Genomic DNA, 45458 nt, shown 5'->3' with positions numbered 1-45458 from the left:
AGCTCGCCGGCAATCTCCGGGCCAAAGCCGCCCGGCGCGATGAGCGCCAGAGACGCAACGGACCGGGGCGCGAAATGAGCTGCAAGCACGGCAACCGCGCCGCCGAAGGAATGCCCGGCCATGTGACAGCGCCCGATGCCGCGTTCTTCGAGATCGGCCAGGACCGCCTGCGCGGTGGCTTTGGCCTTGCCGCCGCCGGGAACATCAAGCGAGCGGGCATGACCCGGCAGATCGTAGGCGATGATGCGCAAGCCCGAGGGAAGCGCCCGGCGCACACCCTCCCAGACGCGGTGGCTGCCGGCAAAGCCGTGCAGCAGAACGAGGGCGCGTGCGCCCTCGCCCGTGTCTTCGGCATAAAGTGCGCCCGTCAACCGACGATCCGGTTGGCCGCCGACACCACTGCCTCGAGCGAAGCCGTGACGATGTTGGTGTTGACGCCCGCACCGAAGAGCTTGCCGCCGGGATGCTGGACTTCCATGTAGCAGATGGCTGCCGCATTGGAGCCCTGCTGCATGGAATGCTCGGAATAATCGACCACCGACATATCCACGCCCAGATGCTTGGAGAGCGCGTCGATGAAACCGTCGACCGGACCTGTTCCCACACCCTTGATGACGGTTTCCTCACCCCTGTCCATGATCGTCGCCTCGACGATGCGCTGCCCCTTCACGCTGGTGTCAGGAAACGTCTGGTGATCGACGAACTTGATGCGCGCTCCAGGCTGCTCGACATAGAGCTCCATGAAGCGCTCGTAGATCTGCTTCGCGGGCAGTTCCTTACCCTCGCGGTCGGTGATGTCCTGAATGTCGCCGCGGAACTCCACCTGCAGGTTTCGCGGCAGGTTGAGGCCGTAGTCGGCCTGCATGACATAGGCGATGCCGCCCTTGCCCGACTGGGAATTGATGCGGATGATCGCCTCGTAGGAGCGGCCCACATCCTGTGGATCGATGGGCAGATAGGGCACTTCCCAGAGCGGCTTGTTGGCCGTCTTTATGGCCTTCATGCCCTTGTTGATCGCGTCCTGGTGAGAGCCGGAGAAGGCGGTGTAGACCAGTTCACCCACATAAGGGTGCCGCTCGGGGATGACGAGCTGGTTGCAGTACTCATAGACATCCTTCATGCGGTTGATGTCCGTGCAGTCCAGCTCCGGATCGAGCCCTTGCGTGTACATGTTGAGCGCCAGGGTCACGACATCGACATTGCCGGTGCGCTCGCCATTGCCGAACAGCGTGCCCTCGACCCGGTCGGCGCCCGCCATCAGGCCAAGCTCGGTGGCGGCGATGCCTGTGCCGCGGTCATTGTGGGGATGCAGCGAGATGATCAGGTTTTCGCGCTGATCGAGATTGCGGCACATCCATTCGATCTGGTCGGCATAGATGTTGGGTGTCGACATCTCGACGGTGGACGGCAGATTGATGATCAGTTTGTTGTCCGGTGTCGGATTGATGATCGCGATCACTTCATTGCAGATATCCAGAGCGACATCGAGCTCGGTGCCGGTGAAGCTCTCGGGCGAATACTGGAAACGGTAGCCGCCGCCGGCCTTCGCGGCCATGTCCATGACCATCTTGGCCGCATCGGTGGCGATCTGCTTGATGCCGGCGACATCCTTGCCGAACACGACGCGACGCTGCAGCTCGCTGGTGGAATTGTAGAAGTGAACGATCGGCCGGTTGGCACCCTCCAGCGCCTCGAAGGTGCGGGTGATCAGTTCGGGCCGGCACTGAACCAGAACCTGAAGTGACACGTCGTCGGGTACGCCGCCTTCTTCGATGCACCAGCGGGCGAAATCGAAATCCGTCTGCGAAGCGGAGGGGAAGCCAATCTCGATCTCCTTGAAGCCCATGTCGAGCAGGAGCCTGAACATGCGCGCCTTGCGCTCATGCCCCATTGGATCGATGAGCGCCTGATTGCCGTCACGCAGGTCGACCGAACACCAGATCGGCGCCTTCTCAATACGTTTCGAGGGCCATGTGCGATCTGCAATATCGATCTGCGGATAGGGCTGATACTTGATCGAAGCGTCCGACATTCCCTTGCGCTTCGGTGAAGCTGCGCCGTCTTTTGCCTGGTTTTGTGCCATATCAGTCATCGTATTCTGCGCGTCCATTCCATTTTCTCCCGGCACCGGTTGCGTGCGCTTCGCACGGCGGGCCTGTCAACAGTAAAGTGCGGTTTTGGAGAAAGAGCTTCTGCCGTGCGGCGACATCGATCGCCGGGCGCTCCTTCAACGGACCCGGCGATCGCCGATAAGGCCGAGAAGAAGAAGGCTGGAAGCAAGCGCGCGCACGGTCGCGCCGGCAAAGGCGGCACGAGTGGAGAAAGAAACTGTCTGGCGCGTCATCATGGAAGCTTCCTTAAACGACGCCGGCGCGGCTGGCAAGTGGATCGTCACGCGGCCAGCAGGCCCTGTGCTTGACACCGGGTTCGCGATCTGTATTTTACCAAAAAGATAATTAACTAATTGGTGAAATAAATGCAGAGCGACGCGCTGAGCGCCACATTCTCCGCCCTCGCCGACCCGACCCGTAGGGCGATGCTCGCCCGGCTGGCGGAAGGCGAAGCGACCGTCAACGAACTGGCGGAACCCTTCGAGATGACGCTGCCGGCCATCTCAAAGCACCTGAAGGTTCTGGAGAAGGCTGGCCTCGTGTCGCGCGGAAAAAACGCACAGTTTCGCCCATGCCGGCTCGAGGCAGGCCCGCTGAAGGACATTGCCGGCTGGGTGGAGACTTACCGCCGCTACTGGGACGAGAGCTTTGACCGTCTCGACAGCTACCTGGAAGAATTACAGAAGGAGCAACCGCGATGAGTGTGGAAACAACGCAGAAAGCCGATGCCGAACTCACCATCCAGCGTGTGTTCGATGCCCCACGCGACCTCGTCTTCGAGATGTGGACCCGCAAGGAGCATCTGGATCGCTGGGGCTGCCCGGAAGGCATGACCATACCGGTCTCCGAAGGCGATATCCGCACCGGCGGATGGTTTCGCACCTGCATGCGCGGCAGTGACGGCGCGGAACACTGGGTGAGTGGAGCCTATCGTGAAGTCTCGCCGCCCGAACGCATCGTCTTCACCCACGCCTGGGATGACGAAAAGGGGGATCGCGGCCACGAAACCGTCGTGACCATTTCCTTCAGCGAAACCGCAGATGGAAAAACCCGCATGCACTTCCACCAGGCATTCTTTGCCTCGGATGCCTCGCGCGACGGCCATGCGGAGGGGTGGACCTCCTGCTTCAGGCGGCTGGACGCACTGCTGGCGCAGGCGGCGTAGCATCGAAACACGACGGAGGAGTGCAGCAATGGAACCGCAAACCGTTTCACGCGAGGAATGGCTCAAGGCGCGCGAGGCGCTGCTGGCAAAGGAGAAGGCTCACACACGTGCAGGCGATGCACTGGCGCCGAGCGGCGGCGGCTGCCCCGTGTCAGGGTCGAAAAGGACTATCGTTTCGTGGATGGCGAAGGCAGTCACAGGCTTGAGGCGCTTTTCGAAGGCCGCAGGCAACTGATCGTCTATCACCACATGCTGAAATCGGCCGACCCCGCCCCCTGCTCCGGCTGCTCAATGTTCGTCGACAATCTGGGCGATCCCGCGCATCTCAACGCCCGAGACACCAGCCTGGCACTCGTTTCACGCGCACCGGTGGAGGAAATCGAAGCGTTCAGAAAGCGGATGGGCTGGACCCTGCCCTGGTACTCCGTGATGAGTTCCACCTTCAATGCGGATCACGGTGTGGAAGGCGGCTTCGGCCTGAACGTCTTCCTGCGCGAGGGCGGGTCGATCTACCACACCTACCACACCAGCGGCCGCGGGGTGGAGACACTCGGCACGAGCTGGACCCTGCTCGACCTGACGCCCTATGGACGGCAGGAGACATGGGAAGCGTCGCCCGAAGGCACACCGCAGAGCGCGCCCTATCGCTGGTGGCGGCTCCATGACGAATACGCCTGAGGCGGTCAGTTTCGACCGCCTCCCGCCTGGCGGGCCACCACCGCCTCATAGGCCGCCTGAAGCCGCTCGCGCACATCGGGCCCGCTCCTGTTCGGGTCCGGCGGCGCCCCGAGATGCGTTATCCGCAGATCGTCCATGAACTCTTCCCAGAGCGGCGGCCCGCCCTCTGCAAGAAGCTTTGCCCGAATCGAAAGCTCCTCGGTGACCGGAAGCCATTTGCTGCCCCAGGCACCGATCATGGCGAAGACAGGCACCAGCTCAATGCCCTTTTCCGTCAGACTGTAAATCGCCTTCTGCTTGTGGCTGGGGTCGTCCGCCTTCGAGATCACCCCTTCTGCCGTCAGGCGCCGCAGGCGATCGGCGAGAATGTTGGAGGCAATGCCCTCCATGGAACCGTTCAGCAGTTCGCGGAAATGGCGCCTGTTGCCGAACATCATGTCGCGCACGACGACGAGGCTCCATTTGTCGCCGACCACCTCGACGGTGAGATTGATGGGACATCCCGAGCGGTGCTGGTCCTGCAATATAGCCTCCAGAAAATTCTGATTGCACATTGCCACCAGTTAGCATAGGGTGCAACCAGTTTAAAAATGAAACCAGTTTTAAAAGTGAAGCACAACCACACTGCTGAGGAGGACGGAATGAGCAGGGTCATTGTCTGGGTACTCGTAACGCTGGACGGGTATTTCGAGGGGGAGAAGAAATGGGACCTCGATCATCACGGCGAGGCCTGGGGCGAGGAATTGCACGCGCTAAGCATGAGTTTTGGCCAGAGCGCTGCCGCCCTCGTCTTCGGCCGCGTAACCTATGAGGGCATGAAGCGCACTGGACCAGCGCCGATGCCGCCGACGAACCCGAAGTGACGGCCTTCATGAACGCTCTCCCCAAACTGGTCGCCTCACGAACCCTCACCAGTTCGGACTGGAACAACACCACTGTGACCGCCAACATCGCCGACGCGATACGGGAACTGAAGGCGAATGCCGAGCCCGGCAAGAACATCTACATATTCGGCAGCGCGACCTCAGCGCCTCCCTGCTGAAAGAGGGGCTGATCGACGAGCTCATGCTGGGTGTGGTGCCGGTGCAGCTTGAAAAGGGCACGCCATTCTTCAAGCCGGGCAACGGGCGGCGCAAGTTCACCCTCATCGAGAGCAGGCCGCTAAGCAATGGCACGCTGATCCTGCGTTATGCGCCCGACCAAAATCTCGCGGATACGCCAGAGCAAATAAACGCACACTCATGACCACCTTCCGACCGACCCGCCGCATCATTCTACAGTCGGCAGCCGCGCTGACGATCTGCAACATCGCAGTGCCCCTTCAAGCCGCCGAACTCACGGCAAGAGACGGAGACGAAAGAATGCGCATGATCAAGACCGACACCGGCGTGGAACTCGCCACCCAGAGCTTTGGCGATCCGGCGGATCCGGCCATTCTGCTTATCATGGGAGCGATGGCATCCATGCTTTGGTGGCCGGAGGAGTTTTGCCAGGATCTTGCGGCGCGCGGCCATTATGTGATCCGCTACGACAATCGCGACACCGGGCTTTCCACCAGCTACCAGCCCGGAAGCCCGCCCTATACCATGGACGATATGGCCGAGGACGCGATCCGTATCCTCGACGGCTACGGCATCGAAAAGGCTCATCTGGCGGGCATGTCGCTTGGCGGGATGATCGCCCAGATCGCAGCGCTCATACACCCGCAGCGCGTACGGGCTTTGACCCTGATCTCCACAACGCCCGTCGGGATCGACACATCCGGGCTGCCGCAGACCAGCGCCGCCTATATGGAACATGCTTCCACAGGCGAAAACGTAGACTGGACCGACGACCAACAGGTGATCGACTTCATCGTCAGGGACACCAAGATGATTGCCGGCACCGCACACCCCTATGATGAAGCGCGCGCCCGCAACCTGGTGGAGAACGACGTAAAACGCGCGAGAAATTTCGTCAGCGTGACCAATCATTTCATGCTGAAGGGTGGCGAGGGGCTTGATGGCCGCCTCCCCGTGCTGGAAGCTCCCCTTCTTGTAATCCACGGCACAGCGGATCCGATCTTCCCCGTGGACCACGGCACCTTGCTGGCTGACACCGTTGCCGGCGCGCACCTTCTGAAGATCGAGGGCGGCGGCCATGAACTCCACCCCGGCGACTGGCCGGAAATCATCGCGGCAATCGCAGAACACTCAAACCATTGAACCAGCCAACAGCGCAGGAACCACCGGGGCTCCGAACAATGCAACACAACAAAACGACAGCACCTGATCGCACCCGCCGCGCGCTCGTCACCGGTACCGCGGCAATTTTTGCCTGTTCCGCTTTCACCAGAGGGTCCAGCGCCATGCAGACTGCATCATTCAACCAAGCGGCACTTGACGCACTGCACCGCTCCATCAGCGCCCATGTGGATGCGGGTGAGATCGCCGGGGCGACATGGCTCATCCACCATGCCGAAGAGACACATGTGGGCAGTACCGGCACTTTCGGGATGAACGGTGCGGGTTCGCCGATGGAGCGCGATACGATCTATCGCGTGGCATCCATCACCAAGCCGGTGACGGCGGCGCTGGCGATGATGCTTGTGGAGGATGGCGTGCTGACGCTGGATGGCCCCATCGACGATCTTTTGCCGGAACTTGCAAACCGCCAGGTCCTGAAACGGATCGACGGGCCGCTTGACGAAACCGTTCCGGCCAATGGACCCGTGACCCTGCGCCATCTCTTGACGATGACCTTCGGCCTCGGCGCCATCATGGTGTTTCCGGAAGCTATCCGATCCAGGCGGCAATGCGCGAGGCCGGCGTCGCGCCGAGCTGGGTCCTGCCGCAAATGCCGTCCGATGCCTATATGAAGAAGCTCGGCGAACTGCCGCTCGCAGCGCATCCGGGCGAAAGCTTTTTCTACAACAACGGTCTCGACGTTGCCGGCATCCTGATTGAGCGGGCGACGGGCGAGCGGCTCGGTGCAGTGATGAAGGCCCGCCTCCTGGAGCCGCTCGGCATGAAGGACACGGATTTCTTCGTGCCGGACGACAAGCAGCACCGCCTGCCCGTCCAGTATGGGCCGGACTTTGCCAGTGGCGGTGCACGGGTGATCCCGTTTGGCCCGGAACAGGGCATCGACTTTTCAAGAACTCCGCAGATGGATTCAGGCGCCGGCGGGCTGGTAACCACTGTGGACGATTACGCTGTCTTCTGCCGCATGATGCTCAATGGCGGCGCGCTCGATGGCAGACGCTACCTGAAAACCGAAACCGTGACAGAAATGACGCGGGATCAACTCACACAGGAGCAGAAGCAGACGCCCCATGCATCCATGTTCATGGACGATGGCGGCGCCGGCTGGGGGCTCGGCATGTCAGTGGGGCTCAAGAGCACTCGGCCATGGCTGGCGCAGGGCAGCTTTGGCTGGAACGGTGGCTATGGCACCACGGCCTACACCGACCCGAAGAATGGTCTTGTCGGGATATTTCTCAGCCAGCAGATGATGACATCCCCCGACGCGCCAAGAACCTATCTGGACTTCTGGAAAGGCGCGCGTGCGGCCATTGGCTGATCCTGGGGTCAGGACCCTAGCCGCCCGCCCAGCGCGCCACCATGCGACTGATGGGCGGGCCGGCCAGAAGCACGAAGAGAAAGCGCGCCATCTGCACAGCCATGATGAAAGAGAGGTTCACGTCCTGCGAGGCCGCGGCGGCGATGATGGCGACGGAATCCATGCCGCCCGGGCTCGTCGCCAAGTAGGCGGTGAGCGGATCGATGCCCCACTCCACGTGCAGGAACCAGGCGAGCACACCGCAGAATGCCATTAGGGCGAGAATCGAAATCACCACCTGCGGCAATGCCCTGAAAGCGGTGCGTAAGAGCGCGCGGTCGAATTTCAGGCCGATGGTCCAGCCCACCACCATATAGGCCGCGCCCATGAGCCAGGGCGGGAGCTCCAGCGCAACACCGCCGCCCAGATGCACCAGCGCTCCTGCAAGCATGCCTCCAAGAAAGAATGGCGCCGGCAGCCGCACCAGCCTGCCGAACAGCCGCCCGCCAGCGCCGTGACCAGCGTAATTGCAAAGGCTGCAAGATCGATCGGGGGAAACCAGACCGTTTCAGGCGCATCGACACCGGACGTGTCGACCCACAGCCTTGCAATGAGCGCAGCGGCAACGGTGACGAAGATCACCCGCAGATACTGCATGAAAGCCACGAGCCGTGCATCGGCACCGAAAGCACCCGCCATGAGAACCATGGCCGTGGCCGCCCCCGGCGCAGAGCCCCAGACGGCTGTTGTGCCGGGCAGTATCCTCCAGCGGCTGACGAGAAAACCCAGAAAGCTGCTGGCCGCGACCGTCACCAGCACCGAAAGCAGGAGGATGGGCCAGATATCGGCAAAGGAGGCAATGATCGCGGGCTCGAGTGAACCGCCGATCAGAAGCCCCACCAGTGCCTGCGCCAAGGCAAATCCAAGACCCGGAACGCGGATGCCCGCACCCAGTGCCCCGGTGGCAACGGCAGCGAGCATGGGGCCGATGAGAAGTGCTGCCGGCAGCGCGCCAAAAAGCATCACTCCGGCAAAAGCCATGGTGAGAGCGATGAGAAACAGCCACTGGAAAACAGGATCAAGACGCGTGAGAGGGCCCTTGAAGGAAGTCTGCGGCGTGGTGTCCATTAACAAGCGTCCCGACTGTCTGCCATGACGGCATACAGGATCGGGCCGCATATGGGAATGTCCACGTCCCATGGCCGCTGGTGCTGTCGATTGATTTTACATTCCCAATATGCTATATAACCGATAAGATATTTAAGTGAGCACCATGCAAACCGATCAACTTGATGCGACATTCGCGGCTCTGGCAGATCCGACGCGACGGGCGATTCTCGCACGCCTTGCCGAAGGAGAGGCCACCGTGATGGAGCTGACGGAACCTTTCGACCTGAGTCAGCCGGCCATTTCCAAGCACATCAAGGTGCTGGAAAAGGCCGGGCTCGTCTCACGCAGCCGCGATGCGCAGAGGCGTCCTTGCAAGCTGGAAGCCCGCCCACTGGGCGAGGCCATCGACTTTCTGGAACAGTATCGTCGGTTTCTGGAGGTGCGCTACGCAAAGCTCGACGCCCTTCTTGAGACCCTGAAGACCGTGAACGATCCAACCGCAGGCACTGGTTGACCCGGGCCCCGCGCCTTTCCTGATCAGACACCGAAAGGAACCCCGCATGTCACACTCCAGGACCATCACCGTCACCGCACGTGGTGACAGGGAGCTCGTGATCACCCGCCGCTTCAATGCTCCGCGGCAGATGGTGTTCGACGCTCACACGCGACCCGAGTTGATCAAGCGCTGGATGACCGGCCCGGAAAACTGGACGCTGCCCGTGTGCGAGATCGACCTTCGGGCGGGTGGCAAGGGCCGCTATGTGTGGCACAACACCGAAAATGGCGCCGATATGGGCATGACGGCGACCTATCGGGAAATCGATGCACCCCACCGTATTGTCCATGAAGAGATGTTCGATGAGGACTGGACCGGCGGGGGCACGGAGATCATCACCACGTTCGAAGACGATGGCGAGACCACGCGTATGGAAATGGTGATCCGCTGTAAGTCGAAGGAAGCGCGCGACAACATCCTGAAGTCGCCCATGTCCGATGGCATGGAGCAGGGCTACGCCCGTCTCGATCGCCAGCTTGCCGAACGCAGGGCCGCTTAGGGTTCAGGACCTGTTGGATATCTAATAGTGAGGGAATGCGCCATGGCGCACAACGCTTCCAGGGCTGCACACCGCCATCATGGTGTGCTTCGCAGCATCGGCGCAGTGTTTCTGGGTCTGGCGGTGATCTTTATCCTGTCTCTGGGGATGGATCAGCTCATGCACAGCCTCGAAATCTACCCGCCTTGGGATCAGCCCATGGTGGATGTGGAAGATGGGTTGCTTGCGCTCGGCTATCGCACTCCCATCGCCATTTTCGGCTGTTATCTCGCAGCGCGCTTCGCGCCGCGCGCGCGATGGCTCACGCGCTGGCGCTCGGTGGCATCGGCGTGGTTCTTTCCACACTTGGTGCAGTCGCCATGTGGCAGATGGGCATGCACTGGTATCCGATTGCGCTGATCCTCATCAGCCTGCCCTGCGCCTGGATCAGCGGAAAGCTTTATCTGGCGCGGAAATCAGGCTCGCGGTAGCGTCGCAGGGGTCCGGGTTCACGAAACAAAATCAATGAGCCTGTCGGATTGTCACTTCCTTATTCGTCCTGGGCGGGACAAGAGGAGAAGGAACCTGCAATGCGCTACATGATGCTGATGATCCCCAAGGGATATGAGACGGCCGGTCCCGAGCTCGACCTTCCGGCCGATGCGGTGGCCAAGATGATGGCCTACAATGAAGAATTGCGTGCCGCCGGTGTACTGGAAGCGCTGGAGGGTCTGCATCCGCCGTCTGCAGGCGCGCGGGTTTCGTTCGCCAGCGGCGAGCCAGTGGTGATCGATGGACCGTTTATTGAGGCCAAGGAAGTGCTCGGCGGCTTCTGGATCATCAACGTTCCGACACTCGACGATGCCATCGAATGGGCAAAGCGCTGCCCCGGTTCGCCCAATGAGACCATCGAGATCCGCAAAATCCAGCAGATGGAAGACTATAGCGATGAGGTGCAGGAGATCGTGAAGACTTATCCCGACGTGCTGGAAAAGGGCATCAACCGCTCCTGATCAGCAGAATTTCGCCTTGTGCTCCGGTTCCACGTGAATGGTGACTTCCGCACCGGGCTGGGCCTTTTCGAGCGCCCCTTCGATGCGGTCGCAGATGCGGTGTGCGGCCTCGACCGTCATGTCGGACGGGACCACGAGATGAAACTCGATGAAGCGGGCCCTGCCCGCTTCACGCGTCTTGAGATCGTGGAATTCGAGGGCTCCGTCATCATTGTCGGTGATCACGCGCTCGATCCGGGCCAGCTCCTCGGGTTCAACCGAAACATCCATGAGACCCTGTACGGACTCGCCCACCAGATGCCACCCGTGCCACAGGATATTCAGCGCAACCACAAGCGCCATCACCGGATCGAGCCAGTACCAGCCCGTGGCCACGGCAAGCACGAGACCGGAAATGACACCGGCAGAGGTGACGACATCTGTCCATAAGTGCTTCCCGTCGGCGACCATGGCAGGTGAGCGGGCCTTTCTCCCTGTGGAAATGAGAAGCCAGGCCCACAGGCCGTTGCCGACCGCGGCCAGCCCGTTGATCACGAGGCCGACAACCGGAGCGTCGAGCGGGCGCGGCTCGAAAAGAACCATCCATGACTCATGGATGATCAGCAGCGCGGCGACGACGATGAGGACGCCTTCCAGAACGGCGGAAAAATATTCCGCCTTGTGATGGCCGAACGGGTGATTGTCGTCGGCCGGCGTGTGGGCGATGCGCAGCGCATACCACGCCACACATGAGGCGACGACATTGACCACCGATTCCATCGCATCTGAAAAGAGCGCCACGGAATCGGTGAGCCACCACGCGGCAAGCTTGAGCGCGAAAATGCCCAGCGCAACAACGATGGACCACATCGCTATGCGCTGAAGCTTGCCATTGGATGGCATGGCGGTTCCTTTCCATCGCTCCCGCCCAACCCCGGCGGGAACCCAAATGGCCAATGTGTCAGGCCGCTTTCACACGCGCCTTTCGTGGCAGATGCGCCACCACATTCTCGATCATGCGCATGCCGGCATTCTGTCCGAGTGTCATGATCGATTCGGGATGGAATTGCACGGCCGCAACCGGCTCATCCTCATGTTCTATGCCCATGACCACACCATCCTCGGTCTCCGCCGTCACCATGAAGGCGAACGGCATGCGCACCGGATCGGCAAAGATGGAATGGTAGCGCCCCACGGTCACCTCGGAGGGGAGACCTGAAAACACAAGGCTGTTGCCGCTGGCACGGATGCGCGAGGGCTTTCCATGCATGGGCTCGGCAAGCTGACGCAACTCACCGCCATAAGCCTCGACAAGCGCCTGCAGGCCAAGACACACGCCGAAGATCGGCAGTTTGCGCTGGCGGCTTTTGGCGATGGTGGTCTTGCAGTCGAAATCTTCCGGCCGCCCCGGTCCCGGTGACAGAACAACCAGGTCCGGCGCCACACGCTCGAACACCTCGTCTGCGACCGGCGCACGAACCGTCACCACCTCCGCGCCCGTCTGGCGGAAATAGTTGGCGAGCGTGTGTACGAAGGAATCCTCGTGATCCACGAGCAGGATCTTCACCCCCTCGCCGACACGGGCGCCGGCGCGCGTTTCATTTTCCATGTTCGTTTTCCCGGCATCGCGGATCGCCGACAGCATGGCCGACGCCTTCAGCTCCGTTTCGGCCTCTTCCTCCTGCGGATCGGAATCGAACAGGAGCGTCGCCCCTGCCCGCACCTCCGCCACACCATCCTTGATGCGGATGGTGCGCAGCGTCAGGCCGGTGTTCATGTCGCCATTGAAATGCACCATGCCGATGGCGCCGCCATACCAGGCGCGCGGGCTCTTCTCGTTTTCCTCGATGAAACGCATGGCCCAGAGTTTCGGCGCGCCGGTCACGGTGACGGCCCAGGCGTGGCTCAGAAACGCATCGAACGCATCCATGCCCTCGCGCAGCCGTCCCTCGATGTGATCGACGGTGTGGATGAGACGCGAATACATCTCGATCTGGCGGCGCCCGATCACCCGCACGGAACCCGGCTCGCACACACGGCTCTTGTCGTTGCGGTCGACATCCGAACACATGGTCAGTTCGGACTCGTCTTTCTTGGAGTTCAGGAGCTTGATGATCTGCTCGGCATCGGCAATGGCGTCGTCGCCCCGCTTGATGGTACCGGAGATCGGACAGGTCTCGACGCGCCGGCCATTGACCCGCACGAACATCTCCGGCGATGCACCGACAAGATATTCCTGTTCACCCAGATTGATGAAGAAGGAATAGGGCGACGGGTTAATCTCTTTCAGGCGCCGCGAAATCTGCGACGGACGCCGCTCGGCCCGCTCCATGAACATCTGCCCGGGCACCACTTCGAACAGGTCCCCACGATGGAAGCTCTCCTTGGCCTTTTCGACAAGGCGCGCATACTCGCCGGCTCGTGATCGCCGCGCGGCGGCACATGATCGGCCGTCTTGAAAGGCGCCGTTGCGCCATCGCGTGGAAGGCCTGTCGTCGAAGCGTCCTCCGCCGCATAATCGTAGCGGTCGTGCCAGGCCTTTGCAGCGTGATGGTCGACCACGAGGATCTCGTCCGGCAGATAAAGCACGAGGTCGCGCTGGCTTTCAGGGCGCTTGAGACTTTGTCTGATCGGATCGAACTGGAAAGCAAGATCGTAACCGAACGCACCATAGAGCCCCAGATTGGCATCGTGATCGGTATGAAAGAGGTCGGTTATGGCACGCAGCACGGTGAAGACCGTCGGCACGCGGGAACGCTCTTCCTCGGAGAAAACCCGTTCGGGCTCTGCGACGACCAGCGCGAGCAGTGCGTCGTCTCGCTCCGTCACTGTGACAGCCTCGAGCCCGGCAACCCGGTCGGCAAGGATGCGCAGAAGCGCCCTGCCCCGATCATTCAACGCCTCGATCTTCATGTCACGGCCGCGCGCCGAGATCACCAGCGGCGGATCGATGATCGCCGTGTCCCAGCGGGTGTAACGACCGGGATATTCGTAATTGGAAGAAAAGACCGCGCCGCGGCGCTCGTCCAGCGCATCGATATAGGTGTCGATGGCACCTTCATAGGCGGTTTCCACACGGGTCCGCGTGATGGTCACGCCGCCTGCCGTTTTAAATCGCTCGGCGCCGTTATCCAGAACTTCCAGGCTCATTTCATGCTCCCTTTTTCAGGCATCGCCGGGAAGCGCAGACAAAAATGGCCGCCCGGTTTTCACCTGCGGCCATGGTCTTTTCTGCGCGCACACTGCACGGTTGGCCGCTGTTAACGGACCCACCACCAGAGTTTTGCGCAAGAAATCGTCGTCATGGTTTCTCCATAGCCTCGACGGAGCTTTCACGCAACCGCTTTCCAGCACCATCGGCCAGCCGTCTGCCGCGATAGAGCGCATGGAGCTGAGGCACAGCCATGTGAAGCTTGCCCACGCCGCGCCCAGCGCCCAACCGGCGGCAACATCGCTCGGCCAGTGAACACCCAGATAGATGCGGCTGACACCCACGGTGAACGATATGAAAACCGCCACGGCGAGCACATAGAGCCTGATGCGCCAGTCCGGAAAGAAACGCACGACAAGAGCCGCCAGCGTCAGATAGGCGACTGTGGTGACGGTGGCGTGACCACTTGGAAAACTCGCCGTATGGATCACGTCCAGATGCTCGACGATGTCGGGTCGCGGACGCTCATAGTGGTTTTTCAGAATGTAGGAGACGAGCGCACCGGAACCGACGGACAGAACCGCATAAAAGGCCGCGCCATAACGCCGTGTCACGACGAGCAGGCCGGTCACCATCAGAAGAGACAGAACAATGACCGGATAACCGCCAATGGCGGTTATCTCCAGCGCGGCTTCCTCCAGCCATGGCGGCCCGAGTGGATCCGAAGCGTCCAGAGGATTGCGCAGGGCGAGAAGCACCTGTTCGTCCAGCGCCTTGATCTCTCCCTCCGCGACTTCATCGGCTATCGCCAGGAATACGAACGAACCAAGCGTCAGAACCAGAAGGAGAAGCACGGGCGCCAGCGCCCTGCGGTGCCGCGCTATCTGCCGAACGAAACCGTTTTCCTGAGCCCACATTCTCGAATTCCCCCTCCTGACCGATTGATTCTGCAGCACGAGGGATGCGAACACCATGATTGCCGCTTAAATAAGATGCAGTCACGAAAGTCCCAGGGCTTTCGCGTGCACAACGAAGGCGCGCAATTCACCGGATCACAGCTCACCTCTCTATGGCCCCCATTTACGGCTACCGCCTTGACATCGCCGCATCCGCGCACCACGTTTATGAAATGAGCACGAACCGAAAACACATTTCCGTTCTCTTCCGGGTATGTCCCATTGCGGGATATTGACCCCCGGTTCGGTGCTGTGCGCCTCCGAACCGAGGGGCGCTCTTCCGCCGGTTGATCGAGACGATTAAATCGAGCGGCGGAAACGGTTCCAGGGCGCATCACCAAGACTTTCTACGACAATCGAAGCCTCGCGGCATGAACCGAACGCATGCCCGCATGACACGCATGGACAAGCCAATGCAGCAGAAGACAGGGCGCAAGCCGAGCATCACGATTTCCGAAACCGATTATGAACGCCTGACCGGCCTGGCCGAGGCGCTGGAAGACCGCAATCCCGAAGCCTCGGAAACCATGATGGCCGAACTCGACCGGGCACGCGTGGTGCGCGACGGTTCGCTTGCCACAACCATCGTGCGCATGGGCTCGACCGTTGTCTACACGGCAGACGAAGGTCCCGAGAAGACAGTCACGCTCGTCTATCCGGGCGACGCGGACATTGAAAAGGGACGCATTTCCATCACAACCCCGGTGGGCACAGCCTGATCGGTTGAAGGAAGGCCAGTCGATCGACTGGACCGCACGCACGGGCCAGACCCACAGGCTGACCGTGGTGCGCGTAACCCAGGAAGAGAACGCCGCCTGAGCCTGCCATCATGTCCAGCCCGCATCTCCGCTTTTTCACGGGACATCTCCTGACGGGAGCCTAGCCCCTGCGTCATTCCTGGGCGCAGGGGCCGGACGACCGATGTTCAAACTGCGCTGCCGACGCAAGGCCGCGCGGATTTGTCTGTTCGCGGTTCCCGTCCCAGGACGCCGGAACCGCGCTGGAGATCGTGCAGGAGATTGCCGTGTGGACCGGACAGGGATGCATTCTCACCACCAAGGACTTCACCATCCTCGAATTCCTGCAGGAGCGCAGGCACAGGTTCAGTGAAACCTATGCCGCGCTTTTGCGCGCGAAACTTGACGCGGCTACAGTCATCTTCCGGGAAGACATGCCGGCACACGTCACCACACTGAACAGCCGTGTGCGTTTTCGCATCGGCGACGAACAACCACAGACACGCATCATCAGCCATGACGAGCTGCAGGGTTTCGTCGGCCTGACATTGCCGCTGACGACATTGCGCGGGCTTGCGCTTCTGGGGCTCGCCGCCGGCGAGACGATCGTCCTGCCGCGAGACGGCACAGCCGCGGCCGAGCGTGTTGTGCTCGAAGCAGTGCTTTACCAGCCCGAAGCCGCACGCAGAAAAATGCGCGCGACAGCACGCCCCGCGCTGCGCCTCGTCCACAATGCGGACGCCAGCACACCACCGCGCGGTGTGCCCATCATCTCCGGAGGCGATGACGACCCCGGACCGAGTGCGGCCTGAACAACCGGTGGGCAAGCGGCATCACGCCCTGCCGCCCACCCAGTATCGCGGACCCGGCCCCATTCGCCCTGCCCGGTCGGCCGGGTTCGTTAGCGCGCAGGTTTCAAGCGACAGGCAGCCGCAGGATATGCATTCGGTGAGGCCACGCTTGAGCCGCTCCATTTCCGCGATCCGTTCGTCTATGCGCTTCGTCCAGTTTTCTGAAAGGCGTGCCCAGTCATCGCCCCTGGGCACGTGGTCGGTTGGCAGCTTGTCGAGTTCCGCCTTGATCTCATCAAGCGACAGCCCCACCCGCTGGGCGAAAACGATGAAGGCCACGCGACGCAGCACGGCGCGCTGGTAGCGGCGATGGCCCGAGCCGGCGCGCTCGGAAGTGATCAATCCCCGCTCCTCATAGTAGCGCAGGGCGGAGGCGGCAACGCCGCTGCGCCGCGAAACCTGATTTATGGTGAGCAATGGCAGCCTCCCTTTTCAGCGGCGCCGAGAATCTCACAGAAGGGGCTTTACTTCAAGTTAACTTGAGCTTTTAGAAAGGCCCGGCATGTGTCGGATCGTGCCCAATGCGGATGAATTCCGGCAGAACATGTCTACCGGAACTCTTCAGGGAGCTTCATGACCGCCGCAACACAACGAGCCAGCGCCTCAACCACAGCGGCCCGAGCCACCCTCCGGGAGTGGCTCGGGCTTGCGACCCTCGCCCTGCCGACATTTCTCGTCGCCATCGACATGACGGTTCTGCATCTTGCCGTGCCGCATCTGACGGCAGCGCTGCGTCCGAGCAGCGCACAGCTTCTCTGGATCATCGATATCTACGGTTTCATGATCGCGGGCTGTCTGGTGGTGATGGGCACGCTGGGCGACCGGATCGGCCGCCGGCGTCTGCTTCTGGCGGGTGCGGTGTTCTTCGGCGCGGCCTCTGCCTTCGCAGCCTTCGCAAACAGCGCCGCACTGCTGATTGCCGCACGCGCGTTTCTTGGCATATCGGCGGCCGCACTCATGCCCTCCACCCTCGCTCTCCTGACCGACATGTTCCGCGACAACCGGCAGCGTGGCATTGCAATCGCCGTGTGGTCCTGCATGTTCATGGCGGGAACGACGATCGGTCCCATCATAGGTGGCGCGCTGCTCGAATATTTCTGGTGGGGTTCGGTGTTTCTGCTCAACGTGCCTCTCATGCTGGTTCTTCTGGCCGTCGGACCACTGGTTCTGCCCGAAAGCGCACGCACGGGCGGCGGGCGGCTCGATCTTGCAAGCGCGGCCCTGTTCCTGTCGGCGGTGCTGACCGCCGTATACGGCATAAAGCACATCGCCTCCGAAACGCTGGACCTCAAAGCCCTTCTGGCACTCTCTGCCGGGTTTGGTTTCGGCATCGTGTTCCTGAGACGCCAGACACGGCTCGCGGACCCGATGCTCGACCTTTCCCTTTTTCGCAACACGCGGTTCACCGCCGGGCTCGCCACCCAGTTCCTGACCATTTTCGCCGTGGCGACACCCTATTTCCTGTCGACCCAGTATCTGCAACTGGTTGCCGGCCTGTCCCCGCTTGAGGCCGGTCTTGCCATGCTGCCGCCCATGCTGGCCGGCATCGCCGGCGCGCTTCTTGCGCCCGTAGCAACCCGCATTCTGCATCCCGGCAGTGTGACCGGGCTCTTGATGCTCGTCGCGGCGGCGGGTTTCGCATTGCTCACCCTTGCACCAGCCGAAGGCACGTTGCGCGCCGTGCTGGGCGGGCTCGCCCTCATCACCATCGGCAGCAGCGCGACCATGGCGCTCATCGTTAACATCATCGTCAGCGCGGCACCCGAAGAGCGCGCGGGAGAGGCCTCCGGCCTGTCGGAAATGAGCGGCGAGTTCGGCATGGCTCTTGGCCTCGCCGTGATCGGCAGCCTCGCAAGCGCCACCTATCGCAATTCCGTCGCCGCGGCGTTGCCCGGCACCAATGACCTCGACCCGGCCACGGGCGCGATGGAATCGCTCGGCAACGCCGTGACCGCAGCCGAACAGCTCGACGCCACCGCAGCCAACGCGCTCATCACCGCCAGCCGGGAGGCTTTCGTGACAAGCCTTTCTCTGAGCGCGATCGTTGGCCTGGCGCTTGTTCTTGGACTGGCGGTTCTGGCGTTCCGCGTTCTGCGGCGCGTGCCGCAGCAGGACGACGGCTAAAAAGATGCGCGCGTTTTCCTGCCAGACTCAACTTATCAGGAAAGCCCCTCGATCAGGCCGTTTTCATTGAGAAAAATATGCTCGGACGAAGGCACGCGCGGCAAGCCCGGCATGGTCATGATCTCACCGCAGATCGCCACCACGAAGCCTGCGCCGGCGGACAGACGCACCTCACGGATCGGCACCACATGCCCGGTCGGCGCGCCTCGCAGATTTGGATCGGTGGAGAAGGAATACTGCGTCTTGGCCATGCAGACCGGCAGATGGCCGTATCCCTGCTCTTCCCACTGCTTCAGCTGATTGCGCACGGATTTGTCTGCGATTGCCTCCGAGCCGCGATAGATGCGCTTCACCACCGTGTCGATCTTGTCGAAAAGCGGCATGTCATCGGGATAGAGTGGTGCGAACTGGGAGACGCCGCTTTCGGCCAGCGCTACCACCTTGTGTGCCAGTTCTTCGATACCGGAAGAGCCCTCAGCCCAGTGGCGGCACAAAACGGCCTCCTCCCCCTGCTCGGCCACATACGCCTTAACCGCCTCAATCTCGGCATCCGTGTCCGAATGGAAGTGGTTGATCGCGACGATGGCCGGCACCCCGAACTGCTTCACGTTTTCGATGTGGCGGCCAAGATTGACGCAGCCTGCCTTGACGGATGCGACGTCCTCGGTGCCCAGGTCTTCCTTCTTGACGCCGCCATTCATCTTGAGCGCCCGCACGGTCGCCACAATCACGGCGGCGGCAGGCTTGAGGCCTGCCTTGCGGCATTTGATGTCGAAGAATTTTTCCGCACCGAGATCGGCACCGAACCCAGCCTCCGTCACCACATAGTCGGCGATCTTCAGCGCCGTGGAAGTGGCCATCACCGAGTTGCAGCCATGGGCGATGTTGGCGAAGGGGCCGCCATGCACGAAAGCCGGATTGTTTTCCAGCGTCTGCACCAGATTGGCTGAAGCGCGTCCTTGAGGAGCACGGTCATCGCACCATCGGCCTTGATGTCGCGGGCAAAGACCGGGCTCTTGTCGCGGCGATATCCAATGATGATATCGCCGAGACGCTTTTCGAGGTCTTTCAGATCAGTCGAAAGGCACAGAATGGCCATGACCTCGGACGCCACCGTGATGTCGAAACCGGCCTCGCGCGGAAAACCGTTGGCCACGCCGCCCAGCGAACAGACGATCTCGCGCAACGCCCGATCGTTCATGTCCATCACGCGCCGCCACGCCACGCGGCGAATGTCAATCTCCTGCGCATTGCCCCAGTAGATGTGGTTGTCGATCAGTGCGGAAAGCAGGTTGTGGGCCGAGGTGATGGCGTGGAAATCGCCGGTGAAGTGGAGGTTCATGTCCTCCATCGGAACCACCTGGGCATAGCCGCCGCCGGCTGCCCCACCCTTCACGCCGAAGCACGGGCCGAGCGAGGCCTCGCGGATGCAGATCGCCGCCTTCTTGCCGATGCGGTTCAGACCATCGCCCAAGCCTACGGTTGTCGTAGTCTTGCCTTCACCTGCCGGCGTCGGGTTGATCGCCGTGACAAGGATCAGCTTCCCATCCTTGTTTTTGCGGGTCTCGGCAATGAACTCGGCGGAGACCTTTGCCTTGTCGTGGCCGTAGGGAAGAAGGTGTTCGCTCGGAATATCGAGCCGCGCGCCAATCTCCTGAATGGGCTTCTTCTTCGCCGCGCGGGCGATCTCGATGTCGGATTTCACTTCGACCATGACAATGTTTCCCTCTCCCGATGGCATGCAATCAGTGCCGATAGGCATAAAGCCGCGAATTGAAAACCTCCACCATCGCAAAAGAGGCGGTCAATGCGTGAAATGCGACAGGAACTATGCGGACGTGACGATGAAGCGGTGGGCAAACGGGCCAAAGTGCCCGCCGCATGTGTGAAGGCCACTACCTGTCCAGAACAAGCCGCAGTTCCACGAGGTTGGAGCGGACACGCAGAATGTAGAAGCCCATCGTGGCAAGGTGTGTGGGCATGATCCAGCCATCCTCACGCCCATTGGAGATGATGAAGGGCTGCACATTCAGCGCCGCCCGGAACTGCTCTTCCGTCGTGTCCCAGAGCGAACCGAGCGAACGCTGCTTGATGACGTCTTCGAAGTCGGCACCCGCCGCTTTCAGAAGACCGTAGTAAGCGTAGAGCTGGCCATAGGCGAACCAGAAACGGTCGTCCGCACGCGTGTCGAACCAGCCGGAGTTGTAGTTTTCCGAACGCTGGCGCAGCAGGTCAGAAGTGGATCCCAGATCGCTGGCAATGCGGTCGAGATACTGGATCAGATTGTCGGCGCGCGCATCGAACACGGCCTCGCAGGTCTCAAGCCGGCCATTGAAGCTGCGCAGATCGCGGATGGCCGAGCGATAGAAACTCGGGGTGGGCGTCTTGGGCCCAAAGGGGCTCAGGCCGAAATACCACGTCTCCTCATCGAAGGTCAGCGCGCCGCGCGCATTCTGCAGATCGCGGTCGATCTGCGATGTGCCGCGCACGCGACCAAGCGCATCGACGAGTTCGATGGCGCTGCGGCGGACGGCCTGGTTGATGCCACGCTGGAACGATGCCTTGTTGTCAAAAAAGGGCGTGTCGTCCCAGTCAAGCGCAAAGAAAAAGCCGAGCTTGTAGAGCAGCATGGAAGAAATCCATGCATTGTCGTTGACGTTGAAGTCGGTCAGGTCAGCGGTAACGTCAACGATGGCGGACCGTCCGCAAGTGCGCGTCTCGCCACCCTGGGTGGCTGCTGTCTGCTCGCCGGCGGAAACGCCACGCGCGTCAAGATTGTATTCCGCGACGTAATCGGGATTGAAGCCCGTCCAGACCTGCGTCTGCCAGAAAAAATAACCGTAGAAGCCAACGATTGCGAGCAGCACAAGACCGATCGAACCCCGGATGATCCAGCCGCGCCGCGTATACCAGCGACCGGCGGCCATGAAGGGCCAGAGGATCCACGCAATCAACAGCCCGATACCACGACCGATCCAGTGAAACACGCGGGTGAAGAATTCAACGATCGGATCGAGCACGAAGCGCCTCCCTCAGGCGAATTTGGTCTTGAATCAGGACTCTAAGCCATAGAGGCGCTTCCGCAGCGCCGGTTTGTCCCTGAGATAGGCGGTTTTGAGCCTTGCCACAACATATTCGCGCCAGCCTTCCGGCCAGCTTTCGTAATCGCGGTAAAAACCCTGCTTGTTGAAGACGTAGCGGGCAATGAAATCGGACGGCACGAAATCGGAGATCAGCCGGTTGGTGAGCCAGGCATCCTTATGCTCCGGGTCAGCGCGGGTGACGAGAAAGCGTTCCCGCGGCGGGATCTCCTCGATCTTGAGCCTACCCGTCTGGCTGATTTCGCGCACGGCGGCGTTGAGAAGCGGAACACTCCCCTCACCGGCAACCAGTTTCGCGTTGCGGTGCGTCCAGGTCTGCAGCCATACCGGATCGACGCGCGCGAAATCCGTATCCGGCTCCTCGCGGCGTATCAGATCGAGCAGCACCATTTCGCCGCGATGGGCGAGATAGTTCGAGCGTTCGACCCACGAGGCGCGGGGGAGCTGGATGCGGCCCGTCTCGGCCAGAAATCGGAAGATGCGCGCCGGATCGTCCTTCGACAGATAGCTCACCTGCCACGGCCGCGAGCGGCGGAAGCCCGGCGTTGCCGGATCGGCGATCACCGTGGTCGTGTCCGGATCGGTAAAAATATAGATGCCGCCGAAATGGCTCGTCCAATAGGCATCATGCCTGAACACGACCTGTTCGGGCACGAGGCTGTTTTCGCGGATGTCGCCGGTTTCTCGCGCGATTGCGACCATGCGGTTGAGTAGCGCATCGTCGCGCCAGGCGTCGGGTTCATGCTTCACTCGGTCGGCAAGCCGGCCAAGCTCCGCGGCCTTTCCGAGCAGATCTTCGGCGGAGATGACCTTGAACTCCACCTGCGCGATGGAGAGCAGGTCCTCGATGTCGCGCACCTGGTTTACCTGCTCTTCGATCTCGCCATAGACCACATCCTTGATGGTGATGGCGTTGATGGCGCGCGCATTGGCCATCATGAATTCGTAGACGAGCTGCGAGGTGTTGGAGAAGGCCGTATGCACCACCGGCAGCTCGATCTGCGCCGGGGTGAGGATGATGAAGCGGCGATTGACACCATTGGGGTCGAGATACTGCGCGTCGTCCAGCTCCTCGGCAATCTGTGGCGAGAAGCCGGTGCGGTCGATCTCGAAGGAGGCGAGCTTCGTCTGCGGCACGCCGAAGGCATCCAGCGCCTTGTTGTAACGCGCGATCAGATGCGGCTCCTCGATTTTCAGAAGGCGGCCGAAGATGAGAGCGTTTTCACGAAGGAGGTTCACCAGCTCCCCCTCGCCTTCATCTCTTCGATCTCGCGTAGCGCGCGTTCGCGCAGGCGCTGGTCGCGGACGATGGTGGAGACGGCCGCATCGTCGGAGCGGTCCGAGTAGCGGAACTCCGAATCCGCGTAGCGATTGATCTCCTGCATCACCATGTCCATCGTGAATGGCCGGCGCAGCTCGGCGATCATTGCCTTCTTCTCATCATAGCCCTTGCGCATGAAGGCGTCCGGCGTCTCGAACCACGCATCGGGAAGCTCGATGTCCATGGCGCGCATCTTGATGGCGTCGGTGATGTTCTTGATGGCGCGGCCGGTAAAGCGTGGCTCCGCCAGCTTGATCTCGTGCAGATAGGCGCCGATATCCGTCAGCGTCTTCGGCTCGCCGCGATCGTTCAGGAAGCGCTCGTGAACCTTTACAAGCCCTTCTTCCTGCGGCTTAGAGTGCGCCTCATAGGCGGTTTCGACCGCGCGTTTGATTTCCTGCGTCGCGTAAAGCTCGTGCTCGCCAATCGGGATCGAATGGTTCTTGCCGGCCAGAAGCACGAAGATGTCGACATAGTCCTCAAAAGTCTGCGGCCCATCGACAAGCCAGCGCGCGCCGGCGCGCTGCCGCAGCGCATCGTCCACATTCTCCGGATAGTTGGAGAACATGCCGAAGGAGCAATTACCGCGCACTACGGTGCCTGCGCCCGCAAAGCTTTCCATCAGAACGCCCGTCACCTCCTGCTGGCCGGCAGACGCCCGGTCGTCGGAGCGCTTGGCCGCCACCTGATCGATGTCGTCGATGGTGCCGAAGCCGATGGCGCGCGGGCTCAGAACATTTTCCACGAACTGCTTGCAGTTCTGCCCCGACTTGCCCTGATAGGAGGAAATCTGGTCGACGCCGAAATTCTCATAGTGGAAGGGTACGCCCGCGATCTGGCAGTAATCGTTCAAAAGCCCGGCGGTCATCTGAATGAGGATCGTCTTGCCGGTGCCCGGCGCGCCGTCGCCGATGAAGGTGAAGAGAAACCCGCCCAGTTCCACGAAAGGGTTGAGCTGGCGCTCGAAATCATAGGCCATCAGCATCTTGGCGAGCTTCATGGCCTGATATTTGGCGATGTGATTCCCGATAATCTCGTTGGGCTTCTTGAAGGTCATGACGAGCGGCTTGCGCCGGCTGCCCGGCGCAACGTCGAAGCCGTCCAGCGTAAAATCGTCGGCCTCAAGCCGCATATGCGTGTCTTCAAACGCGCCGAGACCGGTGAAACGGCTGCGGCGCTGCAAGAGCCCCTCGATTGCGACGCGGGCAAGCGCGCGAGCGCGCGCCGTCATCGCCGTGTCGTCGGCGGCACCCGAGATCGCGCCATCGAGCGCGGCAAGAACGCTTTTGAGCGCATCCTGCGGCGTGTCGAACTGGAAATCCGGCTCATCCGTGTCGTTCACCGGCTCGCTGTCCGCGTCAAGCATCTGGAGGAGATAGGATGAGAGCGTGAAGGCGGCAACATAGGCAGACGCCTGCAAAAGCGCGTGATAGGTCTGCGCCGCCGCGCCCTCAAGCGGGCTGCGGGCGTTGCGCTCCTGAAGGGTTTCAAGTTCGGTCGAGCGCGCAAAGACATCGGCGACGGCCAGCGCCACGGCCACCCCGCGACGCGTGCGAAAGAGAAGCGTGTGTTGCGGAATGGACAGCATCGGGTCGCCCTGCCGGATGGCGGCGATGGTTTTCGCCAGCTCCACTTCACGCGTTCGGCGCAGCGCGCCGGTGGAGACGGTCGACACGAAACGCCGCCCGGTGCCGGCAAGCTCGGTGCCGGAGCGGCCGTCATCAGACTGAAGCACCACAAAGCGCGTCACAAGGCTCTGCGCCGTCGCCCGGTGCATCTCGATGTCCTTCTCGTCGATGGTGGTCAGGCCGGTGTCCATGGAATGTCCTATACGTCGGTGATGACCCGCCCGCCCGAAATGACGTGCACGTCGTAGCCATCGAAAATCTTCTGCGCCTCGCCGGCTGCATAAAGCGCCTGATAGGCCTCATGCGGAACGAGCGCGTGCTGCTCATAGGCGCTTACACCCATGCGGGCCGCATCGAGGTCGTCGGTGTCGATGAAAAATTCCTCACGCGCCGGCTGGCTGGACCACAGCCCCTTGCGCGCCGGGCGCTCGGTCTTCGAATAAACCTCCTGCACCGTCCAGGTAAGAAGCCACGCATTCTCCTGCCGGCGCACCTTGCCAAGCACGTCCGAGACAGTCGAATTGTTCTCCGTGATGCCGGCCGTGTAGAACGGCCCCAGCACCACCCGGCGCAATTGCTTGGGGTGGAGGTGGTCGAAATCCTTGTCGAGATTGCCGGCAATCGTGGCCGGCGACAGGGAATAGGCGGAATTTTTCTCCGCGAAATCGTCGAACTGATGCGCAAGTTCCGGATTAAGCAGACCGCCCACCGGCAGGCCGATCTCGACATCGTCGTTCAGCCTGCCATCATCGGAAACAAGCGCCTTGACCATGCCGGGCGAGGAATCCTCGACCGCAGCCATATAGACCATGGGCAGGCTCGAATTTCCGTCAAAAGCGCCCCAGTGCACCAGATAATACGGCCGTTTTGTCTTCGGATTCACCGAAACGCGCACCGTTTCCGGCAGAATGAAGGGTGAGAACACATTGCCCGCCTTCAACTGCTCCAGATAGAGGCGCTCGGCCATGGAGCGCTGGAGGTCAGCCGGAAATTCGCGATGGCGCAGGATGAAATCGACCATCTCTGCGCGCAGCTCGTCTGGCCCCGATATACCGGCAAGACGCTTCTCGGCCTGACGCCGGTCGTTTTCCAGTTCAAGCAGGCTCTGGAAAACCGGATAACCGCTCTCGGCGCGCTGGATGCGGAATTTTTCCATGAAACCGAGACGGTTCTGCCAGCACTCGAAAGAGCGCTCGAGCCGTCCGATATAGGGTGAGACGACTTCGGCCACGAGACCGTGCGACTGGAAAGGCGATGCGGAGCGGTCGCCGAAATAGACGCCAAGACCTTCCAGCGCGGATGCGATGGCATCGAAATAACGTGCTGCGGCGTCAGGAGCGGCGTTCATGCAGATCGCCCCGACTGTCTGTTTTCCCCCATACCGTCATCAGGTGCGAACGTAATTCGCGGCGTCGTGCTTCTTCATCACGTCTTCGAAGCGGCGGGCAAAGGCGTCGTCGGCAAGCTTCTTGCGGCGCTGGATGTCGGCCGTGGTGACCATGTTTTTCTCGTGTAGCTCAAGCAGGTCGCCAATGTGCCGCTGAGCGGCTGCGCCGATGCCGGCCATGGTTTCCTCGGCGGTGTTGTCGACCTTGGAGCCAAGCGTGTTGATGCGGTGGGCGACATCCTGCTGGGCTGCGGTCTTCAATGAATCTTCGAGCGCCTTGTAGAGAACGATGCGCTGTTCGGTGTCGATGGTGAGCTTGTTGATCAGCGTCGACTGGGCCGCGATCTGGTTGTTTAGCGAATCCACGAAGGTCTGGAACATGGAGGTGTAGCGCTCAAGCGTCTGGCTCTCAGCGAGCAGTTCCTGCTCTTTCGCCTGTGCCTCATTGTATTCGGTGGCAAGCTTCGAGCGTTCGCCCTCAAGCTCCGTGCGGTCCTTCTGGCTCGTGGAAGCGGCAATGCGGTTCTCGATGTCGAGCAACAGCGGGTTCAGTTCCTCGATGCGCTTCTGCGTCGTCTCCAGATTGGTCATGGTGGACTTGCGGCGCTCGATCACCTGCGCAAGGCTTGCCTCGGAAGTCTTGTAGCGGTCTTCGAGAACCTGCTTCTGATCCTTCAGAATGCCCGTAATCGTATCCGACTTGCCAAGCAATTCCTGCAAATTGCCCGAAAGCGACATGTTGCGGACGCGCTCGGTGCGCATGCGCTGCTTCTTCTGCTTGGAGAAGATGCCGATAAAATTTTCCCAGCCCGTATAGCTTTTCATGCTCTCGAACTCGGAGCCGAAGACATTGGTCGCGTCCTCAAGGCCGATGATCAGGTCGGCGATGTTGGTTTCCATCACCTTCTGCTGCGTCAACACATCCTGAATGCGGGCATTCTCGATGTCGAAATCGGCCTGGCCGATCTTTTCGTCAGTGCGGGCAAGCTTGTCGAGCACAGTGCCCGACTGCTCGATCTTCGAGCGCATCTCGTCGACCACCTCACGGGTCTTCGCGATCTCCGTGTCGAAATTCTGCAAGGTGGCCATGTTGTTACGCTCCGCAAAGGTCAGGGTTGCGGAAATATATGTGGGTCGATTGACGATTGAAAGACGTTACCGGCCTCGACGCACAATTCCTCAAGCGCAGTGGCAGCGCCACTCTGCCTTCGCTCTCTGTGGCGAAGCAGGCTGAAGTCGCGTGCGCCAAGATCGATATTCGCCACTTTAAGGAGACCACGCTCCATGAGCGGTCCGGCAGCCGACATGGAGATGGCCGCAGCGCAATCACTCTCGCGCGCGGCGGAAAGCACCGCCTCATTGGAGGGAAACTCCATGACCAGATTGAGCCCAGCTGGGTCGACGCCCATCTCGGTTAACGTGCTTTCGAAGGCGGCGCGTGTGCCCGATCCCTCCTCCCGCATGATCCATGTTGACCCCGCGACAAGATCTTGCGGCGCAAGCGGCTTGCCTGCGGCCCATGGATGTGTGGGCGCGACCACGACCGCCATGACGTCGCGATCCACACGGCGCACGGTGAGCGCCGGTTCATCCACCCGGCCCTCGACAAGCCCAAGCTCAGCCACGCCTTCAAGCATTGCGTCTGCCACCATGCGGGTGTTGCCCACAGTGAGTTTCAACGAGATGCCGGGGTAAAGCTTGTGAAACCGCATGAGCACCGGCGGCAACCAGTAGCTGGCCACCGTCTGGCTCGCATGGAGATTGAGCGTGCCTCGCCGCAGCCCGCCAAGCTCTGAAAGCATGGTTTCGGCCGAACGAACACGGGCGAGCGTCGCCTGCGCCTCGCCAAGAAATACCTTGCCCACACGCGTCAGCTCGATGCGGCGGCCAACCCGGTGAAAGAGTTCCACGCCGTAATAGCTCTCAAGCGCCTTGATGGAGGCACTGACGGCGGAGGGCGTACGCCCCACAGCACTTGCTGCCCGGGTCAGGTGCTCCCGCTCGGCGACGGCAACGAAGATCAGCAATTGTTCAAAGGTCATGGTATCATTCGATTTTCACGAACGATATATGCCAGACTATTCGATAGAAGTCGATAAAGCTTCATGCGACCAAGAATGCGTACTCGCATCAGGTCACCTTCATGTCCGCACTTCGCCACCCGCTCCAGCTTGTCCCCGGCATTGTTCTGTCTGTTCTCGTCGCAGCAGCAGCGCTGGCGGCAGCGTGGGCAGAACAGGTGTTTCTCGGCGAGGCGTGGCTTGAGGGACTGGTGCTTGCCATCCTCTTCGGCGCAGCCATAAGCTCCGCCGCCCGGTTAAGCCCCGCCCTCCGCCCCGGCATCGATTTTTGCGCCAAAGCCGTGCTGGAGGTGGCGATCGTTTTGCTCGGCGCCTCGATCAGCCTTGGCGCGCTCGGCGATGCAGGGTTCGGACTGGTCGGCGGCATTGTCGGCGTGGTCGTACTGTCACTGCTTGCAGGCTATGCGATCAGCCGCGCGCTCGGCCTCTCGCGTGGACTGGCAACGCTGGTCGCCTGCGGCAATTCCATCTGCGGCAATTCGGCCATTGCAGCCGCGGCACCCGTGATCCGCGCCGAAGCATCGGAAGTGGCCGCCTCCCTGTCCTTCACGGCATTCCTGAGCATTCTTGTCGTGCTGCTCTTGCCCGTCCTCTATGCGGCCATCGGCATGAGCCCGGTCCAGTCGGGCGTGCTTGCCGGCCTCACGGTCTATGCGGTGCCTCAGGTGCTGGCTGCCGCCGCCCCTGCCGGCCCAATCGGCATTCAGGTGGGAACACTGGTCAAACTGGTTCGTGTGCTGATGCTCGGGCCGGTGATCTTCCTTTTAGGACTGACCCATGGCCGCAAGACCGGCGTGAAACTCACATTCTTCGAGATGGTGCCCTGGTTCATCATCGGCTTTCTGGCCATGATGGGGCTGCGCTCGGCAGACCTCATACCCGCTCCGGCACTTCCAGTCATGCATGAAACGTCGGGGCTTCTGACGATCGTCGCCATGGCGGCACTCGGCCTGACGGTCGATATAAGAAGCGTGATGAAGAGCGGCGGGCGCGTGATCGTCGCAGCCCTTCTGTCGCTGACCGCTCTGGGTGTGGCGAGCTATGCGCTGATCCGTTTTCTCGGTGTCGCCTGAGCGGGCAGGCTACTCGGCAGCGCTGCCGGCAAAACCCACGAGATCTTCCGCCTTCCAGCGGCCCATCTCTTCTTCCCAGTGCTTTCGGCAAAGCGAAACGTAGACATCCTTGCCGATGGCGACCTGCGCGCCCTTCCTGGCAACCTTGCCGTCCGGCCCCAGCCGAACCACCATGGTGGCCTTGCGGCCACAGCGGCAGATCGTGCGCACCTCGCGCAGCTCGTCCGCCAGCGCCAGGAGTGCCTGCGATCCGGTGAAGAGATTGCCCTGAAAATCGGTCCTCAGCCCGTAGCACATGACCGGGATGCCCAGCCTGTCTGCCACGCGGGCAAGCTGCCAGACCTGTTCTTCTTCCAGAAACTGCGCCTCGTCGACAAAAACGCAGTGCACCGTCGTGTGGTCGTGGTGCTCGGCGATGCGCGCAAAAAGGTCGTCGCCGTCTCGGAACATCTCCGCATCGCTGTCGAGGCCGATGCGCGAGGAAATGTAGCCGCCATCTTCCTTGCGGTAGTGGCCCGCGACGAACAGCATCGTGTTCATCCCGCGCTCGCGGTAATTGTAGGATGCCTGCAGAAGCATGGTCGACTTGCCGGCATTCATGGTCGCGTAGTGGAAGTAGAGCTTTGCCATCGCGCTGCCTGTATCGTTCGCGCTCTTAAACACCACATCCGCCGGCCAGAAAACGCCCGATTGTTTTCTTCCACCAGAATACCGTCGCATACGGCACGTTGTATGGCGCAAACAGACACCTCTTTGTGCTTGCAGCGACCCTGAATTGGTGCTTGCCTTTGAAATAATGCGCAAAGCCGGTTAAGACCCGCGCTCTGCCGAACAACAACCACAGAGGAGAGCCGTCATGTTATCCAGCCGAAAAGCGCCCCTGATCCTCGGGCTTGCTGCAAGCCTGGCATCGGGCACCGCCTTCGCCGCCGACCCGGATTCCTGCAAAGCCATCACCTTCTCCGACGTCGGCTGGACCGACATCACGGCCACGACGGCGACCGCATCGGTGGTGCTCGAAGGCCTCGGTTACGAGCCCGAGACGCAGGTTCTTTCCGTGCCGGTCACCTATGCATCGCTCAAGAACGACGATGTGGACGTCTTCCTCGGCAACTGGATGCCGACCATGGAGGCCGACATCGCGCCTTACCGCGAGGATGGCACGGTTGAAACCGTGGTGACCAATCTGGAAGGCGCGAAATACACGCTGGCCGTTCCGCAATATACCTATGATGCCGGCCTGAAGAGCTTTGCCGATATCGCCAAGTTTGCCGACGAGCTGGACGGCAAGATCTACGGCATCGAGCCCGGCAATGACGGCAACCGGCTGATCCTCGACATGATCGAGAACGACACGTTCGGCCTCAAGGATTTCGAAGTGGTGGAAAGCTCGGAAGCCGGCATGCTCTCGCAGGTGCGCCGCGCCGTGGGATCGAAGGAGCACGTGGTGTTCCTCGGCTGGGAACCGCACCCGATGAACGCCAATATCGAGATGGCCTACCTGGAAGGCGGTGACGATGTGTTCGGCCCGAACTATGGCGGGGCGACGGTTCACACCAACACGCGAGCGGGCCTTTCCGAAGAATGCCCCAACCTCGGCAAGCTGTTGAAGAACATGGTCTTCTCGCTCCAGATGGAGAACGAGATCATGGGCAAGATTCTTGACGACGGTGCCGAACCGCAAAAGGCCGCTGAAGAATGGCTCAAGGCCAATCCGGACGCACTCGGCCCGTGGCTCGAAGGCGTGACGACGTTCGGCGGCGATGCCGGCCTCGACGCCGTGAAGGCGCATCTGGGCATGTAAACGACAGGACGGTGCGACGCGCCAGTCAAGGCGTTTCGCACCGCTCCCCTCCGGCCGGCAAGCCGGGCAGCCGCCAAATGAATGGCGAGCACGACGCATAAGAAGAAATCCAAAGAAAGGAACCATTCGGGCTCATGGACCCTCTTTCAGAATGGATCGCTGACTGGAAAATTCCCATCGGCCGGTGGGGCCGAGATTTTTTTGATTTCCTGACCACCAATTTCGCCTGGCTGTTCGATACGCTGGCAGACATTCTGGCCGATGTGCTGGACGGTCTGGTGGACATTCTCCTCGCCATTCCACCCATCGTTCTGGTGCTGGCCATTGCAGCACTGGCCTATGCGCTGCAGCGTTCCTGGAAGCTTGCAATCGGCGTCGCTGTCGGCCTTCTCTTCATCATCAATCAGGGTTTATGGGAAGAAACCGTGGAGACGCTGGTGCTTGTCGTGGCGGCAGCGGCTGTCTCCATGGCGATCGGCGTGCCCGTTGGCATCTGGGCGGCGCACAATGCGCGTGTCTACAAGGTGCTGCGCCCGATACTCGACCTGATGCAGACACTGCCCACCTTCGTTTATCTGATCCCGGTGCTGATCCTGTTCGGTCTCGGTGCCGCCCCCGGTCTGATCGTGACAGTCATTTTCGCATCGCCGGCGCCGATCCGGCTCACCTATCTCGGCATCACCTCCGTTCCCCAGCCCATGCTGGAGGCCGGCCAGGCTTTCGGCGCCACCAAACGGCAGCTCCTGTGGAAGGTGGAACTGCCCGCCGCCCTGCCCTCCATCATGGCCGGACTGACGCAGTGCATCATGCTCTCGCTGTCCATGGTCGTCATCGCAGCACTGATCGGCGCCGACGGGCTCGGCAAGCCGGTGGTGCGTGCGCTCAACTCGGTCAACATCCCGCTCGGGCTTGAAGCCGGCCTCGCCATCGTCGTGCTGGCGATCATTCTCGACCGCATCGCGCGCATCGAGCGGGGGAGCGACAAATGAGCGTTGCCATCGATTTTCAGAAGGTCGACATCCTGTTCGGCGACGAACGGCAGAAGGCAGATGCGCTTCCGCTGGTAGATGCCGGCAAGAACCGCGAGGAAATTCTCGCCGAAACTGGCGCGGTGCTCGGTTGTGCAAACTGCGACCTGACCGTGGAGCGTGGCGAGATTTCCGTATTGATGGGCCTGTCAGGCTCCGGAAAATCCACATTGTTGCGCGCGGTGAACCGGCTCAACACCGTGGCCCGCGGCAATGTCGTCGTCCATGACGGTGACTGGCAGGCCGACGTGGTGAACTGTTCGCCGGCCGAACTGCGCAAGATCCGCCGCGAATGCGTGGCGATGGTCTTTCAGCAGTTCGCCCTCCTGCCCTGGCGCACCGTGGCGGAGAATGTCGGCTTCGGGCTGGAACTGGCCGGCGTACCTGCAAACGAGCGCAAGGAACGCGTGATGGCGCAGCTCGAGCTGGTGCATCTGACCGACTGGGCCGACAAATATGCCCATGAGCTTTCGGGCGGAATGCAGCAGCGCGTCGGCCTTGCGCGTGCCTTTGCCACGGAAGCGCCGATCCTGCTCATGGACGAGCCGTTCTCTGCGCTCGATCCGCTCATCCGCACCAAACTGCAGGATGAGCTGCTCGAACTTCAGGAGCGTCTGAAGAAAACCATCCTGTTCGTCAGCCACGATCTGGAGGAAGCGCTCAAGATCGGCAACCGCATCTCCATCATGGAAGGCGGGCGGATCGTGCAGACCGGCACGCCGGAAGACATCGTGCTGGCGCCGGAGAACGACTATGTGCGGGACTTCATTTCCAATGTGAACCCGCTCTCGGTGCTGACGGCCTGGAACGTGATGCGTGACGTGCGCGACCTGGAAGCAGCCGGCGAAGGCTGGCTCTGGCTCGACCGGCGACAGACAACGCGTTTCAGGTTCGACGAAAACATGCTGGTGGTCGATGCCGAACGCAACGGCAAGCCGGCCATCTGGGTCTCATGCGACAACATCGAGGACCTGCCTGAAGACCGGCCAAAGGTCTTCTGGGCAACGGCGGGCACGCCGCTGCGAACGGTAATGCGCGCCATGCAGCAATCCCAGACGGCACCGGTGGCACTCTTCGACGAAGCGTCACGTTTCGTCGGCGCCATCGGCATCCGCGACGTGCTCGGCGCCATCATCAGGCGCTGAGCCTGCCGCGCACACAGCGGCATTGCACAGGGACACCTTTTCCAGACCGGCCTCCCTCGCTACTGTCCTCAGGAGACAATGAGGGAGGCAATCACATGAATCCATCCGGCATCGTTGCGCTGGTCACGGGCGGCGGCTCGGGGCTTGGTGAGGCAACCGCGCGGGCACTGGCTGCCAAAGGGGCCAAAATCGCCATCGCCGATGTCGGCATGGACAGGGCCAGGGTGGTGGCCAGCGACGTCGGCGGCATTGCCGTCAAGTGTGACGTCACAAGCGAGGATGACGCCAAAGCGGCACTCAGGGAAGCCACGGAAAAGCTTGGCGCCCCCCGCATTCTCGTCAACTGTGCCGGCATTGCCATTGCGATGAAGACCGTCGGCAAGGATGGACCGCATCCGCTCGATCTTTATCGCAGGGTGATCGAGATCAATCTCCTTGGCACGTTCAACATGATCCGGCTGTTTGCAGCCGCAACGCAGGAACTGGAGCCGCTTGACGGCGGAGAGCGTGGCGTCATCGTCAACACGGCCTCGGTCGCCGCCTTCGACGGACAGATCGGCCAGGTCGCCTACTCCGCCTCCAAGGGCGGCGTGGTGGGCATGACACTGCCCATAGCGCGCGACCTTTCGCGCTCGGGAATTCGCGTGTGCACCATAGCGCCGGGCATCTTCAAGACGCCGATGATGGCCGGCCTGCCGGAGGACGCACAGGCTTCGCTCGGGCAGCAGGTGCCCTTCCCGCCTCGCCTCGGCGAGCCTTCCGAATATGCAGCGCTTGCCTGCCACATCGTCGAAAACCAGATGCTGAACGGCGAAACGATCCGCCTCGACGGCGCGATCCGCATGGCCCCGAAATAGGCCAGACATGGGCCCAGACACAGGCGATGACCGAAAAGGCCCGCTCGCGGGCTTCACCGTCATAGAGATGGCGGGGCTGGGGCCCGTTCCGCTGGCCGGGCTCATGCTGGCCGAGATGGGCGCGGCGGTTTTACGCATCGAGCGCAGGGATGCCAGACGCGACTTTCTCAAAGTCCCGCCACAATACGATCTCGACCGCCATGGCCGGAAAATCCTGAAGCTCGACCTGAAACACCCGGTCGGGCGGGAACTGCTCATGCGCATGATCCACCAGACCGATGTGTTGATGGAGGGGTTTCGCCCAGGTGTGATGGAACGTCTGGGCGCGGGACCCGATGCAGCCCTTGGCGCCAACCCCGGCCTCGTCTACGCCCGGATGACGGGGTTCGGGCAGAACGGTCCGCTGGCGCAGCGAGCCGGGCACGACCTGACCTATCTCGCTTATTCCGGCGTGCTCTCCATGATCGGGCGCAGGGATGAACGCCCGGTTCCGCCACTCAATCTCGTGGGCGACTATGGCGGGGGAACAATGTTTCTCATCGCCGGCATTCTGGCAGCGCTTCTGGAGAGAACCCGGTCAGGCAAAGGACAGATCGTCGATGCGGCGATGATCGACGGCGCCTCGATGCTGGCCGCGCCCTTTTTCGGTTTTATGGCAACGGGTTTCTGGCGGCAGGAACGCGGCACCAACCTGCTCGACGGTGGCGCGCCGTTCTACGACACCTATGAAACGGCAGACGGCCGGCATATGGCCGTCGCCTGCCTCGAGCCGCTGTTCTTTGCCGAGTTCGCACGTCTTCTGCCGCTGGAGACCGAGCTAGCCGCAGCACAATACGATCAGGCACGCTGGCCGGACATGCGCGCGGCAATCGCCCGGCGCTTCGGCGCGCAGGATCGTGCATTCTGGATCGAGCGCTTTGAAAACTCGGACGCCTGTGTCGCACCGGTCCTCACACCCGGGGAAGCTGCTGCTCATCCGCACAGCCGCGCCCGCCACTCCCAAGTGGAAAAACACGGGTTTACACGCCCCGCCCCCGCTCCCCGCTTCTCACGCACACCGGGCGAAACGGCAGCGCCCGCCGGCGCGGCGGTGTCACTTGCCCGGTTTGGGATCAGCGGAGAAGAACAACAGAGACTTGCAGCCGAAGGCATCATAGGCGAAGGAGACGCTTCAACGGATTGAGGCAGCGATGAGCGCAGAAAAACAGAAAGACGTCATTCTCGAAACCGATGCCGATGCCATTCGCCTTGCAAAGACGCTGTTGCGGATCGCACGTTATGGCGCACTGGCAACCATTGACACTGAGGACGGCGCGCCCTTTGCCACCCGCGTCGCCACCGCGACCGATCTCGACGGGACGCCGCTCATTCTCGTTTCCGGCCTTTCCGCACACACGAAGGGCCTTGAGACCGATCCGCGCTGCTCACTCATGATCGGCGAGCCCGGCAAGGGCGACCCGCTGGCGCATCCGCGCCTTTCTATCAAGACCGTCGCCTCCCGGCTGGAACGCGGGAGCGAGGTCCACGAGCGTGTCAGGCGCCGCTATCTCGCCCGCCACCCCAAGGCAAAACTCTATGTCGATTTTCCCGATTTCATCATCTACCGGCTGGAGCTGCAGGGCGCACTTCTGAATGGCGGGTTCGCCCGTGCCTACAGGCTCACCGGCAACGATCTTCTGACCGGCAGCGCCGCACTTGACGGGCTTGCGGAGGCGGAGGCCGGCGCCATCGCGCATATGAACAGCGATCACGCGGACGCCGTCGAAAACTATGCTCGCCATTTTGCCCGCGTACCCGCCGGCAAATGGCGACTGACCGGCATCGACCCCGAAGGGCTGGACCTGGCGCTTGGCGACGAAACGCTGCGCATCTTTTTCGCTGCTCCGCTGAGCGACGCGACCCAGATGCGTCCCACCCTTGTCGCCATGGCAAAGGAAGCACGCGCGGGACTTGCCGCGTGAAACGGGAATTCCTTCCCATCGAGAGCGCCGACGATCCACGCATCGCCGCCTATCGGAACATCCGCGAACGCGACCTCGTGGGCCGGCAGGGGCGCTTCGTGGCCGAAGGCCGCGTGGTGCTGAACGTGCTTTTCTCTACGAGCCGGTTCGATGCAGAAAGCGTGTTTTTGCGCGAAAACCGCGTTTCGGGGCTCGGCGACCTGATCGAACGTATTCCCCGGAACGTTCCCGTCTACACCGCCAGCGCCGCGGTCATGGACGAAATCGCCGGATTTGAGATCCACCGCGGCATCCTCGCCATCGGTCGCAAGCCGGAAACCAGCGGCGAAGCGCTTCTCGACACGCTGCCGGACGAAGCGCTGGTCGTCGCGCTCTCCGGCATCTCCAACCACGACAATGTTGGATCGATCTTCCGCAACGCCGCTTCATTCGGAGCCGCCGCCGTTCTTCTGACCGACGATTGCTGCGATCCTCTCTATCGCAAGGCGATCCGCGTCTCCGTGGGCGCGACGCTCAAAGTGCCCTTCGCCCGCTTCAGCGACACGGCTGCGCTTGCGGCGGCGCTGCAGGACCGGGATTATCCCATTCTGGCCCTGAGCCCGCGCGGGGAAATCGACATCGCCGACGTCAGGCGCAGTCCACGCCACGCACTTCTGCTCGGCAGTGAGGGGCACGGCCTCTCCGACGAAGACATGACGCGGCTTCCAACCGCGCGCATCGCCATGGCTCCCGATTTCGACAGTCTCAACGTGGCAGCGGCCTCGGCCATCGCCCTGCACAGGCTCTGGCGCAAGGACTGATCGCCCGAGCGCTCAGGAACGATCGCGCAGGGTCCGCACTCTTTCGGCAAGGCTGAGGGGACGCCCCTCGCCGGCTGCCTCCTCCTGTTTCAGAAGGTCGGCAATGGGTGTGTCCCCGCCTTCAAGCGCGGCTGTGAGACTGACCACCTCGGCAGCAAGGCTGTGGATCTGCTCGCGCAGGGCATCGTCCGACTGCCCCGCGGCCTGAGCTTGCGGGAGCGGCCTTGCCGTTTCTCTTTCTCTCGGAAAGTTCGCCGCGAAGCTTCTTGTTTTCCTGAAGCAGTCTGGAAATGCGTGTCTTGAGCTTGTCCTGTTCGGCCTCCGAGGACTTTGCAGGCGCGGCGGTCCGACCACCGGCATCAGCCAGAAGCGTACGCAGCTGCAGGGATTTGTCGGCAAGCTCGCGGGAGAGCCGGTCGCTTTCCGCCTCGGCCTCCATCAATCGGCGCGTGGCCTGATCAGACAGGCTAGCCTCGCTTGCCGCATTCATTTCCTTGCGCAAACGGGCAATCTCGGCCTCACGGCGTTCCAGCTTTTCCTCGTTTTCGTAAAGCGCCCTCATCTGGCTCTCCATTTTTTTCTGAAGATCCGCATTGCGCTTCTCCGCCACCTTCAGACCGGCCTCCGCCTCCTTGCGCGCTGCCTCGGCATCGCGGCCCGCACGAATGGCATCCTTGCGATCGCGGCGAAGCTCGGCCAGATCGTCCTCGACCTTGCGCAGTTCCGTTTCGCGGGCGACCATTTCGATCTGCCGGCTGCTCGCCAGCAGGCGTTCTTCCTCGTAGCGATCATTGAGCTCCATCAGCGCCGTGCCGCGCACTTCCAGCTCGGAAACCGCTTCGTCCAGCCTTGTTTCGAGCGTGGAAATGATCGCGGCGTTTTCCGCCAGCGCAGCGCGCTGTTTTTCCGTTTCATCCCGCAGATCGGCGATCACCCTGTCCTGCGCGTCACGCTCTTCGGCAAGCTGTCGCGCCTCATCGCTCAGACGCGCAAGCTCGACCAGTTGCGACGAAGTCTTTCGGTTGAGGTTCTCGATGTTCATTTCGAGTCGGCGGGCCGCCATTGCATGGCTGGCACGCAGCCGGTCCTTCTCTGCCTCAAGTTCGTTGGCAGAAAGCGGCAGGCTGGCTTCGATGCGCTTTGTGGTGAGCCTCACTGCCCTGCGCCACACAAGCGGCGCAAGCAAAAGGGCGAGAAACCCCGCAATGAAAAAGCCCAGCAGAATGAGCAGTATCGTCGTGATCACCGCATGAAACCCATATCTTCAGCGAAGCCCTGCATCTGCAGTTGTCACCTCATTGGGTCACGCAAAACGACACGCAGGTCAAGCTGATACGCTCGTGAAGCGGTTTTCGCCCTTCGCAGCGGCGCGGGATTGTTCAACGCGCCGCCATTCGAAACCACGTCAGAAAGGGTTCCAGGTCGCTGCGGGGTCATCTTCAGATACCCCAGATTGACGCCGAGCCGCGCACCGACCCCGGTGCGGATTGGAACCAGGATCATGTTGTCATTGGTGAGCGCGTTGAAGCCAAGGCCGGCCACCAGATAGGCAGAGCCGGCAACACCGCCGAAACGACGGTAAAGATCGTTCACCGAATTGAGATTGTAGACGAGGATCATGACCCGTGATCCCTGGCCGCCATAGTCCCAGCCAATCGAGGGCCCCTGCCAGAACACCTTATGATCACCGGCGTTCTTTGTGTAGAGCATGCCCTCGCCATAGGTCAGACCGCCGATGAACGCGCCGGAGCCTTCCTCGCCAAGGACATATCCGTTCGGCAAGCCGTATTGAGAAAAGACCTTCTCGACCAGTGTCGCCAGACCGCCTGTGGTCGCGCCGAAGAAGCCGTGCCCGGCATCGACGATTTCCTGCGCCGTATAGCCGTTATTGGCCCGCGCCGTGTTGGTGGTCAGGGAAATGGCGCCAAGGCCGACCGCGAAAACCACCAGCACGACCTGGATGAACCGCGTCCAGTCAAAAAGCCTTGCAGGCATTGTTCATTCTCCATCCATGAGTGGCTGTCTTGGACCGCCCACCGTTACCCCGCGCTGAGCCACGATTGCTTCAAAATAGGCCGCGAATCTTTTCCAACTGTTAACCTCAAGCTGAAACATGGCCGGCAGATGGCCTGAAGCGCGGAAAGCCCGCCTGCGCCGGACGCCATTTCCGGCCAAACTGTTGCCGGTTTTCGCCCGCCTGTGTAACCAGAAGCAGCGCGTTCCATGCTCTGATTCGGCTACGATCGGATTTGGTTGGAGACTGGAACCTGTTCGAAGTCAGGACCACTAGAGCATCGGACCGAAAAGTGGGATCCGGTTTTCGGATTATTCCGATGCTCGATGAATAGTTTGGATCGTCCCTGGTGCGTCCTGACGGACGTGCGGCGATCTAGAGCAAGGACCGGCCAGCACCGCGCATCAGCAGGCGGCGATGGCCCGATGCAACAACATCTGGAGGACAGATGCCCATGTCCGAACTTTTCTCGCTGAGCGCGACCGATCTCGCCGCTCTTCTGTGCAGCCGCGTTTGTCATGACATCATCTCGCCGGTGGGTGCCATCAACAATGGCCTTGAACTGCTGGACGAGGGCGGCGCCGACGAAGATGCGATGGCACTGATCCGCGCCAGCGCGGTAAACGCCTCGGCACGGCTGCAGTTTGCGCGCATCGCCTTCGGCGCGGCCGGATCGGCGGGCATGCAGATAGACACCGGCGACGCGCAATCGGTGGCGACGGCCTTCATCTCCAACGAAAAGCCTGACCTCGAGTGGCACGGCGCCCGCGCGCTTTTGCCCAAAAACCAGGTAAAGCTTCTGCTGAACCTGCTGCTGGTCGCCAATTCCGCCATTCCGCGCGGTGGCAAACTGCGTGTTTACCTGGAAGACCTGGATAACGCTCCCGCCTTCAGGATCGCTGCGGAAGGCCCGATGCTTCGCGTGCCGCCGAAATTTCTGGAGCTTCATTCGGGAAGCAGGCCCGAAGAGCCGATCGACGCCCACAGCGTACAGTTTTACTACACGCTGCTGCTGGCCCGTGAGACCGGCATGACCGTCAACATTCGCGCAACAGCAGAAGAAATCATCCTGTCCGCGAGAAAATAGACTTTTAACCATAAGTCTTTGCGGCGGCTTTACCAGCGTTGCGTCATAGTCCCCCTGTCTGCTGTCAGCGGCAGACTGCATTGCGTGAAAGGGTATGGAAGATGGCTCGCTGCCTGATCGTCGACGATTCGAGCGTTATCCGGAAAGTCGCCAAACGGATCCTGACCAGTGCTGAGATGATGGTCACGGAGGCCGCCACTGGACAGGAGGCGCTCGACCTCTCCGCCCATGATATGGCCGATATCATCATTATCGACAGTTCGCTGCCGGACATGGATTCGAGCGACCTTGTGCGCCGACTGATGGCGCTTCCAGCCGAATTCAAACCGCATGTGCTTCTGTGTCTGGCCGAACTCGACCTCGGCGCGATCATGCGGGCCAAGCGTGCCGGTGCGCAGGGCTATATGCTAAAACCCTTCACCCGCGCCCAGTTGCTCGAGCAGTTCCGCGAGTTTCAAACGGCAGCTTAAGGGTTCAGGACCCATTTGCCGAACGTCTTACCAAGTTAAAAACGCAAAAAACCCGGCCTCGCGGCCGGGTTTGCGCGTTCTTGAAGGGGATGCAGGAGCAGGATCAGGCGCTTTCGCGAATTTCCTCGGGCTCGCGCAGCACATAACCGCGGCCCCATACCGTCTCGATGAAATTTTGACCGCCGGACGCCGCATCCAGCTTCTTGCGAAGCTTGCAGATAAACACGTCGATGATCTTCAGTTCCGGCTCATCCATGCCGCCATAAAGGTGGTTGAGGAACATTTCCTTGGTGAGCGTCGTTCCCTTACGGAGCGAAAGCAGCTCCAGCATCTGGTATTCCTTGCCGGTCAGGTGAACACGCTGACCACCGACCTCGACCGTCTTGGCGTCGAGATTGACGATCAGATCGCCTGTCGTGATGACCGACTGGGCATGCCCCTTGGAACGGCGCACGATGGCATGAATGCGCGCCACCAGCTCGTCCTTGTGGAACGGCTTGGTCATGTAATCGTCTGCGCCAAAGCCCAGGCCGCGCACCTTGTCCTCGATACCGGCCATGCCGGAGAGAATAAGGATCGGCGTCTTCACCTTCGAAAGGCGCAGTGTCCGCAGAACCTCGTAACCCGACATATCCGGCAGGTTGAGATCGAGCAGAATAATATCGTAGTCGTAGAGCTTACCGAGATCGACGCCCTCTTCTCCGAGGTCCGTCGTATAGACATTGAAGCTCTCGGACTTGAGCATCAGTTCGATGCTCTGTGCCGTGGCACTGTCGTCTTCAATCAGCAAAACGCGCATCTTTATCCCCTTTTCGCCGCCGACCCGGCCTGGCAGGCACCCGGCACCGAAGCAATGATTGCCTGAATCGGAGGCTGCCAGTTAATGGTTAACAAAATCTAATTCGGTCTGGCAAGCACCAGATTCCCTTTTCAGCTTTCGAAGGCACCGCATTGATTCCAATGGTCAAATATCCGCTCTTAAACAGATCGAATCACATTAGCAATTTCAGCTAACCGACTCTCCCAGCAATCAAATTACGGCTTTCTGACGCATAATCTTTACCGTGCCTTAAGCCATCGTCCTTATGATTAACAATGCCCGTAAACGAATGGTTACCGAAGGGGTCAAATCTTAGGAATTTGTTTCCTAAGTGCGATTACCATGGGATGACTGCCCCGGCGTAAACGGGACGGACAGCCGCCGAGGGGCGCTGGTGTGTGCGTATTGTGGGAGTATCGAGTATGAAGCCGCGTGAAAACCTCGTTCGACTGAAGCAGTTTCAGGTTAATGAGAAGCGCCGCCGCATGGCGCAGCTGGATTCGATGATTGCCGAGTTCGACCGCATGGCCGCGGAACTCGATGCACAGATCACGTCCGAGGAAACGAAGGCCGGCATCACCGACCTCAACCATTTTGCCTATCCGACTTTCGCCAAGGCGCGCGGCTGCGCCGTGACAACCTGCGCACATCGCAGGCCGAGCTGATCGAACAGCGCAAATCCGCCGAAGCGGAGCTTACCGAGGCCGAAGCCGAGCTTGCCAAGGCCGAGGCACTGGAGAATCGTGACGGACGCGGAAGGCCGGATGCCGCAGCATCGCGCGCAATGACGGGCTGATCACTCTTCCCACAGCCACATCACATCGAGGAACCGGTTTGAACGGCAGGGTCTCCCTGTCGTTTTTCGTTGTGCCCACCCAAACCCGATGAAAACGCAGCCGTGCACCAACGCCGGCTTCACGCTATTCCTGCGCGGGCAGCATTGCCGGCGCCGCATTGGCGGAAAAGAAAAAGGCCGGCGCATGGCGCCGGCCCGTTTCGGGTTTGAACGGCAGTCGCCGCGCTGTTCCATTCCTGGGACGGGCGCGCCGAAACCGGATCAATGCCGATATTGCTGGATACGTGTCGTCCGCAGCCCCGCCAGGCCATGATCATCGATGGAAGCCTGCCATGAGAGGAACTCCTCCACCGTCAGACGATAACGCTGACAGGCCTCCTCAAGGCTCAAAAGCCCACCGCGCACTGCGGCCACCACTTCCGCCTTGCGACGGATAACCCACCTGCGCGTATTGCTCGGAGGCAGGTCCGCGATTGTCAGCGGACTGCCATCCGGGCCGATGACATATTTTACGCGCGGTCGAACCATTTCGGTCATAGTACTCTCTACCTGAACTCAAGACCCGTTACACAAGCTACTGCGCCGGCTTTAAAATTTGCCTAAACACATGGTAAGCATACGGTAACGGACATGAATCCCGTGTTAGGAATTTGCCGCCGATTTGTTTCAAATTGCGCCGGGATGGGCAGCAAAGCCCCGGGAAACCGGGCTCCGTCCCTTGAGGCCGCTCGTTAACCTTCGTGCTGGCAGCCGCCCGATCCTTGACCTATATTCGCCGCATTGGCATGTAATCGCCCACGACCAGAGACAAAGAAGATCAAGCAAATGAACAGCCTCGACCTGCCCGGACGCCCGCAGGACTGCCGAATCGTGGTGGCGATGTCTGGCGGCGTGGACTCCTCCGTCGTCGCCGGAATTCTGGCCAAACAGGGTTATGACGTCGTTGGCGTGACCCTGCAGCTCTACGATCATGGCGAAGCGGCACACCGCCCCGGCTCCTGCTGCGCCGGTCAGGACATCGACGACGCGCGCCGCGTCGCCGAGACGCTGGGCATTCCGCACTACGTGCTGAATTACGAGCAGCGCTTCCGCGAAGCGGTGATCGATCCCTTTGCGCAGAGCTATGTGGCGGGCGAAACGCCGATCCCCTGCGTTTCGTGCAATCAGACCGTCAAATTCGCCGATCTTCTGGAGACCGCGCGCGAGCTCGGTGCCGATGCTCTTGCCACCGGTCACTATATCCGCAGCCGCGCCAATGGCGCACACCGCGCCCTGACCCGCCCTGTGGATGCCGATCGGGACCAGAGCTATTTCCTCTTCGCCACAACGCAGGAGCAGATCGACTATCTGCGCTTTCCGCTGGGGGGTCTGTCGAAGCCGGAAGTGCGTTCCATTGCCGAGGAGATGGGCCTGAGCGTCGCCACCAAGCAGGACAGCCAGGACATCTGTTTCGTGCCGCGCGGCAAATATTCCGACATCATCAGCAAGCTGAAGCCCGAAGCCGCGACACCCGGCGAGATCGTGCATCTGGACGGGCGCAGGCTCGGCCATCATGACGGCGTGATGCATTACACGATCGGCCAGCGGCGCGGCATCGGCGTGGCGACAGGTGAGCCGCTCTATGTGGTGCATCTGGATGCAGCAAATGCACGCGTCATCGTCGGGCCACGTGAGGCGCTGGAAACGCATAAGGTCTTTCTGCGCCAGGTCAACTGGCTGGGCGACAGCCCGCTCGGCGAATTGCCCTCGGGCGGCATGGAAGTGTTCGCGAAGGTGCGTTCCACGCGCCCGCCGCGCCCGGCTGTGCTGCATCACGAGAACGGCGTGACCTGGTCGAACTGACCGAGGGAGAAGCCGGCGTCGCCCCGGGACAGGCCTGCGTGCTTTACTCGGATGACGGCAATGAGGCCCGCGTCTATGGCGGCGGGTTTATCGAGCGTTCGGAGCGGGGTCGGGAAGCCGAAGCCCAGCTGACAAGACTGGTGGCAACGGCCCAGAGCGCCTGAGAACACGCGCCCGGGAGAGGCCGGCCTTCCGACGGGCTCACGGCCTCGATGAAGCGCAGTTTTTTACGGGGCATACGCTTTCGCCTGTCCCGTAAAATGCGTCAGCCATGTGTTACTGAACCGGCTGTCAGAATACGAAGAACCTCAATGGCTTCTTCCCCGGTCGTGCGCGGCTCGCCGCGCGTTTCGATGCAATCGAGGAAATGCTGCAGCTCACGCGTGAGCGGCATTCCCTCTTCCACATCCACATAGGTCGGCTCATTGGTGGTGAAGGCCCAGTGCCCGCTGTCGTGCCAGACCGCATGCCGATAGACGGCAAGCTTGCGCCCCCATGGTTCGACATCGTCGAACACAGCCATCGCCTTGTCACCAACGACCGTCAGGCGGCGCTCGCGATAGGGGTTGAGCCTCGAGGTGAAGAGATGGCTGCGCAGACCGCCGGGGAAGCGCATATGCAGATGCGCGAAGTCGCTCAGGTGATCGAGCAGCGCCGCGCCCTCACCGCGCACCTCTTCCGGCGCAACGCCGGTCAGCGCGAGAATCATCGAGAGATCGTGCGGCGCCAGATCCCACAGGGCATCGTTCTCGGTGTGGAACTTGCCAAGGCCGAGGCGGTGCGAGTGAATATAGCGGATCTCGCCGAGATCCCCCTTATCGATCAGCTCCTTGAGCTTCTCGAATGCCGGGTGAAAGCGCAGCACATGACCGACCATGATGATGCGTCCGGTTTCGCGCGCGACGGCAACGGCGCGCTGCGCATCATCCACCGTGAGAGCAATCGGTTTCTCGACAAGAACGTCCTTGCCGGAGCGCATGGCGCGAATGGCATACTCGGCATGAAACTGCGGCGGCAGGGCCAGAACGATTGCGTCGATCCCGGCATGCTCGAAAAGCGCTTCCGGCGATATCGCCACACAATCATGCTCGCTGGCAAAGCCTTCAGCCCGCGCCTCATTGGCATCGGACACGGCAGCCAGCACTCCGAGAGACTTAAGCGTGCGAATGTGGTTAGAGCCCCAATAGCCACATCCGAGTACGGCAATACGCGGTTTCATAAAATCCTTCGCCCGAGATTTTGGCGCTGAAAACACATACAGACGCCGCCCCCGCGACTCAACCCTGCCCTTGAAAACCCGGTCATTTCTTAAGCGAATTTGTAAGCCACGACAAATTCCCCGAAGAAACGGTCTCCCCCGCTTGACACAACAGACAACGCCACCTTATATCCGCGCGTCTTCGTGAGGCACCGGACTGGTTTCGACACTGGTTCCTGAAGCCTCCTGGCGGCGGAGTAGCTCAGTCGGTTAGAGCAGAGGAATCATAATCCTTGTGTCGGGGGTTCGAATCCCTCCTCCGCTACCATTTTGAGTACGCAAGCAATATCAGCCAGTTACATGGAACAGAGGTTCCAGAAGCTGTGAGACATCTCGCACAAATGTACACGGAGATGCCATGGCTTGCGCTTCCTACCTTTCTCGCCGTGAAGGACGCTATGAACCGCGCCGGGTTTGTCGGAGGCTCCAACTCTTGAGTAGGATGGAGCATCATGAGCAAGACAGCGAACAAGTCTTCTCCCGAAGTCCGCGAGCGCGCGGTTCGGATGGTTCTGGACAACCAAGGGCAGCATGAC

The 45458-nt window shown here is 61.3% G+C and carries 39 protein-coding genes, 1 tRNA gene and 8 pseudogenes; 27 read left to right on the top strand and 21 right to left on the bottom strand.

Annotated features, from left to right (window positions below):
* The coding region (locus JCM21793_RS10380; RefSeq protein WP_025030313.1) for an alpha/beta fold hydrolase at positions 1-371 on the bottom strand (371 nt) is incomplete at its 3' end.
* Complete coding sequence (leuA, locus tag JCM21793_RS10375) at positions 368-2032, bottom strand: 2-isopropylmalate synthase (protein ID WP_025030312.1); 1665 nt, start codon at positions 2030-2032, stop codon at positions 368-370. The genes JCM21793_RS10380 and leuA, both read right to left, overlap by 4 nt.
* Before the next feature lie 444 nt (positions 2033-2476).
* Here leuA and JCM21793_RS10365 point away from each other — a divergent pair, with 444 nt between their 5' ends.
* From JCM21793_RS10365 to JCM21793_RS25270, 3 genes and pseudogenes are all read left to right on the top strand, one after another.
* A complete protein-coding gene (locus JCM21793_RS10365; protein WP_007008734.1) occupies positions 2477-2812 on the top strand; it encodes an ArsR/SmtB family transcription factor in 336 nt (111 codons plus the stop codon).
* Positions 2809-3276: an SRPBCC family protein gene (locus tag JCM21793_RS10360; protein WP_025030311.1), complete on the top strand. Its 468-nt coding sequence runs from the start codon at positions 2809-2811 to the stop codon at positions 3274-3276. The genes JCM21793_RS10365 and JCM21793_RS10360 overlap by 4 nt, the downstream gene beginning before the upstream one ends.
* A pseudogene (locus tag JCM21793_RS25270) lies at positions 3197-3954 on the top strand (DUF899 domain-containing protein). Before JCM21793_RS10360 ends, JCM21793_RS25270 begins: the two are co-directional and overlap by 80 nt.
* A 5-nt stretch (positions 3955-3959) precedes the next feature.
* Here JCM21793_RS25270 and JCM21793_RS10350 read toward each other — a convergent pair.
* Entirely contained in the window at positions 3960-4478 is a 519-nt protein-coding gene (locus tag JCM21793_RS10350; protein ID WP_025030310.1) for a winged helix-turn-helix transcriptional regulator, read from the bottom strand.
* Positions 4479-4595: 117 nt separating this feature from the next.
* Between JCM21793_RS10350 and JCM21793_RS31460 the strand changes: the two are divergent.
* From JCM21793_RS31460 to JCM21793_RS30230, 4 genes and pseudogenes are all read left to right on the top strand, one after another.
* Positions 4596-5199 (top strand): annotated as a pseudogene (locus JCM21793_RS31460) (dihydrofolate reductase family protein).
* Between the two features lie 122 nt (positions 5200-5321).
* A complete protein-coding gene (locus JCM21793_RS10330) occupies positions 5322-6158 on the top strand; it encodes an alpha/beta fold hydrolase (protein ID WP_025030307.1) in 837 nt (278 codons plus the stop codon).
* Positions 6159-6196: 38 nt separating this feature from the next.
* A complete protein-coding gene (locus JCM21793_RS30235; protein WP_244439720.1) occupies positions 6197-6811 on the top strand; it encodes a serine hydrolase domain-containing protein in 615 nt (204 codons plus the stop codon).
* The gene (locus tag JCM21793_RS30230) at positions 6748-7515 is read left to right on the top strand and encodes a serine hydrolase domain-containing protein (RefSeq protein WP_051556159.1); all 768 of its coding nucleotides are present in this window, start codon (positions 6748-6750) and stop codon (positions 7513-7515) included. The genes JCM21793_RS30235 and JCM21793_RS30230 overlap by 64 nt, the downstream gene beginning before the upstream one ends.
* A gap of 16 nt (positions 7516-7531) precedes the next feature.
* On the opposite strand, the pseudogene JCM21793_RS25255 reads toward JCM21793_RS30230, so the two are convergent.
* Positions 7532-8622 (bottom strand): annotated as a pseudogene (locus tag JCM21793_RS25255) (AbrB family transcriptional regulator).
* Between the two features lie 145 nt (positions 8623-8767).
* On the opposite strand from JCM21793_RS25255, the gene JCM21793_RS10315 reads away from it, so the two are divergent.
* From JCM21793_RS10315 to JCM21793_RS10300, 4 genes are all read left to right on the top strand, one after another.
* A complete protein-coding gene (locus tag JCM21793_RS10315; protein ID WP_025030306.1) occupies positions 8768-9118 on the top strand; it encodes an ArsR/SmtB family transcription factor in 351 nt (116 codons plus the stop codon).
* A gap of 46 nt (positions 9119-9164) precedes the next feature.
* Positions 9165-9659 carry an SRPBCC family protein gene (locus JCM21793_RS10310; RefSeq protein ID WP_007008725.1) on the top strand — a complete coding sequence of 165 codons (495 nt, stop codon included), beginning with the start codon at positions 9165-9167 and terminating at the stop codon, positions 9657-9659.
* 296 nt (positions 9660-9955) lie between these two features.
* Complete coding sequence (locus JCM21793_RS29730) at positions 9956-10129, top strand: hypothetical protein (RefSeq protein ID WP_202901416.1); 174 nt, start codon at positions 9956-9958, stop codon at positions 10127-10129.
* A gap of 99 nt (positions 10130-10228) precedes the next feature.
* Positions 10229-10651, top strand: a complete 423-nt coding sequence (locus JCM21793_RS10300; RefSeq protein WP_007008723.1) for a YciI family protein — start codon at positions 10229-10231, stop codon at positions 10649-10651.
* Here JCM21793_RS10300 and JCM21793_RS10295 read toward each other — a convergent pair whose 3' ends face one another.
* The 3 genes and pseudogenes from JCM21793_RS10295 to JCM21793_RS10285 all read right to left on the bottom strand — a co-directional run bounded on the left by JCM21793_RS10295 (position 10652) and on the right by JCM21793_RS10285 (position 14698).
* On the bottom strand, positions 10652-11533 hold the full coding sequence (locus tag JCM21793_RS10295; RefSeq protein WP_025030305.1) for a cation diffusion facilitator family transporter: 882 nt from the start codon (positions 11531-11533) through the stop codon (positions 10652-10654).
* 58 nt (positions 11534-11591) lie between these two features.
* Positions 11592-13780: pseudogene (locus JCM21793_RS25245) on the bottom strand (anthranilate synthase).
* A gap of 15 nt (positions 13781-13795) precedes the next feature.
* Positions 13796-14698, bottom strand: a complete 903-nt coding sequence (locus JCM21793_RS10285; RefSeq protein WP_025030304.1) for a phosphatase PAP2 family protein — start codon at positions 14696-14698, stop codon at positions 13796-13798.
* Positions 14699-15150: 452 nt separating this feature from the next.
* Here JCM21793_RS10285 and rnk point away from each other — a divergent pair, with 452 nt between their 5' ends.
* Complete coding sequence (gene rnk / locus JCM21793_RS25240) at positions 15151-15456, top strand: nucleoside diphosphate kinase regulator (protein WP_306306743.1); 306 nt, start codon at positions 15151-15153, stop codon at positions 15454-15456.
* Positions 15457-15761: 305 nt separating this feature from the next.
* Positions 15762-16286, top strand: coding sequence for a GreA/GreB family elongation factor (locus tag JCM21793_RS10275; RefSeq protein WP_025030303.1), 525 nt, complete (start codon positions 15762-15764; stop codon positions 16284-16286).
* Between the two features lie 21 nt (positions 16287-16307).
* On the opposite strand, the gene soxR is transcribed toward JCM21793_RS10275, so the two are convergent.
* Entirely contained in the window at positions 16308-16742 is a 435-nt protein-coding gene (soxR, locus tag JCM21793_RS10270) for a redox-sensitive transcriptional activator SoxR (RefSeq protein ID WP_007008717.1), read from the bottom strand.
* A gap of 156 nt (positions 16743-16898) precedes the next feature.
* Between soxR and JCM21793_RS10265 the strand changes: the two genes are divergently transcribed.
* A complete protein-coding gene (locus JCM21793_RS10265; RefSeq protein WP_025030301.1) occupies positions 16899-18449 on the top strand; it encodes an MFS transporter in 1551 nt (516 codons plus the stop codon).
* Positions 18450-18484: 35 nt separating this feature from the next.
* Here JCM21793_RS10265 and JCM21793_RS25235 read toward each other — a convergent pair.
* The 7 genes and pseudogenes from JCM21793_RS25235 to JCM21793_RS10230 all read right to left on the bottom strand — a co-directional run bounded on the left by JCM21793_RS25235 (position 18485) and on the right by JCM21793_RS10230 (position 27928).
* Positions 18485-20163, bottom strand: a pseudogene (locus JCM21793_RS25235) (formate--tetrahydrofolate ligase).
* A gap of 181 nt (positions 20164-20344) precedes the next feature.
* Positions 20345-21469 carry a DUF2333 family protein gene (locus JCM21793_RS10255; protein ID WP_007008714.1) on the bottom strand — a complete coding sequence of 375 codons (1125 nt, stop codon included), beginning with the start codon at positions 21467-21469 and terminating at the stop codon, positions 20345-20347.
* Positions 21470-21502: 33 nt separating this feature from the next.
* Positions 21503-22789, bottom strand: coding sequence for a DUF6638 family protein (locus JCM21793_RS10250; protein WP_025030300.1), 1287 nt, complete (start codon positions 22787-22789; stop codon positions 21503-21505).
* The gene (locus JCM21793_RS10245; protein WP_025030299.1) at positions 22786-24690 is read right to left on the bottom strand and encodes an AAA family ATPase; all 1905 of its coding nucleotides are present in this window, start codon (positions 24688-24690) and stop codon (positions 22786-22788) included. The genes JCM21793_RS10250 and JCM21793_RS10245 overlap by 4 nt, the downstream gene beginning before the upstream one ends.
* An 8-nt stretch (positions 24691-24698) precedes the next feature.
* Positions 24699-25847, bottom strand: a complete 1149-nt coding sequence (locus JCM21793_RS10240; protein WP_025030298.1) for a hypothetical protein — start codon at positions 25845-25847, stop codon at positions 24699-24701.
* A gap of 39 nt (positions 25848-25886) precedes the next feature.
* Positions 25887-26975 (bottom strand): coiled-coil domain-containing protein, encoded by a 1089-nt coding sequence (locus JCM21793_RS10235; protein WP_025030297.1) that lies wholly within the window; start codon positions 26973-26975, stop codon positions 25887-25889.
* Between the two features lie 20 nt (positions 26976-26995).
* Positions 26996-27928 (bottom strand): LysR family transcriptional regulator, encoded by a 933-nt coding sequence (locus JCM21793_RS10230; protein WP_025030296.1) that lies wholly within the window; start codon positions 27926-27928, stop codon positions 26996-26998.
* A gap of 101 nt (positions 27929-28029) precedes the next feature.
* Here JCM21793_RS10230 and JCM21793_RS10225 point away from each other — a divergent pair, with 101 nt between their 5' ends.
* Positions 28030-29040, top strand: coding sequence for a YeiH family protein (locus JCM21793_RS10225; RefSeq protein ID WP_025030295.1), 1011 nt, complete (start codon positions 28030-28032; stop codon positions 29038-29040).
* Between the two features lie 9 nt (positions 29041-29049).
* On the opposite strand, the gene JCM21793_RS10220 is transcribed toward JCM21793_RS10225, so the two are convergent.
* Positions 29050-29670, bottom strand: coding sequence for a thymidine kinase (locus JCM21793_RS10220; RefSeq protein WP_007008707.1), 621 nt, complete (start codon positions 29668-29670; stop codon positions 29050-29052).
* Between the two features lie 226 nt (positions 29671-29896).
* Here JCM21793_RS10220 and JCM21793_RS10215 point away from each other — a divergent pair, with 226 nt between their 5' ends.
* The 7 genes from JCM21793_RS10215 to JCM21793_RS10185 all read left to right on the top strand — a co-directional run bounded on the left by JCM21793_RS10215 (position 29897) and on the right by JCM21793_RS10185 (position 36635).
* Positions 29897-30844, top strand: a complete 948-nt coding sequence (locus JCM21793_RS10215; RefSeq protein WP_025030294.1) for a choline ABC transporter substrate-binding protein — start codon at positions 29897-29899, stop codon at positions 30842-30844.
* Between the two features lie 134 nt (positions 30845-30978).
* Positions 30979-31833, top strand: coding sequence for a choline ABC transporter permease subunit (choW, locus tag JCM21793_RS10210; RefSeq protein WP_025030293.1), 855 nt, complete (start codon positions 30979-30981; stop codon positions 31831-31833).
* Positions 31830-33017, top strand: a complete 1188-nt coding sequence (choV, locus tag JCM21793_RS10205; protein WP_025030292.1) for a choline ABC transporter ATP-binding protein — start codon at positions 31830-31832, stop codon at positions 33015-33017. Before choW ends, choV begins: the two co-directional genes overlap by 4 nt.
* Before the next feature lie 95 nt (positions 33018-33112).
* Positions 33113-33874, top strand: a complete 762-nt coding sequence (locus JCM21793_RS10200; protein WP_025030291.1) for a 3-hydroxyacyl-CoA dehydrogenase — start codon at positions 33113-33115, stop codon at positions 33872-33874.
* 7 nt (positions 33875-33881) lie between these two features.
* Entirely contained in the window at positions 33882-35057 is a 1176-nt protein-coding gene (locus JCM21793_RS10195) for a CaiB/BaiF CoA transferase family protein (protein WP_025030290.1), read from the top strand.
* Between the two features lie 7 nt (positions 35058-35064).
* On the top strand, positions 35065-35835 hold the full coding sequence (locus tag JCM21793_RS10190; protein WP_025030289.1) for a HugZ family pyridoxamine 5'-phosphate oxidase: 771 nt from the start codon (positions 35065-35067) through the stop codon (positions 35833-35835).
* A complete protein-coding gene (locus JCM21793_RS10185; RefSeq protein ID WP_007009638.1) occupies positions 35832-36635 on the top strand; it encodes a TrmH family RNA methyltransferase in 804 nt (267 codons plus the stop codon). Before JCM21793_RS10190 ends, JCM21793_RS10185 begins: the two co-directional genes overlap by 4 nt.
* 121 nt (positions 36636-36756) lie before the next feature.
* On the opposite strand, the gene JCM21793_RS25230 is transcribed toward JCM21793_RS10185, so the two are convergent.
* Complete coding sequence (locus tag JCM21793_RS25230; protein ID WP_244439719.1) at positions 36757-37881, bottom strand: coiled-coil domain-containing protein; 1125 nt, start codon at positions 37879-37881, stop codon at positions 36757-36759.
* A 159-nt stretch (positions 37882-38040) separates the two neighbouring features.
* Positions 38041-38630 (bottom strand): annotated as a pseudogene (locus JCM21793_RS25225) (DUF1134 domain-containing protein).
* A gap of 473 nt (positions 38631-39103) precedes the next feature.
* On the opposite strand from JCM21793_RS25225, the gene chpT reads away from it, so the two are divergent.
* Both chpT and JCM21793_RS10165 read left to right on the top strand, forming a co-directional pair.
* On the top strand, positions 39104-39736 hold the full coding sequence (gene chpT / locus JCM21793_RS10170) for a histidine phosphotransferase ChpT (RefSeq protein ID WP_025030288.1): 633 nt from the start codon (positions 39104-39106) through the stop codon (positions 39734-39736).
* A gap of 101 nt (positions 39737-39837) precedes the next feature.
* A complete protein-coding gene (locus tag JCM21793_RS10165; protein ID WP_007009634.1) occupies positions 39838-40206 on the top strand; it encodes a response regulator in 369 nt (122 codons plus the stop codon).
* A 103-nt stretch (positions 40207-40309) separates the two neighbouring features.
* Here the strand turns inward: JCM21793_RS10165 and ctrA are convergent, their stop codons facing one another.
* Positions 40310-41005, bottom strand: coding sequence for a response regulator transcription factor CtrA (gene ctrA, locus JCM21793_RS10160; protein WP_007009633.1), 696 nt, complete (start codon positions 41003-41005; stop codon positions 40310-40312).
* 443 nt (positions 41006-41448) lie between these two features.
* On the opposite strand from ctrA, the pseudogene JCM21793_RS25220 reads away from it, so the two are divergent.
* A pseudogene (locus tag JCM21793_RS25220) lies at positions 41449-41822 on the top strand (flagellar export protein FliJ).
* 261 nt (positions 41823-42083) lie between these two features.
* Here JCM21793_RS25220 and sciP read toward each other — a convergent pair.
* Entirely contained in the window at positions 42084-42359 is a 276-nt protein-coding gene (gene sciP, locus JCM21793_RS10145; RefSeq protein ID WP_007009631.1) for a CtrA inhibitor SciP, read from the bottom strand.
* A 288-nt stretch (positions 42360-42647) separates the two neighbouring features.
* Here sciP and mnmA point away from each other — a divergent pair.
* Positions 42648-43828 (top strand): annotated as a pseudogene (mnmA, locus tag JCM21793_RS25215) (tRNA 2-thiouridine(34) synthase MnmA).
* Between the two features lie 101 nt (positions 43829-43929).
* On the opposite strand, the gene JCM21793_RS10135 reads toward mnmA, so the two are convergent.
* Positions 43930-44883: a Gfo/Idh/MocA family protein gene (locus tag JCM21793_RS10135; RefSeq protein WP_025030287.1), complete on the bottom strand. Its 954-nt coding sequence runs from the start codon at positions 44881-44883 to the stop codon at positions 43930-43932.
* 230 nt (positions 44884-45113) lie between these two features.
* Between JCM21793_RS10135 and JCM21793_RS10130 the strand changes: the two genes are divergently transcribed.
* A tRNA-Met gene (locus JCM21793_RS10130) sits at positions 45114-45190 on the top strand.
* Positions 45191-45458: the final 268 nt, after the last annotated feature.

It is taken from the genome of Nitratireductor aquibiodomus NL21 = JCM 21793 (genome assembly GCF_000615975.1).
GTDB classification, from domain to species: Bacteria; Pseudomonadota; Alphaproteobacteria; order Rhizobiales; family Rhizobiaceae; genus Nitratireductor; species Nitratireductor aquibiodomus.
Note: the sequence above shows the minus strand (reverse complement) of the source record. Positions and strands in the feature narration are given on the sequence as shown.

What these genes read in the sequence shown, in the direction of transcription:
- JCM21793_RS10265 (WP_025030301.1), top strand. Translation starts at nt 16,899, where the DNA reads ATGACCGCCGCAACACAACGAGCCAGCGCCTCAACCACAGCGGCCCGA.
- JCM21793_RS10285 (WP_025030304.1), bottom strand. Translation starts at nt 14,698, where the DNA reads ATGTGGGCTCAGGAAAACGGTTTCGTTCGGCAGATAGCGCGGCACCGC.
- JCM21793_RS10245 (WP_025030299.1), bottom strand. Translation starts at nt 24,690, where the DNA reads ATGGACACCGGCCTGACCACCATCGACGAGAAGGACATCGAGATGCAC.
- JCM21793_RS10190 (WP_025030289.1), top strand. Translation starts at nt 35,065, where the DNA reads ATGAGCGCAGAAAAACAGAAAGACGTCATTCTCGAAACCGATGCCGAT.
- JCM21793_RS29730 (WP_202901416.1), top strand. Translation starts at nt 9,956, where the DNA reads ATGGCTCACGCGCTGGCGCTCGGTGGCATCGGCGTGGTTCTTTCCACA.
- JCM21793_RS10330 (WP_025030307.1), top strand. Translation starts at nt 5,322, where the DNA reads ATGATCAAGACCGACACCGGCGTGGAACTCGCCACCCAGAGCTTTGGC.
- JCM21793_RS10165 (WP_007009634.1), top strand. Translation starts at nt 39,838, where the DNA reads ATGGCTCGCTGCCTGATCGTCGACGATTCGAGCGTTATCCGGAAAGTC.
- JCM21793_RS30235 (WP_244439720.1), top strand. Translation starts at nt 6,197, where the DNA reads ATGCAACACAACAAAACGACAGCACCTGATCGCACCCGCCGCGCGCTC.
- ctrA (WP_007009633.1), bottom strand. Translation starts at nt 41,005, where the DNA reads ATGCGCGTTTTGCTGATTGAAGACGACAGTGCCACGGCACAGAGCATC.
- JCM21793_RS10365 (WP_007008734.1), top strand. Translation starts at nt 2,477, where the DNA reads ATGCAGAGCGACGCGCTGAGCGCCACATTCTCCGCCCTCGCCGACCCG.
- JCM21793_RS10295 (WP_025030305.1), bottom strand. Translation starts at nt 11,533, where the DNA reads ATGCCATCCAATGGCAAGCTTCAGCGCATAGCGATGTGGTCCATCGTT.
- JCM21793_RS10200 (WP_025030291.1), top strand. Translation starts at nt 33,113, where the DNA reads ATGAATCCATCCGGCATCGTTGCGCTGGTCACGGGCGGCGGCTCGGGG.
- JCM21793_RS10195 (WP_025030290.1), top strand. Translation starts at nt 33,882, where the DNA reads ATGGGCCCAGACACAGGCGATGACCGAAAAGGCCCGCTCGCGGGCTTC.
- chpT (WP_025030288.1), top strand. Translation starts at nt 39,104, where the DNA reads ATGTCCGAACTTTTCTCGCTGAGCGCGACCGATCTCGCCGCTCTTCTG.
- JCM21793_RS10300 (WP_007008723.1), top strand. Translation starts at nt 10,229, where the DNA reads ATGCGCTACATGATGCTGATGATCCCCAAGGGATATGAGACGGCCGGT.
- choV (WP_025030292.1), top strand. Translation starts at nt 31,830, where the DNA reads ATGAGCGTTGCCATCGATTTTCAGAAGGTCGACATCCTGTTCGGCGAC.
- rnk (WP_306306743.1), top strand. Translation starts at nt 15,151, where the DNA reads ATGCAGCAGAAGACAGGGCGCAAGCCGAGCATCACGATTTCCGAAACC.
- JCM21793_RS30230 (WP_051556159.1), top strand. Translation starts at nt 6,748, where the DNA reads ATGCGCGAGGCCGGCGTCGCGCCGAGCTGGGTCCTGCCGCAAATGCCG.
- choW (WP_025030293.1), top strand. Translation starts at nt 30,979, where the DNA reads ATGGACCCTCTTTCAGAATGGATCGCTGACTGGAAAATTCCCATCGGC.
- JCM21793_RS10215 (WP_025030294.1), top strand. Translation starts at nt 29,897, where the DNA reads ATGTTATCCAGCCGAAAAGCGCCCCTGATCCTCGGGCTTGCTGCAAGC.
- JCM21793_RS10230 (WP_025030296.1), bottom strand. Translation starts at nt 27,928, where the DNA reads ATGACCTTTGAACAATTGCTGATCTTCGTTGCCGTCGCCGAGCGGGAG.
- JCM21793_RS10310 (WP_007008725.1), top strand. Translation starts at nt 9,165, where the DNA reads ATGTCACACTCCAGGACCATCACCGTCACCGCACGTGGTGACAGGGAG.
- JCM21793_RS10220 (WP_007008707.1), bottom strand. Translation starts at nt 29,670, where the DNA reads ATGGCAAAGCTCTACTTCCACTACGCGACCATGAATGCCGGCAAGTCG.
- JCM21793_RS10315 (WP_025030306.1), top strand. Translation starts at nt 8,768, where the DNA reads ATGCAAACCGATCAACTTGATGCGACATTCGCGGCTCTGGCAGATCCG.
- JCM21793_RS10235 (WP_025030297.1), bottom strand. Translation starts at nt 26,975, where the DNA reads ATGGCCACCTTGCAGAATTTCGACACGGAGATCGCGAAGACCCGTGAG.
- sciP (WP_007009631.1), bottom strand. Translation starts at nt 42,359, where the DNA reads ATGACCGAAATGGTTCGACCGCGCGTAAAATATGTCATCGGCCCGGAT.
- leuA (WP_025030312.1), bottom strand. Translation starts at nt 2,032, where the DNA reads ATGTCGGACGCTTCGATCAAGTATCAGCCCTATCCGCAGATCGATATT.
- JCM21793_RS10360 (WP_025030311.1), top strand. Translation starts at nt 2,809, where the DNA reads ATGAGTGTGGAAACAACGCAGAAAGCCGATGCCGAACTCACCATCCAG.
- JCM21793_RS10135 (WP_025030287.1), bottom strand. Translation starts at nt 44,883, where the DNA reads ATGAAACCGCGTATTGCCGTACTCGGATGTGGCTATTGGGGCTCTAAC.
- JCM21793_RS10225 (WP_025030295.1), top strand. Translation starts at nt 28,030, where the DNA reads ATGTCCGCACTTCGCCACCCGCTCCAGCTTGTCCCCGGCATTGTTCTG.
- JCM21793_RS10240 (WP_025030298.1), bottom strand. Translation starts at nt 25,847, where the DNA reads ATGAACGCCGCTCCTGACGCCGCAGCACGTTATTTCGATGCCATCGCA.